The sequence below is a fragment of the Micromonospora sp. DT47 genome (genome assembly GCF_049844475.1).
Classification (GTDB): Bacteria; Actinomycetota; Actinomycetes; order Mycobacteriales; family Micromonosporaceae; genus Micromonospora.
Genome location: NZ_JBNCLC010000005.1, coordinates 1 through 55,313, shown reverse-complemented (window position 1 = coordinate 55,313; position 55,313 = coordinate 1). Strand labels below are relative to the sequence as shown.

General features: G+C 71.5%; 55 protein-coding genes, 2 tRNA genes, 1 pseudogene and 1 riboswitch (1 of these 59 running past the window's edge). Of the genes and pseudogenes, 36 read left to right on the top strand and 22 right to left on the bottom strand.

Annotated features, from left to right (window positions below):
* On the top strand, positions 1-453 hold the 3' portion of the coding sequence (locus ACLQ2U_RS09530) for a VanZ family protein (RefSeq protein WP_425750206.1). 120 nt of this gene lie to the left of the window's left edge; the window shows 453 of its 573 coding nt (coding positions 121-573); the start codon falls outside the window, past its left edge; it ends in the stop codon at positions 451-453.
* Here ACLQ2U_RS09530 and ACLQ2U_RS09525 read toward each other — a convergent pair.
* Entirely contained in the window at positions 344-1,675 is a 1,332-nt protein-coding gene (locus tag ACLQ2U_RS09525; protein WP_425750205.1) for an MFS transporter, read from the bottom strand. The genes ACLQ2U_RS09530 and ACLQ2U_RS09525 overlap by 110 nt on opposite strands.
* A gap of 134 nt (positions 1,676-1,809) precedes the next feature.
* Here ACLQ2U_RS09525 and ACLQ2U_RS09520 point away from each other — a divergent pair, with 134 nt between their 5' ends.
* From ACLQ2U_RS09520 to ACLQ2U_RS09500, 5 genes are all read left to right on the top strand, one after another.
* Positions 1,810-2,436, top strand: coding sequence for a TetR/AcrR family transcriptional regulator (locus ACLQ2U_RS09520; protein WP_425750204.1), 627 nt, complete (start codon positions 1,810-1,812; stop codon positions 2,434-2,436).
* Positions 2,437-2,524: 88 nt separating this feature from the next.
* Positions 2,525-3,862 (top strand): acetyl-CoA carboxylase biotin carboxylase subunit, encoded by a 1,338-nt coding sequence (locus tag ACLQ2U_RS09515; protein WP_425750203.1) that lies wholly within the window; start codon positions 2,525-2,527, stop codon positions 3,860-3,862.
* A gap of 163 nt (positions 3,863-4,025) precedes the next feature.
* On the top strand, positions 4,026-4,946 hold the full coding sequence (locus tag ACLQ2U_RS09510) for a hydroxymethylglutaryl-CoA lyase (protein ID WP_425750202.1): 921 nt from the start codon (positions 4,026-4,028) through the stop codon (positions 4,944-4,946).
* Positions 4,947-5,193: 247 nt separating this feature from the next.
* Positions 5,194-6,726, top strand: a complete 1,533-nt coding sequence (locus tag ACLQ2U_RS09505; RefSeq protein ID WP_425750201.1) for an acyl-CoA carboxylase subunit beta — start codon at positions 5,194-5,196, stop codon at positions 6,724-6,726.
* Positions 6,727-6,847: 121 nt separating this feature from the next.
* A complete protein-coding gene (locus tag ACLQ2U_RS09500) occupies positions 6,848-8,002 on the top strand; it encodes an acyl-CoA dehydrogenase family protein (RefSeq protein WP_425750200.1) in 1,155 nt (384 codons plus the stop codon).
* A gap of 228 nt (positions 8,003-8,230) precedes the next feature.
* Here ACLQ2U_RS09500 and ACLQ2U_RS09495 read toward each other — a convergent pair whose 3' ends face one another.
* Entirely contained in the window at positions 8,231-8,740 is a 510-nt protein-coding gene (locus ACLQ2U_RS09495; protein ID WP_425750199.1) for a MarR family winged helix-turn-helix transcriptional regulator, read from the bottom strand.
* Positions 8,741-8,840: 100 nt separating this feature from the next.
* Here ACLQ2U_RS09495 and ACLQ2U_RS09490 point away from each other — a divergent pair, with 100 nt between their 5' ends.
* Entirely contained in the window at positions 8,841-9,422 is a 582-nt protein-coding gene (locus ACLQ2U_RS09490; RefSeq protein WP_425750198.1) for a YceI family protein, read from the top strand.
* Between the two features lie 244 nt (positions 9,423-9,666).
* The gene (locus tag ACLQ2U_RS09485; RefSeq protein ID WP_425750197.1) at positions 9,667-11,145 is read left to right on the top strand and encodes a glutamate--cysteine ligase; all 1,479 of its coding nucleotides are present in this window, start codon (positions 9,667-9,669) and stop codon (positions 11,143-11,145) included.
* Positions 11,146-11,237: 92 nt separating this feature from the next.
* Here the strand turns inward: ACLQ2U_RS09485 and ACLQ2U_RS09480 are convergent, their stop codons facing one another.
* Positions 11,238-12,617, bottom strand: coding sequence for a hypothetical protein (locus tag ACLQ2U_RS09480; protein ID WP_425750196.1), 1,380 nt, complete (start codon positions 12,615-12,617; stop codon positions 11,238-11,240).
* Positions 12,618-12,776: 159 nt separating this feature from the next.
* Here ACLQ2U_RS09480 and ACLQ2U_RS09475 point away from each other — a divergent pair, with 159 nt between their 5' ends.
* Positions 12,777-13,490 carry a PASTA domain-containing protein gene (locus tag ACLQ2U_RS09475; protein ID WP_425750195.1) on the top strand — a complete coding sequence of 238 codons (714 nt, stop codon included), beginning with the start codon at positions 12,777-12,779 and terminating at the stop codon, positions 13,488-13,490.
* A gap of 100 nt (positions 13,491-13,590) precedes the next feature.
* Positions 13,591-14,259, top strand: a complete 669-nt coding sequence (locus tag ACLQ2U_RS09470) for a PASTA domain-containing protein (protein WP_425750194.1) — start codon at positions 13,591-13,593, stop codon at positions 14,257-14,259.
* 9 nt (positions 14,260-14,268) lie between these two features.
* On the opposite strand, the gene ACLQ2U_RS09465 is transcribed toward ACLQ2U_RS09470, so the two are convergent.
* Positions 14,269-14,766 (bottom strand): hypothetical protein, encoded by a 498-nt coding sequence (locus ACLQ2U_RS09465; protein ID WP_425750193.1) that lies wholly within the window; start codon positions 14,764-14,766, stop codon positions 14,269-14,271.
* Between the two features lie 99 nt (positions 14,767-14,865).
* Positions 14,866-15,150, bottom strand: coding sequence for a hypothetical protein (locus ACLQ2U_RS09460; protein WP_425750192.1), 285 nt, complete (start codon positions 15,148-15,150; stop codon positions 14,866-14,868).
* Positions 15,151-15,780: 630 nt separating this feature from the next.
* Here ACLQ2U_RS09460 and ACLQ2U_RS09455 point away from each other — a divergent pair.
* The 3 genes from ACLQ2U_RS09455 (at position 15,781) to ACLQ2U_RS09445 (ending at position 17,411) form a co-directional block, all read left to right on the top strand.
* Positions 15,781-16,662, top strand: a complete 882-nt coding sequence (locus ACLQ2U_RS09455; protein WP_425750191.1) for a helix-turn-helix domain-containing protein — start codon at positions 15,781-15,783, stop codon at positions 16,660-16,662.
* Positions 16,632-16,853, top strand: a complete 222-nt coding sequence (locus ACLQ2U_RS09450; RefSeq protein WP_425750190.1) for a DUF397 domain-containing protein — start codon at positions 16,632-16,634, stop codon at positions 16,851-16,853. The genes ACLQ2U_RS09455 and ACLQ2U_RS09450 overlap by 31 nt, the downstream gene beginning before the upstream one ends.
* A 150-nt stretch (positions 16,854-17,003) precedes the next feature.
* On the top strand, positions 17,004-17,411 hold the full coding sequence (locus tag ACLQ2U_RS09445) for a hypothetical protein (protein WP_425750189.1): 408 nt from the start codon (positions 17,004-17,006) through the stop codon (positions 17,409-17,411).
* Here ACLQ2U_RS09445 and ACLQ2U_RS09440 read toward each other — a convergent pair.
* A complete protein-coding gene (locus ACLQ2U_RS09440) occupies positions 17,379-17,990 on the bottom strand; it encodes a hypothetical protein (protein ID WP_425750188.1) in 612 nt (203 codons plus the stop codon). The genes ACLQ2U_RS09445 and ACLQ2U_RS09440 overlap by 33 nt on opposite strands.
* Positions 17,991-18,209: 219 nt before the next feature.
* Between ACLQ2U_RS09440 and ACLQ2U_RS09435 the strand changes: the two genes are divergently transcribed.
* A complete protein-coding gene (locus tag ACLQ2U_RS09435; RefSeq protein ID WP_425750187.1) occupies positions 18,210-20,069 on the top strand; it encodes a S8 family peptidase in 1,860 nt (619 codons plus the stop codon).
* A gap of 84 nt (positions 20,070-20,153) precedes the next feature.
* On the opposite strand, the gene ACLQ2U_RS09430 is transcribed toward ACLQ2U_RS09435, so the two are convergent.
* From ACLQ2U_RS09430 to ACLQ2U_RS09420, 3 genes are all read right to left on the bottom strand, one after another.
* Positions 20,154-20,960: a WecB/TagA/CpsF family glycosyltransferase gene (locus ACLQ2U_RS09430; RefSeq protein ID WP_425750186.1), complete on the bottom strand. Its 807-nt coding sequence runs from the start codon at positions 20,958-20,960 to the stop codon at positions 20,154-20,156.
* Complete coding sequence (locus ACLQ2U_RS09425) at positions 20,957-22,072, bottom strand: NAD-dependent epimerase/dehydratase family protein (RefSeq protein ID WP_425750185.1); 1,116 nt, start codon at positions 22,070-22,072, stop codon at positions 20,957-20,959. The genes ACLQ2U_RS09430 and ACLQ2U_RS09425 overlap by 4 nt, the downstream gene beginning before the upstream one ends.
* Before the next feature lie 66 nt (positions 22,073-22,138).
* Positions 22,139-22,224 (bottom strand) — tRNA-Leu (locus tag ACLQ2U_RS09420).
* A gap of 228 nt (positions 22,225-22,452) precedes the next feature.
* On the opposite strand from ACLQ2U_RS09420, the gene ACLQ2U_RS09415 reads away from it, so the two are divergent.
* The 7 genes from ACLQ2U_RS09415 to pknB are packed head-to-tail and all read left to right on the top strand — an operon-like array spanning position 22,453 to position 31,356.
* Entirely contained in the window at positions 22,453-23,247 is a 795-nt protein-coding gene (locus tag ACLQ2U_RS09415; RefSeq protein ID WP_425750184.1) for an FhaA domain-containing protein, read from the top strand.
* Positions 23,248-23,253: 6 nt separating this feature from the next.
* Entirely contained in the window at positions 23,254-23,739 is a 486-nt protein-coding gene (locus ACLQ2U_RS09410) for an FHA domain-containing protein FhaB/FipA (protein WP_074315675.1), read from the top strand.
* Entirely contained in the window at positions 23,736-25,151 is a 1,416-nt protein-coding gene (locus ACLQ2U_RS09405) for a PP2C family protein-serine/threonine phosphatase (RefSeq protein ID WP_425750183.1), read from the top strand. Before ACLQ2U_RS09410 ends, ACLQ2U_RS09405 begins: the two co-directional genes overlap by 4 nt.
* 29 nt (positions 25,152-25,180) lie before the next feature.
* On the top strand, positions 25,181-26,671 hold the full coding sequence (locus ACLQ2U_RS09400) for an FtsW/RodA/SpoVE family cell cycle protein (protein ID WP_425750182.1): 1,491 nt from the start codon (positions 25,181-25,183) through the stop codon (positions 26,669-26,671).
* Positions 26,668-28,173 (top strand): peptidoglycan D,D-transpeptidase FtsI family protein, encoded by a 1,506-nt coding sequence (locus ACLQ2U_RS09395; protein ID WP_425750181.1) that lies wholly within the window; start codon positions 26,668-26,670, stop codon positions 28,171-28,173. Before ACLQ2U_RS09400 ends, ACLQ2U_RS09395 begins: the two co-directional genes overlap by 4 nt.
* Before the next feature lies 1 nt (position 28,174).
* A complete protein-coding gene (locus ACLQ2U_RS09390; protein ID WP_425750180.1) occupies positions 28,175-29,542 on the top strand; it encodes a serine/threonine-protein kinase in 1,368 nt (455 codons plus the stop codon).
* On the top strand, positions 29,539-31,356 hold the full coding sequence (pknB, locus tag ACLQ2U_RS09385; protein WP_425750179.1) for a Stk1 family PASTA domain-containing Ser/Thr kinase: 1,818 nt from the start codon (positions 29,539-29,541) through the stop codon (positions 31,354-31,356). The genes ACLQ2U_RS09390 and pknB overlap by 4 nt, the downstream gene beginning before the upstream one ends.
* Positions 31,357-31,423: 67 nt before the next feature.
* Here pknB and ACLQ2U_RS09380 read toward each other — a convergent pair whose 3' ends face one another.
* From ACLQ2U_RS09380 to ACLQ2U_RS09365, 4 genes are read right to left on the bottom strand one after another with little or no spacing between them, the layout of a single operon-like run.
* On the bottom strand, positions 31,424-32,074 hold the full coding sequence (locus tag ACLQ2U_RS09380) for an aminodeoxychorismate/anthranilate synthase component II (protein ID WP_425750178.1): 651 nt from the start codon (positions 32,072-32,074) through the stop codon (positions 31,424-31,426).
* Between the two features lie 5 nt (positions 32,075-32,079).
* The gene (locus ACLQ2U_RS09375) at positions 32,080-32,367 is read right to left on the bottom strand and encodes a hypothetical protein (RefSeq protein ID WP_425750177.1); all 288 of its coding nucleotides are present in this window, start codon (positions 32,365-32,367) and stop codon (positions 32,080-32,082) included.
* 5 nt (positions 32,368-32,372) lie between these two features.
* Positions 32,373-34,172 carry a class E sortase gene (locus tag ACLQ2U_RS09370; protein ID WP_425750176.1) on the bottom strand — a complete coding sequence of 600 codons (1,800 nt, stop codon included), beginning with the start codon at positions 34,170-34,172 and terminating at the stop codon, positions 32,373-32,375.
* Complete coding sequence (locus ACLQ2U_RS09365; protein ID WP_425750175.1) at positions 34,169-34,975, bottom strand: DUF881 domain-containing protein; 807 nt, start codon at positions 34,973-34,975, stop codon at positions 34,169-34,171. The genes ACLQ2U_RS09370 and ACLQ2U_RS09365 overlap by 4 nt, the downstream gene beginning before the upstream one ends.
* 229 nt (positions 34,976-35,204) lie before the next feature.
* Between ACLQ2U_RS09365 and ACLQ2U_RS09360 the strand changes: the two genes are divergently transcribed.
* The 6 genes from ACLQ2U_RS09360 to ACLQ2U_RS09335 all read left to right on the top strand — a co-directional run bounded on the left by ACLQ2U_RS09360 (position 35,205) and on the right by ACLQ2U_RS09335 (position 43,027).
* A complete protein-coding gene (locus ACLQ2U_RS09360; protein ID WP_425750174.1) occupies positions 35,205-35,468 on the top strand; it encodes a cell division protein CrgA in 264 nt (87 codons plus the stop codon).
* A gap of 275 nt (positions 35,469-35,743) precedes the next feature.
* Positions 35,744-37,939: a (Fe-S)-binding protein gene (locus ACLQ2U_RS09355; RefSeq protein WP_425750173.1), complete on the top strand. Its 2,196-nt coding sequence runs from the start codon at positions 35,744-35,746 to the stop codon at positions 37,937-37,939.
* A 260-nt stretch (positions 37,940-38,199) separates the two neighbouring features.
* Positions 38,200-39,504, top strand: a complete 1,305-nt coding sequence (locus ACLQ2U_RS09350) for a hemolysin family protein (protein ID WP_425750502.1) — start codon at positions 38,200-38,202, stop codon at positions 39,502-39,504.
* Entirely contained in the window at positions 39,497-40,501 is a 1,005-nt protein-coding gene (locus tag ACLQ2U_RS09345; RefSeq protein ID WP_425750172.1) for a hemolysin family protein, read from the top strand. The genes ACLQ2U_RS09350 and ACLQ2U_RS09345 overlap by 8 nt, the downstream gene beginning before the upstream one ends.
* A 168-nt stretch (positions 40,502-40,669) precedes the next feature.
* A complete protein-coding gene (locus ACLQ2U_RS09340; protein WP_425750171.1) occupies positions 40,670-41,680 on the top strand; it encodes a C40 family peptidase in 1,011 nt (336 codons plus the stop codon).
* Between the two features lie 157 nt (positions 41,681-41,837).
* A riboswitch (cyclic di-AMP (ydaO/yuaA leader) is annotated at positions 41,838-41,974 on the top strand.
* Positions 41,975-41,986: 12 nt separating this feature from the next.
* Positions 41,987-43,027 (top strand): NlpC/P60 family protein, encoded by a 1,041-nt coding sequence (locus ACLQ2U_RS09335; protein WP_425750170.1) that lies wholly within the window; start codon positions 41,987-41,989, stop codon positions 43,025-43,027.
* Positions 43,028-43,298: 271 nt separating this feature from the next.
* Here ACLQ2U_RS09335 and ACLQ2U_RS09330 read toward each other — a convergent pair whose 3' ends face one another.
* Together ACLQ2U_RS09330 and dcd are read right to left on the bottom strand one after the other, a co-directional pair.
* Positions 43,299-43,625 carry a hypothetical protein gene (locus ACLQ2U_RS09330; protein WP_425750169.1) on the bottom strand — a complete coding sequence of 109 codons (327 nt, stop codon included), beginning with the start codon at positions 43,623-43,625 and terminating at the stop codon, positions 43,299-43,301.
* A gap of 793 nt (positions 43,626-44,418) precedes the next feature.
* Complete coding sequence (gene dcd, locus ACLQ2U_RS09325) at positions 44,419-45,003, bottom strand: dCTP deaminase (RefSeq protein WP_425750168.1); 585 nt, start codon at positions 45,001-45,003, stop codon at positions 44,419-44,421.
* 78 nt (positions 45,004-45,081) lie between these two features.
* Between dcd and ACLQ2U_RS09320 the strand changes: the two genes are divergently transcribed.
* Complete coding sequence (locus tag ACLQ2U_RS09320) at positions 45,082-45,642, top strand: pyridoxamine 5'-phosphate oxidase family protein (protein WP_425750167.1); 561 nt, start codon at positions 45,082-45,084, stop codon at positions 45,640-45,642.
* Between the two features lie 63 nt (positions 45,643-45,705).
* Here the strand turns inward: ACLQ2U_RS09320 and ACLQ2U_RS09315 are convergent, their stop codons facing one another.
* Positions 45,706-46,689, bottom strand: a complete 984-nt coding sequence (locus ACLQ2U_RS09315; protein ID WP_425750166.1) for a zinc metalloprotease — start codon at positions 46,687-46,689, stop codon at positions 45,706-45,708.
* Positions 46,690-46,923: 234 nt separating this feature from the next.
* Here ACLQ2U_RS09315 and ACLQ2U_RS09310 point away from each other — a divergent pair.
* Positions 46,924-46,997, top strand: a tRNA-Gly gene (locus ACLQ2U_RS09310).
* A 112-nt stretch (positions 46,998-47,109) separates the two neighbouring features.
* Here ACLQ2U_RS09310 and ACLQ2U_RS09305 read toward each other — a convergent pair.
* Together ACLQ2U_RS09305 and ACLQ2U_RS09300 are read right to left on the bottom strand one after the other, a co-directional pair.
* Positions 47,110-47,418 (bottom strand): hypothetical protein, encoded by a 309-nt coding sequence (locus ACLQ2U_RS09305; protein WP_425750165.1) that lies wholly within the window; start codon positions 47,416-47,418, stop codon positions 47,110-47,112.
* Between the two features lie 442 nt (positions 47,419-47,860).
* Entirely contained in the window at positions 47,861-48,499 is a 639-nt protein-coding gene (locus ACLQ2U_RS09300; protein WP_425750164.1) for a GAP family protein, read from the bottom strand.
* Between the two features lie 296 nt (positions 48,500-48,795).
* On the opposite strand from ACLQ2U_RS09300, the gene ACLQ2U_RS09295 reads away from it, so the two are divergent.
* The 4 genes from ACLQ2U_RS09295 to ACLQ2U_RS09280 all read left to right on the top strand — a co-directional run bounded on the left by ACLQ2U_RS09295 (position 48,796) and on the right by ACLQ2U_RS09280 (position 51,660).
* On the top strand, positions 48,796-49,128 hold the full coding sequence (locus tag ACLQ2U_RS09295; RefSeq protein ID WP_425750163.1) for a hypothetical protein: 333 nt from the start codon (positions 48,796-48,798) through the stop codon (positions 49,126-49,128).
* A gap of 442 nt (positions 49,129-49,570) precedes the next feature.
* On the top strand, positions 49,571-50,029 hold the full coding sequence (locus tag ACLQ2U_RS09290) for a GNAT family N-acetyltransferase (protein WP_425750162.1): 459 nt from the start codon (positions 49,571-49,573) through the stop codon (positions 50,027-50,029).
* 294 nt (positions 50,030-50,323) lie between these two features.
* Positions 50,324-50,806, top strand: a complete 483-nt coding sequence (locus tag ACLQ2U_RS09285; protein ID WP_425750161.1) for a hypothetical protein — start codon at positions 50,324-50,326, stop codon at positions 50,804-50,806.
* A gap of 263 nt (positions 50,807-51,069) precedes the next feature.
* Positions 51,070-51,660, top strand: coding sequence for an NADPH-dependent FMN reductase (locus ACLQ2U_RS09280; RefSeq protein WP_425750160.1), 591 nt, complete (start codon positions 51,070-51,072; stop codon positions 51,658-51,660).
* Between the two features lie 263 nt (positions 51,661-51,923).
* On the opposite strand, the gene ACLQ2U_RS09275 is transcribed toward ACLQ2U_RS09280, so the two are convergent.
* Complete coding sequence (locus ACLQ2U_RS09275) at positions 51,924-52,106, bottom strand: hypothetical protein (protein WP_425750159.1); 183 nt, start codon at positions 52,104-52,106, stop codon at positions 51,924-51,926.
* A gap of 39 nt (positions 52,107-52,145) precedes the next feature.
* On the opposite strand from ACLQ2U_RS09275, the gene ACLQ2U_RS09270 reads away from it, so the two are divergent.
* Together ACLQ2U_RS09270 and ACLQ2U_RS09265 are read left to right on the top strand one after the other, a co-directional pair.
* On the top strand, positions 52,146-52,709 hold the full coding sequence (locus ACLQ2U_RS09270) for an NUDIX hydrolase (RefSeq protein ID WP_425750158.1): 564 nt from the start codon (positions 52,146-52,148) through the stop codon (positions 52,707-52,709).
* Positions 52,710-52,748: 39 nt separating this feature from the next.
* Positions 52,749-53,633 carry an LLM class flavin-dependent oxidoreductase gene (locus ACLQ2U_RS09265; protein WP_425750157.1) on the top strand — a complete coding sequence of 295 codons (885 nt, stop codon included), beginning with the start codon at positions 52,749-52,751 and terminating at the stop codon, positions 53,631-53,633.
* Between the two features lie 18 nt (positions 53,634-53,651).
* Here ACLQ2U_RS09265 and ACLQ2U_RS09260 read toward each other — a convergent pair whose 3' ends face one another.
* Both ACLQ2U_RS09260 and ACLQ2U_RS09255 read right to left on the bottom strand, forming a co-directional pair.
* A complete protein-coding gene (locus ACLQ2U_RS09260; protein ID WP_425750156.1) occupies positions 53,652-54,083 on the bottom strand; it encodes an ASCH domain-containing protein in 432 nt (143 codons plus the stop codon).
* A gap of 153 nt (positions 54,084-54,236) precedes the next feature.
* Positions 54,237-54,365, bottom strand: a complete 129-nt coding sequence (locus tag ACLQ2U_RS09255; RefSeq protein ID WP_425750155.1) for a hypothetical protein — start codon at positions 54,363-54,365, stop codon at positions 54,237-54,239.
* A gap of 53 nt (positions 54,366-54,418) precedes the next feature.
* On the opposite strand from ACLQ2U_RS09255, the gene ACLQ2U_RS09250 reads away from it, so the two are divergent.
* Complete coding sequence (locus ACLQ2U_RS09250) at positions 54,419-54,706, top strand: alpha/beta hydrolase (RefSeq protein ID WP_425750154.1); 288 nt, start codon at positions 54,419-54,421, stop codon at positions 54,704-54,706.
* 22 nt (positions 54,707-54,728) lie between these two features.
* On the opposite strand, the pseudogene tnpA reads toward ACLQ2U_RS09250, so the two are convergent.
* Positions 54,729-55,160, bottom strand: a pseudogene (gene tnpA / locus ACLQ2U_RS09245) (IS200/IS605 family transposase); the annotation flags it as partial.
* Positions 55,161-55,313: the final 153 nt, after the last annotated feature.

Genomic DNA, 55,313 nt, shown 5'->3' with positions numbered 1-55,313 from the left:
GAGGCGTGGCGGCGCAGCGTCGCCGAGGTGGGTGCGGTGGCCGGCACCGTGCCCTGGGTCTGGATGATCCTCACCCCGCGCGCCGCGCCCGGCGAGGTCAAGCTGGTACCGCTGCGCGACCTCGCCGACCTGATCGCCGCCGGCCCCGCGTCGACCGTGCTGGTCCAGGTGGGCGGCAACCTGCTGGTCTTCGCCGCCCTCGGCCTGTTCGCCCCGGTACGCTTCGCCGCCCTGGCCGGCGTCGGCCGGCTCTTCCTGCTCGGCGCCGCCGCCTCGGCGCTGGTCGAGACCCTGCAGTACGCGCTGGACCTGGGCCGGGTCGCCTCGGTCGACGACGTGCTGCTCAACGCGACCGGTGCGGCCCTGGCCGGGCTGCTGTCCCGACCGTGGTGGGCCGGTCGGCGGTCGGTACCGGTGCCACCGGTCGCAGTACCCGCCACGCCGCCGCGGTGACCAGCCCGAAGACCACGGCCACCGCCCCCGCCACCGGGGCCACCCCGTACGCCGCGCCGGCCAGCCCGGCCAGCGCCGCGCCGACCGGCGCGGTGAGCAGGCCGACCATCCGCTGCGCCGCGCCCACCCGGCCGAGCAGCCCGGCCGGCACGTGCCGCTGCCCGTACGCCGCCCAGAGGCTGTTCCACACCGTGGTGCCGGCGGCGAAGACGGCCAGCGCCAGGCCGGCGGGGACCGGGTGGCGGACCAGCGCGAACCCGACCAGCGCGACGGTCTGCGCGGTCAGCACGGTGCGCAGCGCGGGCACGGTGCCGAGTCGACCGGCCAGCCGTCCGGCCCCCAGCGCCCCGCCGAGGCCACCCAGGACCGCAGCCGACATGAACAGGCCGTACCCGCCCGACGGCAGCCGCAGCACGTCGAGGGCGTAGAGCACCAGCACCGCCATCAGCCCGCTGATCGCCAGGTTCGTCCCCGCCGTCAGCACCGTGATCCGCCACAGGATCGTGTCGCCCCTGATCCATCGCACCCCCTCCCCGGCCTCCCGCCACACCGACCCCCGCCCCGTCCTCTCCGCGATCTTGCACTTGTGGCCCCCGACACGGGTTTTTCGTCCCGATTCGCCGGGGCGACAACTGCATGATCGCGGAGTCGGGACGGGGCGGAGGGTGAGGACGAGGAGAGCGGCGAGGGCGAAGGTGAGGGCGTCGATGGCGAACGGGAGGGGTGCCGAGAGCGTGAAGAGGAGGCCGGCCAGGGGCGCGCCGAGGAAGCCGCCGGCCACCGCCGCGCCTGCCTGGAGGCGGCCGTTGGCGGCGGGCAGGGCGGCCGGCGGGACCACGGCGGGGAGCAGGGCGAAGGAGGCGGCGTCGAAGAGGGCGCCGAACGCGGCGAGTAGGAACGCGGCCCCGACCAGCACCGCGACCCCGGCCCGGCCGGTCGCCACCACCACGGCCAGCGCGGCCACCACCACCGCCCGCAGGCCGTCCACCGCCGCCATCGTCCGGCGGCGGTCCCAGCGGTCCGCGTACACCCCGCCGAGCAGCCCGAACAGCAGCGGTGGCAACAGCCCGGCCACGGTCACCGCGGCGACCGCCCGGGGATCGCGGGTGAGCGTGGCGGCCAGCAGGGCCAGGGCCGGCGTACGGAGGGCGTCGCCGAACCGGGAGGAGACGGCGGCGGACCAGAGCAGCCGGTAGTCGCGGCCGAGTACGGGAGCGGTCATGCGACGGACCCTGCGGCCTGAACCGGGTGGAGGGTCAAACGGACGCCCGGTGAGGATCGCGGCCCCGCGCGGCGTGCGGCGACCGACCGGTAACCGAACCTCCACGGCGTGACCCCGCGGTCTAGGCTTGCCCGGTGGCGGTGGAACAGCAGGCGCGGGGCGGGGCGAGCGGGGCGGCAGGCGCGGGTCGGCGTCGGTCCCGGCGCGACGAGATCCTCGAGATCGCGGTCGGCCTCTTCGCCGCCCGGGGCTACCACGGCGTGTCGATGGACGACATCGGTGCCGCCGCCGGGGTGACCGGGCCGGCCCTCTACCACCACTTCGCCGGCAAGGAGGCGATGCTGGTCGCCGCGCTGATCCCGGTCAGCGAGGGGCTGCTCGACGGCGGCCGGGACCGGGCCGCCGGCCACCCGGACGACCCGCGCGGCGCGCTGGAGTCGCTGATCGACTTCCACGTCGACTTCGCGCTGGCCAATCCGGCGGTGATCGCGCTGCACCTGCACGAGCTGGACCGCCTCCCGGACGAGCCGCGCCGCCGGATCCGCAAGCTCCAGCGCCTCTACGTGGAGGAGTGGGTGACCGTGCTGACCGCGCTGCACCCCGGCCTGCCGGACGGGGAGGCCCGGGTGCTGGCCCACGCCGCGTTCGGCCTGATGAACTCGACCCCGTTCCTCGGCGGCGAGGTGGACCGGCGGCGCCGGGCCGCGCTGCTGCGCGGGGCGACTCTCGCCGCGCTGCTCGCTCCCACGGACCCGGCCTGACGCCGCCGCCCGACCGGGCGACTCGTGAGTAACCTGCGGCTCGTGGTTCCCTAGCACCCGTCCCCACCCCTGGACGCTGGGAGGAAACATGATCGAGTCGCTGCTGGTCGCCAACCGGGGCGAGATCGCCCGCCGGATCATCCGTACCGCCAAGCGGCTCGGCATCCGCGCGATCGCGGTGCACTCGGAGGCCGACGCCGGCCTGCCGTTCGTGACCGAGGCCGACGAGGCGGTCTGCGTCGGCCCGGCCAACCCGGCGCAGAGCTACCGGAACGTCGAGGCGATCCTCGCCGCGGCCAAGTCCACCGGGGCGCAGGCCATCCACCCCGGGTACGGCTTCCTGTCGGAGAATGCCGACTTCGCCCGTACCGTCGAGGCCAGCGGCCTGATCTGGGTGGGGCCCGGCGCGGACGCGATCACCGCGATGGGCGACAAGATCAATGCCCGGAACCTGATGGCGGCGGCCGGCGTCCCGGTCGCCCCCGGGACCACCGACCCGGCGGCCGACCTGGACGCGGCGGTCGTGGCCGCCGCGGAGATCGGCTACCCGGTGATGGTCAAGGCCGCGGCCGGTGGCGGCGGCATGGGCATGGGCGTGGCCACCGACGAGGCCGCGCTGCGCACCGAGTACGACAAGGTGCGCGCCTTCGCCGAGCGGATGTTCGGCGACGGATCGGTGCTGATCGAGCGGTACTTCCCCCGGGTACGCCACGTCGAGGTGCAGATCCTCGGCCTGGCCGACGGCCGGGTGGTGGCGCTGGGCGAGCGGGAGTGCTCGGTGCAGCGGCGCAACCAGAAGCTGGTCGAGGAGTCCCCGTCCCCGGCGGTCTCCCCGGAGCTGCGTGAGCGCTTCCTGGCGGCGGCGGTGCGCGCCGGCGAGGCGGTCGGCTACCGCAACGCGGGCACGGTGGAGTGCCTGCTCGACCCGGCGACGAACGAGTTCTTCTTCCTGGAGATGAACACCCGCCTCCAGGTTGAGCACCCGGTGACCGAGCTGGTCTACGGGGTGGACCTGGTCGAGGAGCAGCTGCGGGTGGCGGCCGGCCTGGCGCCGACCTTCGACCCGGACGCGCTCGCCCCGCGCGGGCACGCCATCGAGCTGCGGATCAACGCCGAGGACCCGAAGCGCTTCCTGCCCGGCCCTGGCGCGATCAAGACCTGGGTCGAGCCGACCGGTGAGGGCGTCCGGGTCGACTCCGGCTACGTCGCCGGCAACACGGTCACCCCGTTCTACGACAGCCTGATGGCCAAGCTCATCGTCTTCGGCGCGGACCGGTCGGAGGCGCTTGAGCGGGCGAAGGCGGCGGTCGCCTCCTTCGAGCTGACCGGCCCGAAGTGCAACCTCCCCTTCTTCGCCGAGCTGCTGGAGAACCAGGAGTTCCTCAGCGGCGACTACGACACCGGCATCGTCTCCCGCATGCGCTGACGATTACCCACCCGGGCCCGGCCTCGTCTGTTGATCCTGAGGGTGGCGGCGCGTTCTGCCGCATTTGTCGCCGCTAACCTCATGATCGACCGCACCGGAGCCGGCGGGTGGGATGCTGGGGGGACCCCAGCAACAGCATCACGTCACAGTGAGGTGACCCCTTATGACGGAACTGCCGGACTTCGTCTCCATTCGGGAGGTCGGGCCGCGGGACGGGCTGCAGAACGAGGAGCCGATCCCTACCGACGCCAAGGTGCGGCTGCTCGACGCGCTCTCCGGCACCGGCGTCAAGCGGATCGAGGCGGTCTCCTTCGTGCACCCGAAGGCGATCCCGCAGATGGCCGACGCCGACGAGGTGTGGCAGCGGGCGACGAAGGCCGAGGGCGTGCGCTACTCGGCGCTGGTGCCGAACACCCGGGGCGCGCAGCGGGCCCTGGCCGCCGGCTTCACCGAGATCGAGGTGGTGGTCTCGGCCAGCGACACGCACAACCGGCGCAACGTCAACCGCTCGACCGAGGAGTCCCTCGACGACATCGCCGAGCTGATCGACCTGCTGCACGGCGCGGGCGCCCGGGCCGAGGTGATCGTGGCGACCAGCTTCGGCTGCCCGTACGAGGGGGACGTCGACCCGCAGCGGGTGGCCGGCATCGTCGACCGGGTGGTCCGCGACGGCGCCGACCGGGTCGCCTTCGGCGACACCACCGGCATGGGTACGCCCCGCCGGGTCCGCGAGCTGGTCACCGCGGTCCGGGACCGCAACGCCCACGTGCCGGTGCTGCTGCACTTCCACAACACCCGGGGCACGGCGCTGGCGAACCTGCTGACCGCGCTGGAGCTGGGTGTCACCGAGTTCGACGCCAGCGTCGGCGGCCTCGGCGGCTGCCCGTACGCGCCGGGGGCGAGTGGCAACCTGGCCACCGAGGAGGCGGTGCACATGCTGCACGACATGGGCATCGACACCGGGATCGACCTGGACGCCCTGGTCGAGGCCGCCGAGCTGGCCGAGGAGCTGCTCGGCAAGAAGCTCCCCTCCGGCGTGCTCCGCGCCGGCCCCCGTACCCGCCTCACCCCGCTGCCCGCCTGACCCACCCCCACCGGCCCCGGCCGATCGACAGGGCGGGACGGGGTCGGTGGGTGAGGGTGCCTGGGCGTACGTACCCCGCCGCCCTCGCGGTGCTGGCGTGCTCGACGGTCTCACCGCTCCGGGAGAGGCGCCGCGGCCACGGGAAACGGCGGGTCGCCGAAGAGGAGGCCGATGCGCTACCCTAACGATCGTTCAGGTCAGTCGGTCCGCTCACGAGGCGGCCGGCTCAGGTGGCGAGGGAGTCGGCGTGACGCTCGAAGGTGAGGCACTGGAGCAGCTGCGCAAGCGCGCCCGGGCCGGCGGTGCGGACAAGTACCACGCGGCGAACGCCGCCAAGGGCAAGCTCTTCGCCCGGGAACGGGTCGCGCTCCTGGTCGACGAGGGCTCCTTCGTCGAGGACGGCCTCTACGCCAACACGATGGCCGACGGGCTCCCGGCCGACGGCGTGGTCACCGGCACCGCCACCATCGACGGCCGGCAGGTCTGCCTGATGGCCAACGACTCCACGGTCAAGGCCGGCAGCTGGGGTGCGCGCACCGTCGAGAAGATCATCCGGATCATCGAGCGGGCCTACTCGACCGGCGTGCCGATGGTCTACCTGGTCGACTCGGCCGGCGCCCGGATCACCGACCAGGTCGAGCTCTTCCCCGGCCGCCGCGGCGCCGGCAAGATCTTCTGGAACCAGGTCCGGGCCTCCGGCTCGATCCCGCAGGTCTGCGCGCTCTTCGGGCCGAGCGCGGCGGGCGGGGCCTACATCCCGGCGTTCTGCGACGTGGTCGCGATGGTCGACGGCAACGCCAGCATGTACCTCGGCTCGGACCGGATGGTCGAGATGGTCACCGGCGAGAAGACCACCCTCGAGGCGATGGGCGGGGCCAAGGTGCACTGCGCCGAGTCCGGCGTCGGGCACTTCCTCTGCAAGACCGAGGCCGACGCGCTCGACGTGGTGAAGCGCCACCTGTCGTACCTCCCGGCGAACTGGACCCAGGCGCCGCCGGCCGCCGAGGCCGTCGCCGCGCCGGAGAAGGCCGACCTCGCCGCGCTGGTTCCGGCCAGTGAGCGGCAGGCCTTCGACATGCGCCGGTACGTCAAGGGCCTGCTCGACGATGGCTCCTTCTTCGAGATCCAGGCGCTCTGGGCCAAGGAGCTGACCATCGGTTTCGGCCGGCTGAACGGCGAGGTCGTCGGCGTGGTCGGCAACAACTCGATGTTCAAGGGCGGGGTGCTGTTCGTCGACTCGGCCGACAAGGCGACCCGGTTCGTGCAGCTCTGCGACGCGTTCAACGTGCCGCTGCTCTTCCTCTCCGACGTGCCCGGCTTCATGGTCGGCAGCGCGGTGGAGAAGCAGGGCATCATCCGGCACGGCGCCAAGATGATCACCGCCATCTCCGAGGCGACGGTCCCGAAGATCTGCGTGGTGGTCCGCAAGGCGTACGGCGCCGGCCTGTACGCGATGGCCGGCCCCGGCTTCGAGCCGGACGCGACCATCGCGCTGCCCACCGCGAAGATCGCGGTGATGGGTGCCGAGGCCGCCGTCAACGCGGTCTACGCCAACAAGATCGCGGCGATCGCGGACGAGACCGAGCGGGCCGCCTTCGTCGCCGCGAAGCGCGAGGAGTACGAGCGCGACATCGACATCGTCCGGCTCGCCAGCGAGCTGGTGGTCGACGCGATCGTCGAGCCGCACGAGCTGCGCGACGAGCTGGTCCGCCGGTTCACCGCCGCCCGCGGCAAGGAACGGCACTTCTCCCGGCGCCGGCACGGCGTCACCCCGGTCTGACCCGTCGGCGGCGGCCCCGGTCGGGTGTCGCCGCACGAGGCCCCACCCGAGCTGATCCGCCCCGAGCACACCGTCCGGCGTCACGAGCGACCGGCGGCGCCGTCCATACCAGGAGGAACCCATGGACTTCCGGCTCACCGAGGAACAAGAGGCGCTGCGGTCCAGCGTCCGGGACTTCGCGCGCGAGGTGGTCGCCCCGGTCATCGCCGAGCACTACGAGAAGCACACCTTCCCGTACGAGGTCGTCCGGCAGATGGGCAAGATGGGCCTGTTCGGCCTGCCCTTCGGTGAGGAGCACGGCGGCATGGGCGGCGACTACTTCGCCCTCTGCCTGGCCTTGGAGGAGTTGGCCCGGGTCGACTCCAGCGTGGCGATCACCCTGGAGGCGGCGGTCTCCCTGGGTGCGATGCCGATCTACAGATTCGGTACTCCGGAGCAGCAGGCGCAGTGGCTGCCGAAGCTGCTCAGCGGCGAGGCCCTCGCCGGCTTCGGGCTGACCGAGCCCGGCTTCGGCTCCGACGCCGGCGGCGCCCAGACCCGGGCCGTACTGGACGAGACGACGAACGAGTGGGTGATCAACGGCTCGAAGGCGTTCATCACCAACTCCGGCACCGACATCACCGCGCTGGTGACGGTGACCGCGGTCACCGGAGTACGCGAGGACGGCTCCAAGGAACTGTCCACCATCATCGTCCCCTCCGGCACTCCCGGCTTCACGGTGGCGCCGGCGTACTCCAAGGTGGGCTGGAACGCCTCGGACACCCGCGAGCTGACCTTCGACGACTGCCGGGTGCCGGCGGCCAACCTGCTCGGCGAGCGCGGCCGGGGCTTCGCCCAGTTCCTGCGCATCCTCGACGAGGGCCGGATCGCCATCGCCGCGCTCGCCGTGGGCCTCGCCCAGGGCTGCGTCGACGAGTCCATCAAGTACGCGAAGGAGCGGCACGCCTTCGGCCAGCCGATCGGCAACTACCAGGCGATCCAGTTCAAGATCGCCGACATGGAGATGAAGGCGCACACCGCGCGGCTGGCCTACTACGACGCGGCCGCCCGGATGCTCGCCGGGGAGCCGTTCAAGCGGCAGGCGGCGATCGCGAAGCTGCACGCCAGCACCATCGCGGTGGACAACGCCCGCGAGGCGACCCAGATCCACGGCGGCTACGGCTTCATGAACGAGTACCCGGTGGCCCGCTTCTGGCGGGACTCCAAGATCCTGGAGATCGGCGAGGGCACCTCCGAGGTGCAGCGCATGATCATCGCCCGCGATCTGGGCATGTGACGTTGGGCGGGGTCCCGCCGTGCCGCCCGGCACGGCGGGACCCCGTCGGATATCCGCAGCCCTGCGTCGGCTGGGCGCCGTACCGCTGCCGAGCGTCGGATCCGGTCCGTGGCCTTCCTGCCCATGACTCCGGATCATGATCATCCGTCCCGCCCGGGTGGTCGTAAGCATTGGCGGGGTTGTCCCGGCGGGTGCGGCAGTTCTGCCGGTGGCCCGGCGGCGACCGGGTCAGGCCCTCGTCGCGGTGGCCTCCTCGACCCGCGCGGGGTCGGTGCTGCCGGCGGTCGCCCCCGGGTGGACGGCGTCCCGCACCCGGCGCAGCCCGTCCAGCATCGCGTCGCGGGCGGCCGGTTCGAGCTGACCGGTGAACCACTGCTCGATGATCCGCAGGTGCCCGGGCAGGGTCTCGTCCAGCCGCTGGAGCCCGGACGGGGTCACCACCGCGTACGAGCTGCGCCGGTCGGACGGGCAGGCCCGGCGGCGCAGCAACCCGTCGCGCTCCATCCGGTCCACCACCCGGGTCACTCCGCTGGTGGAGAGGGAGGTCTGCGCGGCCAGGTCGGTCATCCGCAGCTGGTTGCCCGGGGAGCGGGCGAGCCGCATCAGCACTTCGAACTCGACTCCGGATAAGCCGTGCTCCTCGAACTGGGCGGCGAACCGGGCCAAGAGCCCGGCGTGCACCTCGAAGAGCAGGCCGATGGCGGTGATCCGAGGGTCGTCGAACACGTTCTGGTCCACCGGGCCATCCTATCAGTTCTTGACACAGGGAATATTGCTGTGGCTATAGTTGCTCAGTCAGTCGTTGGGTTCCTAAACAATCTCCCTGGAGGGCAGTTCCATGACCAGCAGCACCGAGTCGGTTACCCGCGACTGGGAGGGCCTTACCATCCCGACCGCAGGCACCTACCTGCTGGACGCGGCGCACAAGCGGGTCGGCTTCGTCGCCCGGCACATGATGGTCAGCAAGGTGCGGGGTGAGTTCGCCGACGCGACCGCCACCATCACCGTCGCCGAGGACCCGATGCAGTCCTCGGTCACCGCCACCATCCAGGCGGCCAGCATCAACACCGCGCAGGCCGACCGTGACACCCACCTGCGCAGCCCCGAGTTCCTCGACGCGGAGACCTTCCCGACGCTGGAGTACCGCAGCACCGGGGTGAAGTCCCGCGAGGGCAACGAGCTCGTCCTGCTGGGCGAGCTGACCATCAAGGGCGTCACCCGCCCGGTCGAGCTGAAGGTCGAGTTCGAGGGCGTCGGCCGCAGCCCGTTCGGCCAGGACATCTTCGGTTTCTCCGCCAGCACCGAGATCGACCGGGAGGACTTCGGTCTGACCTGGAACGTGGCGCTGGAGACCGGCGGCGTGCTGGTCGGCAAGAAGATCAAGATCGAGATCGAGGGCGAGGCCGTCCGGCAGGCCTGATCCGCCGATCATCACTCCGTCGCGGCCCCTGCCTCCCTGAGCAGGGGCCGCGACGGCTTTCGGTGTGAATCGTCACTGATTGTTCCCCGGTCACCCGGGTGCGGGCCGCTGCCGTTGGGTAGAGATGCCCGGAGCGCCCACCGGTCGCGGCTCTGGCCCTGGCGAGGTGGGCGCTCTTAAGTTGGTGGTTCACCACGCGCGGCGGGACGGCACGGTCCCGCAGCGCCTCGCGCCGGGAGGGCACATGGGCAGGGACGTCGAGCAGGGCGCCTTCTCCCGGGAGGACCGGGTCCGCTACCGGCAGAAGGTCCGGCGATGCCTGGACGTCTTCGCGCTGATGCTGGACGACTTCGGCTTCGACGCCGACCGGCCGATGACCGGGCTGGAGATCGAACTCAACCTGATGGACCCGGCCGCCGAGCCGGCGATGCGCAACGACCAGATCCTCGCCGACATCGCCGACCCGCTCTTCCAGACCGAGCTGGGTCAGTTCAACCTCGAGCTGAACGCCGAGCCCCGGCTCATCGAAGGCACCGGCTTCGCCGACTACGAGCGTGACCTGCGCAGCAGCCTGACCCGCGCAGACGAGCGGGCGGCCAAGTCCGACGCCCGGATCGTCCTGATCGGCATCCTGCCCACGCTCACCGAGCGCCACCTGGTGGCGGACAACCTCTCCACCAACGAGCGCTACCGGGTGCTCAACGACCAGATCGTCGGCGCCCGGGGCGAGGACATCGAACTCGACATCCGGGGCGTCGAGCGGCTCCAGACGCACACCGACTCGATCGCCCCCGAGGCCGCCTGCACCAGCCTCCAGTTCCACCTCCAGGTGGCGCCGGACAGCTTCGCCGACTACTGGAACGCCTCCCAGGCCATCGCCGGGGTCCAGGTGGCGATCGGCGCCAACTCCCCGTTCCTGTACGGCCGCCAGCTCTGGGCGGAGACCCGGATCGCGCTGTTCGAGCAGGCCACCGACACCCGCCCCGATGAGCTCAAGGCCCAGGGGGTACGCCCCCGGGTGTGGTTCGGCGAACGCTGGATCACCTCGATCTTCGACCTGTTCGAGGAGAACGTCCGCTACTTCCCGCCGCTGCTGCCGATCTGCGAGGACGAGGACCCGGTCGAGGTGCTGCACTCCGGCGGCGTGCCGGAGCTGAGCGAACTGCGGCTGCACAACGGGACGGTCTACCGTTGGAACCGGCCGATCTACGACATCATGAACGGCCGCCCGCACCTGCGGGTGGAGAACCGGGTGCTGCCGGCCGGCCCGACCGTGGTCGACATGCTCGCCAACGCCGCCTTCTACTTCGGGCTCGCGCGCGGGCTGGCCGAATCGGACCGGCCGATCTGGAGCCAGCTGACCTTCAGCTCGGCGGAGGAGAACTTCCACGCCGCCGCCCGGCGCGGCATGGACGCCGTCCTGCACTGGCCCCGGCTCGGCGACGTGCCGGTGACCAAGCTGGTCCTCGACACGCTGCTGCCGAAGGCGGCCGCCGGGTTGGACCGGTTCGGCGTGGCGCCGGCCGAGCGGGACCGGCTGCTCGGCATCATCGAGCAGCGCTGCCGTACCGGGCGCAACGGCGCGGTCTGGCAGACCGAGGCCGTCTGGGCGGCCGAGCGGCACCGGGGCATGGACCGGGACGCGGCCCTGCACCACATGGCCAGCCGCTACGCCGAGCTGCAGCGCAGCAACGAGCCCGTGCACACCTGGCCGGTCGACTGACCGCCGGGCCCACGGCCCCGCCGACTCGGTGCGGGGGTACGCCCGACGGCGGCGGTCGATCCCGGACCGGCGGGCCGGCCAGCCGGAAACGGTCAGCGGCCGCGGCGTCCCGGGCGGGCCTTCGGACCGGTGGTGGGAGCGGTCAGCTCCCCGGTCGTCGGCGACCCGGCGTCGTCCGCCGGGGCCCCGGACGCCGCCGGGTCGAGCGACGGGTCCCCGGCCGGGTCGAGGGAGAGGCTCCCGGTCGTCGCCGGATCGGAGGTCGCCGGGGCGGCCGAGGTCGTCCGGCCACGCCGGGCCGGTCGCGCCCGACCGGTGGCCCCCGATCCCGGAGCGGTCGCCCCAGGTGAGCCCGCCCCCGGCTCGGCGACGGCCACCGCTGGAGTGGCACCGGCGGTCGGGTCGACCCTCGCTCCCCGGCTCGTCGCCGCCGCGGTGTCCGTCCGTCCGGCGGCCGCCCCGCCGCTGCCCGTGTCGGGACGCCGCGTCCTGCGCTCCGGAGCGGGAACCGAGGGATCGTCGAACGTCGCCCGGTCGTCCAGCTCGCCGGTCCTGGGCCGGGGCACCACCACCGCGTCGGGGGTGGCCCGGCGCCGTTCGGCGCGCTGGGCGAGCGCGGCCACCAGCACCGAGCCGGCCGCGCCGACGATCACCGCGTACGGCGCGACGAGGTGGGCGGAGACCTGCTCCGGGGCGATCGTCGCCAGCCGGGGTACGGCGAGGAAGTAGGCGATCGCGACCAGCAGCGGGCCGGCCGCCCCGGACACCGCCGCGCCCAACCGCAGCTGCGGCGACCCGGCGGTACGCCGCGCGGCCAGCGCGCCGATCACCAGCGCGGAACCGGTCGCGAGGAGCGCCCCAGGCCAGTAGAGGTAGTCGCGGATCCAGTACCGGGCGCTGTCGTCGCTGATCTGCCAGATGCCGAGCTGGGCGCTGGTCAGCCCGCGGCCGGCGAGCACTCCGTCCACCACCGAGACGACGGCGAGCAGCCAGAGCAAGCCGATGGTGGCGATCACGTTGTTCGCGGCGGCCCGCGAGTGCAGCGCCCAGACCGCCGTCACCAGGCCGACCAGGACGCCGATGCCGGCGTAACCGGCGGCGAGGTTCTGCGGGGAGAAGCTGCCCGGCACAGTGGCCGACCGGGCCGGGACGGCGACCAGCAGTACGGTGATCAGCGCGCCGGCCGCCGCCGCCACGGCGAGTGTCACCCGGTGCAGGGCGCCACCTGGTTCGGCGTCCGCGCCGCGCTCGTGCAGCCGTTGCGCGCAGACCGCGCCGGCGACGGTGGAGACGGCGGCGATCCAGGTCGCCCAGGCGAGGCTCGCGAACCAGGTGGCCTCGGTGGTGCCGGCGCCCGCCGGCGCCCAGTTGATGATGCCCAGGCCGTAGCCGATGCCCAGTTGTGCCGCGCCCATGCCGGCAGCGACGCCGATCGCGGTGGCGACCGATCCTCCCCAGCTCCGTCCAGCCATGCCGGGGAGCGTAGCGTTCCCCGGTCGGTGCGGCGAGCCGTGCGACGGCGGTACCACGGTCGGTGACGGGTGCGCGGCGACCGGTGTCCGGCGGTGTCCGGTACGGGCGGCGGCGGTGGGAGGTGGCGGGCTCGCGGTCGCTGGCGGGCGGTGTGGGCGGTGGGCGGTACCGTCGCCGGTGACGAGGCGGGGAGCGCGATGACGGACGGGTACAACGAGCAGGACGGCCCGTGGCGTGGGCGGCCGGGTCGGGCGACCCTGCTGCTCGGCGGCGGGCTGGCGGTCGTCCTCCTGGCCGCCGCCGGGGCGACGGCCGGCTGGGTGCTGGCCGACCCGGGCGAGCGGTCGACCGGTACGCCGGCCGCCACGCCGTCGGAGGTGACCAGCCCGGTCGAGGAGCCCTCCACCGACCGGCCGACGTCCGGCGGGACGACCACTCCGCCCGCGCCGCGTACCGAGGACGGTGGATTGACCGTGCCGGCCCTTGTGAGCACGGACTTCGAGGCGGCGCGCGAGGAGCTGCACGACCGCAAGCTCGGTTGGCGGCTGGTCTTCGGCACCGGGACGGGCCGGGACGTGGCTCGGACGGAACCCGCCGCGGGCACCCCGGTACGCCGGGGAACGACCGTCCAGGTGTACGTCACCGGTCGGGCGCCCGAGGTCACCGTGCCCGACCTGGTCGGTGAGGAGTGCGACGAGGTCGCCGAGGAGCTCGGCGAGAAGGGCCTGTACCCGCGCTACCGGACGGGGCGGCGCGGCACGGTCACCGCCCAGGAGCCGGCGGCCGACGCGACGGCGCACTGGAACGACCAGGTGGCGCTGATCTGCGGTGCCGGGGAGCCCGTCCCCACCGACGCGTCCGCGACGCCGTGACGGGCGGGTCGCCGCGCTGATCCCGGCGCCCGGTGCGCCCGACCGCTACCTTGGACGATCGAGGGCCGTGCCGGCCGCGCCCGTGCGGAGAGGACGTGCGATGAGCGACGACCGCCAGGAGCCGCCCGCCGACGACGCGACCCGGCCGCTGCCGCCGCCGGAGGACGCGGCGACCCGTCAGGGGCCGGCCGGCCCGCCGGTGTGGTCCGGGCGAGCCGGGGTGCCGCCGCCCCGGCCGGCCGACTACCGCGAACCGGCTGAGTGGTACGGCGAGGACCAGCGTGGTCGCCGCTGGTGGATGCCGATCCTGCTGGGCATCCTCGCGCTGCTCCTGCTCGCCGTGCTGGGGACGGGCATCTGGCTGGTAGTCCGGGCGGCCGAGGACACCGGGCCCGAGCCGACGTCGCCGACGCCGCTGCCCACCAGCGCGCCGGTCACCACCGCCGCGCCGACGACCACCGCCCCGACCACCGAGCCGCCGAGCACGCCGCCGACCACCGCGGGAGCCCGGATCCCGATGCCGCCCCTGGTCGGGCTGTCGAGGACGAGGGCGCAGGCGGTGCTGGACCGGTTCGGGCTGTCGTACCGGGTGGTGACCCGGTCGTCGGACCAGGCGCCGGGGACCGTGATCGGGACCGAGCCGGACGCCGGTGAGCTGGTCCGGCCCGACGAGGAGGTGACGCTGGTGGTCGCCGCCGCGGCGTCGCCGTCCCCGTCGACGACCAGCGAGGCCGCGCCATCGACGCCCGAGCCCACCGTCACCCGGTGACGGGCCGGGTCACCACATCCGGCGTCTGGTGCCGACCAGTCCCAGGCCGGCCAGCGAGATGGCCAGGCCGAGCAGGCCGGAGTAGAAGAGCGACTGGCTGAGGCTCTGCTGGTCCGAGGTGGTCCGCGCGGGCCCGGCCTCCACCGCTGCGGCGTCGCCGCCACCGCTACCCGGATCCCGGCCGGTCGCGCCGGCATCCTCCTGATCCGCCCCCACGGCCCGGTCACCGCCGACTCCGGCGTCGTGCCGGAGACCGCCGCGGTCCGGCGCGTTCCAGTCGGGGATCCCGGCGTCGCTCACGGGGTCGTCGGGAGGCGCGGTGTCCTCCTCGACCACGGTGATCTCGGGCGCCGGGACCGGTTCGGCGAGCCGGGTCGCCGACTCGGCCGGGTACCGCACCACCACCACGAGCATGGTGGCGGCGCCGACCAGCGCGAGCAGCCCGAAGGCGTAACCGATACGGGACCTGTGGTGCCGCCGCGCGGCGGGCATATTGACCATGGCCATCCCAGGTTCAGGGTCCGGGACGCGCGGGGTGGTGACGTTCGCCGGGGTGGGCGTACCCATTCTATGGCGACGGCACGCCCCCGACTGGCAATCGCGGGCTCAGCCCACCGGGACCGGGCTCCGGTCGATCGGCCGCCGCGCCCGTACGGTGTGCTGGTGCGGCGCGGGCGCGGTCCGCAGCTGCCGGAGTCCGGCCTGCTGTACGAAGATCGACCGCCGGTTGACCGCGTCCCCCGCCGCGTTCAACTCGTAGCCGTCGAGCCAGAGCCAGCCGTCGTAGGTCGGCCAGTCGAGCACCCGGATCACCCGGAAGGTGACCGGTCTGAGGAACTGGACACTCGCCGCGCGAGTCACGTGCAGTACGTCACCGGAGCGGGGAAGCACATGGGCTCCTGGGTGGGAATGGCCGGCGGACGCGCCGACCGGGGTTGATCGGGGAAGCTTCTGCCGGTCCGGTGAGGGGGTCGTGCCTCGTGGACCGGTGGTTCGTTGGCGGTGGTCGGGCCGTACCCGCTGGTGGCGGACCGCCACCCGACCATCACCCGGCGCTCCCGGGTACCGCTCCCGCCGCCGCAGCCGTCGGGCGTGCAGCGGCGGGGTCATCAACCCGGGGCAGGTCTCGTCGTCGCAGTTCGGCGCGGGTGCCTCACCGGTCGTCCGATCCGGGTGGGGTCGCCACGCCGGGGAAGCGTTCGGAGACGGTGGGTAACCCGAGCCATACGGACAGAGTGCATCAGCGTCGTGCTTGATGCAAGTTGCACGTCGACTTTTGCCGATACGCGAGCGCGACACGGAATCGAGAAGCTTGATGCCGCCGACCCCGGGGCGGCACACTGGACGCCGGTTTCGCCCGACGCGGCCGGTCGACGACCGGCACCACCCCTGCCGCGAACGATCGCCCGCCGTTCGTCGGTCGCGCCCTCGGCGGGTGTCGACGCAGGCGCGAGCGACCGGAGGTAACCGGGTGAGCGCGAGGAACGGGCCTTCGCTGGCAGTGGCCCGCGGGGTGGGGCCGTGAGCGAACGACGCAGCCCCACCATCCGGCGCCGTCGGCTGGGCGCGGAACTCCGTCGGCAGCGGGAAACGGCGGGGATCACCATCGAGGCGGTCGCCGAGCAGTTGGAGTGCTCCGCCTCCAAGATCTCCCGCATCGAGACCGGCCACACCTCGGCCACCCCGCGCGACGTCCGGGACATGCTGCGGATCTACGGCGTGGTGGGGGTCGAGAGCGACGAGCTGGTGCAGATCGCCCGCGAGGCCCGGCAGAAGGGGTGGTGGCACCCCTACAGCACCGTGCTGGTCGGGGCGTACGTCGGGCTGGAGGCGGCCGCCAGTTCGATCCGCGCGTACGAGCAGCAGGTGGTCCCCGGCCTGCTGGAGACCGAGGAGTACGCCGGAGCCATGATCCGGGCGGCCCGCCCGGACTTCACCGTCGACCAGGTGCAGCAGCGGGTGCGTGTCCGTCTGGGCCGTCAGTCGTTGTTGACCCAGGATGATCCGGTCGATCTGTGGGTGGTGCTCGATGAGGCGGTGCTGAGCCGGCCGGTGGGCGGCGACGCGGTGATGCGTGGCCAGCTCAAGCGGCTGGTGGAGGTGGCGGAGCTGCCGAACGTGACGCTCCAGGTCCTGCCTTTCGAGGTGGGGGCGCACGCCGGCATGGACGGCACGTTCACCATCCTCAGCTTCCCCGAACCGAGTGATCCCGATGTCGTGTACGCGGAGAACGCCACGGGTGGGCTCTTCCTCGAGAAGAGTGACGAACTGCAGAAGTACAGCTTCATCTTCGATCACATTCGAGCCGCGGCTATACGCCCGGAGGAGTCCATCGCTCACATCGCAAAACTGGCAGAGGAGCCGTTGTGGAAATGGCGACCAAGAGGTTCCCCGTGGACCTGAGGCATGCGACCTGGTTCAAGAGCTCGAAGAGCGGGCCGAACTGCGACAACTGCGTCGAGGTGGCGTACGTGACCGGGGCGGTCGGGGTCCGGGACTCGAAGGACAGGACAGGTCCCGCCCTGGTCTTCGCCCCGGGGGGTTGGCACGCCTTCGTCGCCAGCGCCCGGAACGGCGCCTTCGTCCAGCACTGACCGACGCAGCGTGGCGTTGATCGCGGGCCGGCCGGGGACGATCCCGGCCGGCCCCGTCGCCACATCCGTCCCGTCTCGTTGTACCCCTCGGTACGGCGCTGGACGACACCCGCCGCACGGATCGACGACCGAGCGAGGCAGGCGAGACGGATGACGACGATCGGTTCAGACAACCTCCCCAACGGCCCGGGAAAGAGCGAGCGGTTCGGCGGCAAGTACCGCGGTGCGCGCCGGGACACCGTGCTGACGGAGGTCTCGTCCACCGACACCGAGATCGGCGGCCGGGACACCGGGTCGCCCGCGCCGGAGCCGGCCGGGCCATCGCTGTCGCTGCCCTCCCTCGACCCGAACCCGCTCACCGAGCCCTCGTTCCCGCCGGCCGGCTGGCCGATGGAGCCGACCGAGTCGCTGGTCGACCACCCGCTGCTGCGCGGCCTGCTGATGGAGCTGCCGCCCAGGGGTAGCGTCCCGCCACCCGGCTGGCTGGACCGGTGGTTCGATGCGACCCGGGCGATCCTGGAGCTGCTATACGTGCAGGGCGCGGGGCGCGGCCGCTGAGGCCGGCGCCTGCACCGGCGCCTCGGGCATCGTCCGCTCGGTGAGCCGGCTGTGGCGCAGCGCGTGGCGTACCCCGATGGCGATGGCGGCGAGACCGCCGACGGTGATCGCCGGCCCGGTCATGCTGGGATCGGCGGAGAGGTCGAGGCCGCCGGCCGCCAGCAGGGGCGGCAGCGTGGCCAGGGCGGTGACCTGCAACGGCAGGCCGATCAGCGGGTGCGCCGCGGCGGCCCGCAGGCCGTGCGGGGCGGGTGCCGCCGGCGCGGTGGCGAACGCGCCGGCGCCGGCCCGTAGCCGGCGCGTCCGGCGCAGCGTGCAGGCCGCGACCACGAGCGCCGGGCCGGCCGCCAGGGCGAGGCCGCCGGCGGCCCGGTCCACCGGTGTGGCACCGGCGCTGGTCAGGCCGGCCGCCAGCACCGCCGCGGTCAGGCCGAGGCCGGTCACCGTCAGGGCGAGCAACCATCCGGTATGCCGGCGGAGTGCGCGGGCGCGGTCCAGCCGGGGCAGCCCGTCCGCCAGGACGCCGGCCGCCAACCAGGCCACGGCGATCGGGATCAGGACGGCGAGATGACTCTCCATGTCGGACAGCCTTGTCCTTTTCCGGATCCGGGGAATCCGGGGCTGCCCCTGTTCGCCCCCGACTGCGCCCCGTAAGGGCACCATCTCTCCGGTGTTATGGGGGAGTTGACATGTTCATTTCCCGTAGGCGCCGCTCTACCCTCGGCTCGATTGGCGTCCATCGGTTCACCCGGCGTGGGCGGGTGAACGGTCGGATGCCGGTCGGAGGGAGGTATGGAGATGGCTCTTCCACACAGATCCGTACTCGTCGGGGTGGCGGTCCTGGCCATGGTCGGGACCGCCGCGCCCGCGATGGCCGCCGAGCCCGTTGGTTCGATCCGCGCCGCGGGCGGGGCCACCGCCGTGGCGGACAGCTACATCGTCGTCCTCAAGGACAGCGCGGTCAGCCGCAGCCGGGTCGGCGACACCGCGCACCGACTGGTCGCTCGGCACAGCGGCGCGGTGGCGCGCACCTACAGCGCCGCGCTGCGCGGCTTTGAGGTCCGGGCGAACGCGCAGGCCGCCGCCCGCATCGCCGCGGACCCCGCCGTGGCGTACGTCGAACAGAACCACACCGTCTCGATCTCCGGCACCCAGACCAACCCGCCTTCCTGGGGCCTGGACCGGGTCGACCAGCGCAACCTGCCCCTGGACAGCTCCTACACGTACCCGAACACGGCGGGCAACGTGCACGCCTACATCATCGACACCGGCATCCGGACCACGCACAGTGACTTCGGCGGTCGGGCCACCTGGGGTACCAACACCGTCGACACCAACAACACCGACTGCCACGGGCACGGCACGCACGTCGCCGGTACCGTCGGTGGCTCGTCGTACGGCCTGGCGAAGGGCGTCCAGCTCGTCGCGGTCAAGGTGCTCAACTGCCAGGGCAGCGGGACCAACGCCGGCGTCATCTCCGGCGTCGACTGGGTGACGCAGAACGCGGTCAAGCCGGCGGTGGCCAACATGAGCCTCGGTGGCGGGGCGGCCAGCACCGTGGACACCGCGGTCCGTAACTCGATCAACTCCGGCGTCACCTACGGGCTGGCCGCCGGCAACGACTCCGGCGCCAACGCCTGCAACACCTCGCCCGCCCGGACCGCCGAGGGCATCACCGTCGGCTCGACCACCAACACCGATGCCCGTTCGTCGTTCTCCAACATCGGCACCTGCCTGGACATCTTCGCGCCGGGCTCGTCGATCACCTCGGCTTGGCGCAGCAGCGACACCGCCACCAACACCATCAGCGGCACCTCGATGGCCACCCCGCACGTGGTCGGCGCGGCGGCGCTGGTGGCCAGCGCCAACCCCTCCTGGACCGCCCAGCAGGTCCGGGACTACCTGGTCACGAACGCGACCAGCAACGTGGTGACCAACCCGGGTACCGGCTCGCCCAACAAGCTGCTCTACGTGGTCAACGACAGCACCCCACCGCCGACCAACGACTTCTCCGTGTCGGTTTCGCCGACCTCCGGCTCGACCGCGCCGGGCGGCTCGGTGACCGCCACCGTGGCCACCGCCACCACCAACGGTTCCGCCCAGTCGGTGAGCCTCTCCGCCAGCGGGCTGCCGTCCGGGGCGACCGCCTCGTTCAACCCGGCGACGGTCACCTCCGGTGGTTCGTCGACCCTCACCATCAGCACCTCGGCGAGCACGCCGGCCGGCACGTACACCGTGACCGTCACGGGCACCGCGGCCTCCGGCACGAAGACCGCCACGTACTCGCTGACCGTCACCGGCACCAGCACCGGCTGCTCGGGCACCAACGGCACGGACGTCGCGATCCCCGACACCGGCGCCACGGTGAGCAGCTCGATCTCGATCTCGGGATGCAACCGGAACGCCTCGTCGAGCTCGACCGTCGCGGTGAACATCGTGCACACCTACCGCGGTGACCTGGTGGTCGACCTGGTCGCGCCGGACGGCTCGTCCTACCGGCTGAAGAACAGCAGCTTCTGGGACGGCACCGACAACATCAACACCACCTACCCGGTGAACCTCTCCAGCGAGGCGGCGAACGGCACCTGGCGGCTTCAGGTGCGGGACGTCTACTTCGGTGACACCGGCTACATCAACACCTGGACCCTGACCCTCTAGCGGGTCGGAGAACGCGCGCGGGCCCCTCCCGGTCGTCCCGGGAGGGGCCCGTCGTCGCTGACGTCTCCGGCACCGGAGGTCGGGTCAGACCGCGAAGGTGGGCGGACGTTCGGTGGCCGGGGCTGGCGGCTGCGCCTTCCACACGCCGGTCTTCTGACCGGCGAGCCGGGCGAGATACGCCGGGTTGAGGATGACGTAGCGGCGCCAGAGCCGCTTCGGCTCCAGGCCGAGCCGCCAGAACCACTCCAGGCCGGCCCGCTGCATCCACGCCGGCGGCTGCTTGAGCAGGCCGGCGTGGTAGTCGAAGGCGGCTCCGACCGCCATCAGCGGCATGTCCAGCAGCGGCCGCATGGCGTACGCGAAGACCTCCTGGCGCGGGCAGCCCAGCCCGACCAGGACGAGCCGGGCCCCGCTGGCCTTGATCCGGTCGGCGATCTCGACGTCCTCGCCCGGCTGGACCGCACGGAACTTCGACGGCTCCACCCCGGCGATCTTGAGCGCCGGGAACATCCGCTCCAGCGCCGGGATCAGCTTCGCCAGGGTCTCCTCGGTCGAGCCGTAGAGGTAGACCGGCAGCCCCTCCTCGGCAAAGCGGCGCAGCACGTGCAGGGTCAGCGTCGGGCCGTAGACCCGGTCCGAGAGGCCGGCGTGGTGCAGCAGGTTGAGCGCCCAGCGGACCGGCTGGCCGTCCGGGGTGACCACGTCGAAGGAGTTGAGCCGGGCGTTGTGCGCCGGGTCGAGCACGCCGGTCATCACACCGTGCACGGCCAGCGCGGTCAGCGCCAGCGGGCGTCGCTCGCGCGCCGCCGCCACCACCTGCTCGGTCGCCGCGGCGTAGTCGGTGGCGTCGACCAGGACGCCGAGGACGTTCCGCTTGCCCTGCGCGGTCATGCCTGCGGCACCCACTTGTCGACGTTGGCCTCGTAGATCTCCCGCATGATCATCGGGACGTCGTAGACCTGCTTCCAGTCCGGGTAGTCGGCCTGGAACGCCTCGTTCGAGCCGATCCACCACTTGTGGTCACCGATCCGGTTCGCCTCGACGTACTCGGTGATCATCTCCTGGCCGGTGATCCGCTCGGCCAGCGCGAACGCCTCTCGGTTGGAGGTGTTGGAGTGCCGGCCGCCGCCCAGGTTGTAGACCGCCGCCGAGCGCGGGTTGCGGAAGAACGCCTCGAACGCGGAGACCACGTCCGAGCTGTGGATCGCGTCCCGGACCTGCTTGCCCTGGTAGCCGAAGATCTTGTAAGTCCGGCGCTCCATGTTGGCCCGCATCACGTAGCCGAGGAAGCCGTGCAGCTCCGTGGCGGAGTGCGCCGGTCCGGTCAGCGTGCCGCCCCGGAAGCAGGCGGTCCGCATGCCGAAGTAGCGGCCGTACTCCTGCACCATCACGTCGGCGGCGACCTTGGACGCGCCGAAGACCGAGTGCAGGCAGGCGTCGATCGACATGTCCTCGCGGATGCCCTGCTCGTACGGGTGCCCCGGCTCGATCTCCCAGCGGGTCTCCTGCTCCACCAGCGGCAGGCTGTTGGGCCGGTCGCCGTAGACCTTGTTGGTCGAGCAGTGGATCACCGGCGCCTCGATGCAGTGCTCGCGGACGTTCTGCAGCACGTTGAGGGTGCCGCCGGCGTTGACGTCGAAGTCGGTGAACGGGTCGCGCACCGCCCAGTCGTGCGAGGGCTGCGCGGCCGTGTGGATCACCACGGCGATGTCGCGGCCGTACCGCTGGAAGAGCTTCGCCAGCGTGTCCCGGTCCCGGATGTCGATGCTGTGGTGCGAGTACGCCGACCCCAGCTCGTCGGTCAGCCGCAGGACGTTCCACGCGGTCGACGCCTCGGGGCCGAAGAACTCCTGCCGCATGTCGTTGTCGATGCCGACCACATCCAGGCCGAGACCGGCGAAGTGCCGGACCGCCTCGGACCCGATCAGACCGCCCGACCCGGTCACCAACGCGACACTCACACGAGACTCCTGGTCAATAGGAGGCAGAAACCATCGGAGCATAGCGTGACGTCCGGCACGCCCCGATACGACGCGAGGGCCCCGCCAGCAGCGGAGCCCTCGTCGATCTGGTGGGGAAGGGGGGAGTTGAACCCCCACGTCCTTTCGGACACACGGACCTGAACCGTGCGCGTCTGCCATTCCGCCACTCCCCCGTGGCACGACCTCGAACACTGTAGTCCGCGTCGGTCCCACCGTCTCCAGCGGGTCCCGGACATTCTACGGAGTCCTCCGTCTCGCCCCCGACCGGATACCGTCTTTGACAGGCGGTCACCGTTCGTAGCGGACGAAAGACTAGCACGCCCCGAGGGGTCGTTCCGAACGGGCCGCCGCGCGGTGGCCGAGCGGCGCGCGAGCCGCATGCGCGCCGTCCAGATACCATCATGTCCTCGGGACCCGAGGAGGAGCCGGTGAGCGTGCTGCAACGCTTCGAGAAGCGTCTGGAAGGCCTGGTCGAGGGGGCCTTCGCCAAGGTCTTCAAAGGGGTGGTCCACCCCGTGGAGATCCTCAACGCCATGCAGCGGGAGGCCGAGGCGCACAAGGCCATCCTGGCTGGTGGCCGCACGTTGGTGCCCAACCGCTACGTGATCGATCTCTCGCCGTACGACCACAGTCGTCTGGCGCCGTACGCCGCCGCGCTGGCCCAGGAGCTGGCCCAGTCGCAGGCGGAGTTCATCGGCGAGCAGGCGTGGACGGTCTACGGCGACGTGATCGTGGAGATCGAACGCGGCGAGGGGCTGGACACCGGGATGTTCCGGGTCACCGCCGAGGTCTACACCGGTGGCGAGGTCGCCCCGGTGTCGTCGCCGGGCGGCTACGACGCCGGCCCGCCGGCGTACCCGTCGTACGACCAGGGTGGCGGCTACGGCCCGCCGCCGGGACACGGCGGCGGCGCCCGTAACGTCCGACTGGTCTCCGGTGACGGCCGTACCTACCCGCTGCAGATGGGCTCCACGGTGATCGGCCGCGGGGACCAGGCCAACCTGCGCCTGCCGGACGTCGGGATCTCCCGGCGACACGCCCGGCTTGACTTCGACGGCGGCCAGGTCGTGCTGACCGACCTCGGGTCGACCAACGGCACGATGGTCAACGGCCAGCGGGTCTCGGCGGTCGCCCTCAACCCGGGCGACATGGTCCAGCTCGGCACGACGACCCTGACGTTCCGCGTGGACGGCTGATCCGCCTTGCCGGAGCTCGTCATCACCGTCGCCCGGTTCGGGTTCCTCATCCTGCTGTGGATCTTCGTGTTCACGGTGGTCGGCGTCATCCGCCGCGACCTTTTCGCAGGAGCCCGATCCGGCCGGCTGGTGGCCGCGCCACGTGCGGTCGGCGCCTCCACCGGGCAGGCGGCGAAACCGGCGAAGGTGAAGCGGGGCAGGGCCGCGCACCAGTTGGTGGTCACCGCCGGCCAGCTCGCCGGCACCCGGATCACCCTCGGTGAAGCGCAGATCACCATCGGCCGGGCCGAGGACTCCACCCTCGTCATCACCGACGACTACGCCTCCGCGCGGCACGCCCGGCTCGTGCCGCGCGACGGGCAGTGGTTCGTCGAGGATCTCGGCTCGACTAACGGCACATACCTTGATCGCGCTAAGGTCACCGGACCAACCCCCGTCCCCCTCGGCGTGCCGATCCGGATCGGCCGCACCTCTCTCGAATTACGGCCATGACTCTGACCCTGCGCTATGCGGCCCACAGCGACCGCGGTCTGATCCGAGACGGAAACCAGGATTCCGTCTACGCCGGGCCGCGGCTTCTCGCCGTCGCCGACGGCATGGGCGGCATGGCCGCCGGTGACGTCGCCAGCAACATCGTCATCGGTGCCATGGCGCCGCTCGACGAGGACGTCCCCGGGGACGCGCTCGTCGATGCCCTGCGTTCGGCCGTCGGCACCGCCAATCAGCAGCTCCGCGACACCGTGGACGCCAACCCGCAGCTGGAGGGGATGGGCACCACGCTCACCGCGACCCTCTTCTCGGGCAGCAAGCTCGGCATGGTCCACATCGGTGACTCGCGGGCCTACCTTCTGCGCAACGGTGAGTTCGCGCAGATCACCAAGGACGACACCTACGTCCAGATGCTCGTCGACGAGGGCCGGATCAGCGCGGAGGAGGCGAGCAGCCACCCCCAGCGCTCGCTGCTCACCCGCGCCCTAGACGGCCGGGACATCGACCCGGAATACAGCGTCCGCCAGGTGCTGCCCGGCGACCGCTACCTGATCTGCAGCGACGGCCTCTCCGGCGTGGTCAGCGCGGACACCATCGGCGACACGCTGCGGGAGTACACCGACCCGCAGCAGTGTGTGGAGCGCCTGGTACAGCTCGCGCTGCGCGGCGGCGGGCCGGACAACATCACCGTGATCATCGCGGACGCCACCGACCAGGACATCGTCGAGGCGAGCCCGATCGTCGGCGGCGCCGCGTCCCGGGACCGGGGCATGGCCACCTCGGCCGATGTCTCCACCCCGGCGGCCCGCGCCTCGGCGCTCTCCGCCCCGCGGCCCGCCGCGCCGGAGGACCCGGCCGCGGCCCGGGACGACGAGCCGGACGGCCCGCGGCCGCTGCGTACCGTGGCGATGCTGGTGGCGCTGCTGGTCATCCTGGGCGGCGGCCTCTTCGCCGGGTGGAGCTACACCCAGCGGCAGTACTACGTCGGGGCGACCGAGCAGGGGGAGCTCGCGGTCTTCCGCGGGGTGCCCGGCCAGGTCGCCGGCCTCGACCTGTCCAACGTGCACTCGACCAGCCCGGCCAAGCTGGACGACCTCACCCTGGCCGCGCAGGAGCAGGTCAAGCAGGGCATCCAGGCCAAGAGCCGGCCGGACGCGCTGCGCCGGCTGGCCGAGCTGACCAGCGACGACCCGGCCAACCCCAACCTGAAGCCGATCTGCCCGCCGAGCCCCACCCCGGTGGCCAGCACGGCGCCGGTCACGCCGACGGCCACCCCGGCGGCACCCACCCCGACCGCCAGCGGCCGCCCGGTAGCCCCCTCCGTCACCCCCGCGCCGACCACCACGCCCGACGCCTCGGCCTCCGACGCGGTTCCGCCGGTCCTCGACCCGGCGGGCTGTCGGTCGTCCGAGTGACCGTCGGCTGAGACCCGAGGGACCGATCCGTGACCGCAGCGGCCACACCGGCAGCCTCGCCCGCCACGACGGGCGAGCAGCCTGGCGTACGCCTGGCCCGGTCCCGGCGCAACGCCGAGCTCTCGCTGCTGCTGGTGGCCATGGTGCTGGTGGCGGCGTACGGGGCGATCGTCGAGGCGAACCTGCTCGACACGGTCACCCCGGACTTCTGGATGCCGGCCGCCGTGCTGGGCGTGCTCTTCGTCGGCATGCACCTGGTCATCCGCTGGCTGGCACCGTTCGCCGACCCGGCGCTGCTGCCGGCGGTCGCGCTGCTCAACGGCATCGGGGTCGGCTTCCTGCGCCGGCTCGACCTGGCCAGAGCGACCTCGGCCGAACGGGAGACGTTGGCCATCTTCGCCGGCAACGGCGGTCGCCAGCTCGCCTGGACGCTCGCCTCGGTGATCCTCGCCGCCGTCCTGCTCTTCGTGGTGAAGGACCACCGGGCGGTCTCCCGGTACGCGTACACCCTGGGTCTGGCCGGCATCGTGCTGGTGATGATCCCGGCGGTGCTGCCCGCCCGGTACTCGGAGATCTACGGCGCGAAGCTGTGGATCCGGATCGGCGGCTTCAGCATCCAGCCGGGTGAGTTCGCCAAGCTGGCCCTGCTGGTCTTCTTCGCCTACTACCTGGTTCGCAAGCGCGAGGTGCTCTCGCTGGCCAGCCGGCGAATCCTCGGCATCGACTTCCCGCGCGGCCGGGACCTCGGCCCGGTGGTCGCGGTGTGGGTGCTGAGCCTGCTGGTCCTGGTCTTCGAGAAGGACCTCGGCACCTCGCTGCTCTACTTCGGCATGTTCGTGGTAACGCTCTACATCGCCACGGAACGGGTGAGTTGGCTGCTCATCGGTCTGCTGCTCTTCTTCGGCGGCGCCTACCTGGCGTACGTGCTGGGCGGCACGGTCGGCGGGCCGTTCGCCAACTTCCACGTGCGGGCCGAGATCTGGCTGGACCCGTTCTCCGACCCGTACGAGAAGGGCTACCAGCTGGTCCAGGGCCTGCTGGCGCTGGGCAGCGGCGGGCTCTTCGGCGCCGGGCCGGGCGCCGGCGAGCCGCTGGAGATCCCCGAGGTGCAGAACGACTTCATCTTCGCCGGCATCGGCGAGGAGATCGGACTCTTCGGCCTCACCGCTCTGCTGGTGACCTACCTGCTGATCGTCGAGCGGGGCCTGCGGGCCGGGCTGGCCGTCCGGGACTCGTTCGGCAAGCTGCTCGCCGGCGGTCTCGCCTTCACCCTCGGCCTCCAGGTCTTCGTGATCGTCGGCGGGATCAGCAGGCTCATCCCGCTGACCGGTCAGACCACCCCGTTCCTCTCCGCCGGTGGTTCGTCCCTGATGGCCAACTGGCTGCTCATCGCGGTGCTGCTCCGGGTTTCCGACGCCGCCCGCCGCCCGGTGACCACCGGTGGTGGCCCGGCGGCCCGGCCCGGTGGCGGCCCGCCCGAGCAGCTGCACGGTGCACCCACGGAGGTGATCCGCCCGTGAACGCACCCCTGCGCCGCGTCGGCGTCGTCGTCATGATCCTGTTCGGTCTGCTCTTCGCCAACCTGAACTGGATCCAGGCCTACAAGGCCGACGAATACCGCAACAGCGACTACAACGGCCGGGTCCAGGTGGCCGAGTACGAGCGTCGGCGGGGCAACATCGAGGCCGGCGGCACCGCCATCGCCACCAGCAAGGAGACCAGCGGCAAGCTGCGCTACGTGCGCACCTACCCGGGCGGGTCGAAGTACGCGCACGTGCTCGGCTACAAGCCGGTCAACCTGGGCGACGTCGGCATCGAGCGGACCGAGAACGAGTTCCTGGCCGGCACCAGTGACGCGCTGATCGCCAACCGGATCAAGGACATGTTCACCGGCGACGAGACCGGCGGCGGCAACGTCCTGCTGACCATCTCGAAGCGCGCCCAGGACACCGCGTACGAGCAGCTGCGCAACAACGAGAAGGGGGTCTCCAAGGGCGCGGCGATCGCCATCGACCCGCGGACCGGTGCGGTGCAGGCGATGGTCTCGATGCCCAGCTTCGACCCGAAGCCGCTGGCCAGCCACGACACCAACGAGGCGGCGGTGGCCTACAACAGGTACGACAAGGATCCGGACCGCCCGCTGACGAACCGCGCGCTGGCGGAGACCCTGCCGCCCGGCTCCACCTTCAAGATCGTGGTGGCCGCCGCGGCCCTGGAGAACGGGATCGGCAAGAGCACCCAGATCCCGGCCGGCTCCAGCTACACCCCGCCCACCTCCGGCTCGCCGATCCGCAACGCGCACCCGTCCATCTGCCCCGAGGCGCAGGTCAGCCTGATGGAGGCGGTCACCGAGTCCTGCAACACCGGCTTCGCCCAGCTCGGCCTGAAGCTCGGCGCCGACACCATCAAGGAGAAGGCCCGGCAGTTCGGCTTCGAGCAGGACGACCTGACCGTTGGCCGGCTCGGCGAGGACGGGCTGGGCGTGGCGGCCAGCCGGACCGGCAGCATGGAGGCTCCCGGCGGTGCGACCGACCCGGGCGCGCTGGCCCAGTCCTCGATCGGGCAGCGCGACGTGCGGATGACGCCCCTGGAGGGCGCGATGATCGCCGGGTCGGTCGCCAACGGCGGCAGCCAGATGCGGCCGTACCTGGTCAAGCAGCTGCTTGCCCCGGACCGCACCACCAGCTACTACACCGCCAAGCCGCGGGAGCTGCGCCAGCCGGTCAACGGCCAGGTGGCCAGCGACCTGCGGGAGATGATGGTCAGCGTCGTGGAGAACGGCACCGGCGGGAAGGCGCAGATCAGCGGGTACACGGTCGGCGGCAAGACCGGCACCGCCCAGTCCGCGCCGAACCGGCCCGACCACGGCTGGTTCATCGGGTTCGCCCTGGACAAGAACGGCACCCCGGTCTCCGCAGTCTGCGTGATGCTGGAGGAGGCGGGCAGCGGCGGCAGCTCCGAGGCCGCCCGGATCGGCGGCAGGATCATGCAGGCGGCCATCGCCGACTCCGGGGGCCGCTGACATGCTCAGCCCCGGCGTCCAGCTCGGCAACCGCTACCGCCTCGACGAGCGGATCGCCAGCGGTGGCATGGGCGACGTCTGGCGCGGCACCGACCAGGTGCTGGGCCGTACGGTGGCGGTGAAGAGCCTGCTTCCGGCGCTGCTCGACGAGCCGGGCTTCGCCGAGCGGTTCCGCGGCGAGGCGCGGACCATGGCCACCATCAACCACCCCGGCGTGGTCGACGTCTACGACTTCGGCAGCGACCAGCACATCGCCTTCCTGGTGATGGAGTACGTGGAGGGCGACGCGCTCTCGGCCACGCTGAGCCGGGTCGGCCGGCTCACCCCGGCCCGGACGATGGCGCTGGTCGCGCAGGCCGCCGACGCGCTGCACGCCGCCCACGAGAAGGGCATCGTGCACCGGGACGTGAAGCCGGGCAACCTGCTGGTCCGGCCGAACGGCACGCTGGTGCTGACCGACTTCGGTATCGCCCGCTCCGACCTGGTCGGCCAGCTCACCGCCGCCGGGTCGGTGCTCGGCACCGCCTCGTACATCTCCCCGGAGCAGGCCACCGGGGCGGTCGCCACGTCCGCCTCCGACGTGTACGCGCTGGGTGTCGTCGCGTACCAGTGCCTGGCCGGCCGGCGTCCGTTCGAGGGGGACAATCCGCTCGAGATCGCCATGAAGCACGTGCAGGAGACGCCCCGGCCGCTGCCCGGCGACATCCCGCCCGCGGTGAAGGCGATCGTGGAGCGGGCCCTGGCCAAGGACCCGGCCGCCCGCTGGTCGAGCGCCGCCGCGCTGGCGTCGGTGGCCCGGCAGGCGAAGCTGGCGCTCTCCCAGCAGGCCCGGACCGGTGGTCAGGCCCGTCCCATCTCCGCCGCACCGGCCTCGCCGGCCCCGTCGGTGGCCCGGGCGCAGGTGCCCGCCGCGCCGCGCCAGCAGCCCCGCCCGCCGGTGCAGCAGCCCCGTCCGCCGGTGACCGGGCAGGCCCGGCCGCCGGTCGCGGCGCGGCAACCACATCCGCCGGTGCAGACCCGCGGCGCCGCGGGCGTGCCACCGGCCCCGGTCCGGTCCGACCGGCCCGTCGGGTACGCGCGGCAGCCGGTCCCGGCCACCGCTCCGGCGCGTCGTTCCAGGTCAGGGATGGTGACCATCGCCATCCTGCTGGCCGTACTGGTCCTGGTCTGCTCCGGCGTGATTTCCTACAGTGCGCGGCAGGGTGCGGGCGCCGGTGATCCCGGCGCGCCCGGCCGGCTGAGCGTGACGTCCGGCGCGCTGAGCGCCGACGGACGCGACGATCCGGCCCGGACGTCGTACCGTCGGGTGGTATGGCTCCGAACGGATGGCGGCGAGACGACGACGAGCGAAGGACGACGAACCCGATGACAGCGCAGGCCCGCCTGCTCGGTGGCCGGTACCAGGTCGGCGAGCTGCTCGGCTACGGCGGCATGGCGGAGGTGCACCGCGGTCGTGACCTCCGGCTCGGGCGGGACGTCGCGATCAAGATGCTCCGCACCGACCTGGCCCGTGACGCCACCTTCCAGATGCGGTTCCGCCGCGAGGCGCAGAACGCCGCGTCGCTGAACCACCCGGCGATCGTCGCCGTCTACGACACCGGGGAGGAGACCGCCCCGACCGGCGAGACGCTCCCGTTTATCGTGATGGAGTTCGTCAACGGACGGACCCTCAAGGAGGTCCTCGGCGTCGAGGGCCGGCTGCAGCCGCGCCGGGCGCTGGAGATCTGCGCCGACATGTGCGCCGCGCTGGAGTTCAGCCACCGGCACGGGATCATCCACCGGGACATCAAGCCCGGCAACGTGATGCTCACCCAGACCGGCCAGGTCAAGGTGATGGACTTCGGCATCGCCCGCGCGCTGGCCAGCGGCGCCACCACGATGACCCAGACCAGCGCGGTGATCGGCACGGCGCAGTACCTCTCCCCGGAGCAGGCGCGCGGCGAGGCCGTCGACGCCCGCTCCGACGTGTACGCCGGCGGCTGCGTGCTCTTCGAGCTGCTCTGCGGGCACCCGCCGTTCGTCGGCGACAGCCCGGTCAGTGTGGCCTACCAGCACGTACGGGAGGCCCCGCCGACGCCGAGCGACATCAACCCGGACGTCAACCCGGCCGTCGACGCGATCGTGCTCAAGGCGCTGTCGAAGAACCCGCTGAACCGCTACCAGAGCGCCGGCGAGATGCGGGCCGACATGCTCCGGGCCGCCGCCGGCCGCCCGGTGATGGCCACCCCGGTCATGCCACAGGACGAGACCGCGCACCTGGCGCCGGCGGCCGCCGGCGCCGGATACCCGACCCAGGTGGCCGGCGCCCAGACCCGGCAGATCCCGGCCCGGGTCGGTGACCCGGGGCGGCGCAAGAGCTCGGGCTGGGTGATCGCGGCCTTCGCGGCGCTCGGCGTGCTCGCGGTGATCGCCCTGGTGGCGGCGCTGCTGATGCAGTCGGGCGACAAGGAGAAGGTCACCGTCCCCAACCTGGCCGGCAAGACCCAGACCGTAGCGTTCGCGGAGATCGAGAAGGCCGGCCTGGTGCCCGCCGTGGGTGACCCGGTCAACAACCCCACCTGCAAGAAGGGCACGGTCGTCGGCCAGAATCCGCCCGCCGGCGGAACCCTGGAGAAGAGCGGTCAGGTGCGGATCAACCTCTGTGGCGGGCCCGCGACCAAGCCCATCCCGGACAATCTGAGAGGCTCGACCTACGAGAACGCCAAGGCCCGGCTGGAGCAGGCAGGGTTCGTGGTGAAGCTCAAGGAGGTCGACGACGAGGAGAAGGACGGCATCGTCATCGGTGTGAGCCCGGAGGAGGGCCGTTCGGTGGACGAGGGTGCCGAGGTCACACTGACGGTCTCCCGGGGCAACATCCGCGAGGTGCCGGACGTCGTAAAGCTGAGCAAGGAAGAGGCGACCAGAACACTGGAGAACGCCGGCTTCAAGGTCAACGTGGATCTGGGCCGCGAGGTGCCGGCAGACGAGGCCGGCAAGGTCACCAGCCAGAACCCGAAGGGCGGCACCAAGAAGGCCCGTAACACCACGGTGACGATCACGGTGAGCGTCCCCGAGCCCACCCAGGAGCCGACGCCGCCGACTCCCACGCCGACCGAGCCCACCCCCACCCCGACCGGTGGCCCCGGCACCGGCGGCGGCTTCCCGCTACCCAGCTCCCCGCCGGCGCGCCTCTCCGGCGAGTGAGCCGGGCACACCACTGAACATCGGCCCGGTCCGTACGCGGACCGGGCCGATGTCTTCCGCGGATCGGTCAGCTGGTGGCGAAGGCGGCGCGTCGCCGGGCGTCCACCTCGGCGGCCAGCTCCGGGGCCCGCTCCAGCGCCTCCGGGTGACCGCAGGCGGCGAGCCAGTTCGCCAGCATCAGGTGGCCACCCTCGGTCAGCACCGACTCCGGGTGGAACTGCACGCCCTCGATCGGCAGGGTCCGGTGCCGCATCGCCATCACCACACCGGAGCCGGTCCAGCCGGTGACCTCCAGCTCGTCCGGGAGCGTCTCGGGGAGCACCGCCAGCGAGTGGTAACGGGTCGCGGTGAACGGGTCGGGCAGCCCGGCCAGCACGCCGACCGAGTGGTGCCGGACCTCCGAGGTCTTTCCGTGCAACAGCTCGGGGGCGCGGGTCACGGTGGCGCCGAACGCCTCGCCGATCGCCTGGTGCCCGAGGCAGACGCCGAAGATCGGCAGCTTGCCGGCATACTCCCGGATGACGTCCAGGCAGATGCCGGCGCGGTCCGGGCTGCCCGGCCCCGGCGAGAGCAGGATCCCTTCGGCGCCGAACCGGCCGACCTCGGCCACGTCGATCTCGTCGTTGCGCCGGACCTCGCAGTTCACGCCGAGCTGGCCGAGGTACTGCACCAGGTTGAAGACGAACGAGTCGTAGTTGTCGATCACCAGGACGCGCATGGGGCTCACTCGTTCGGGGAGGGGGGCGGGGCGTTCTCGTCGGTGTCGTACGGCAGGTCGTGCTCGTCACCGGTCGGCGCGCTCTCGTCGACGCCGGAGTCGCCGCCGGAGTCGCCGCCGGGGGTGCCCGAGTCCTGGGTGACCTGCACGTCGTCGAAGGGCGTCACCAGGGGCTCGGCCCAGGGGAAGACCACGTACCAGAGCAGGGCGACCATCGCGGCGGCGAGCAGCAGCGACCCGCTGATCTTGCCGGCCAGGCCGAACGGCAGCTTGCGCCAGATCCAGGCGTACATCGTCGTCAGCCTCCCAGTGCCGCCGGACGGCCCTCGGACTTGGCCATGCTCTCCTTGAGCTCGGCGTGGATGATCAGGCGCTGGTAGTTGTCGAGCTTCGGGTTGCAGGTGGTCAGGGTGAGCAGCTTCTTCGGCTTCTCGCCCGGCTTCAGCCTGATCGGGGCCGGCGCGACGACCTCGACCTGGTCGGGCCGGACGATCCGGGTCTGGATCACCTCGTAGACGTACCAGCTGGTCTTGGTCTCGACCACGATCTCGTCCTCGTCGTTGAGCTCGTCAAGGCGCCAGAAGGTGGCCCGGTTGCGGTGCCCGGCGACGGAGAAGTTGCCGACCTGGCCGGGGAGCGCGCTCTTCGGGTAGTGGCCCGGGGCGTACCGGATGTCCTTCTGGGTGACGCCCTCGACCACCACCCAGTTCTTCCCCAGCTTCGGGATGTAGAGCCCGGCGATCGGCTTGCCCTCCACCCGCGGGGCCGGCTTCGTGGACGCCCCGGGGGTCGGGCTGACGGTCGGGTCGCCGGTCGGGCCCCACGCCTGGGCCAGTTGCTGGCTGAGGTCGTCCTGGTGGGCGTTGACGATCGCCGACTTGCCCCAGATCTCGTACCCGGCGAAGAGGAGCACCACCAGGCCGAAGGTGATCAGCGCCTCGCCGGTGACCCGTACGCCGGTGCGCAGCCGGGAGGCGAAGGACGGCCGGGTGAGCTCCGAGTAGACGCTCTTGTAGCCCTCGCCGGTCTGGTGCGGGCGGAGCTGGACCACCCGTTCGCCCCGACGGGGCTGCGGCGGCCCGGCGGGCCCGTCGGCCTCGGTGCCGTCGGGCTCCGGGGTGGGCGGGACCGCGCCCATCAGCGCGGTCGAGTCCAGCGGCGGGTGCTGGGGACGTGGTCGCCCGGAGACGGCCGGGATCACCGCGGTGGTCGCCGGGTCCGCGGGCCGGTCCGGGCCGCCGCTCCGGGTTCCCGCAGCAGGCTGGTCCCGGTCGGGCGCGGCCGAGCGGGGTACGCCGTCGTGGGAGGCCGGTCGGGGCGCCACCCCGTCCGGCGTGACGGACCCGGGTACGCCGTCGTAGGAGGTCGCGCGGGGCGCGCTCCGGTCCGGCGTGGCGGACCGGGGTACGCCGTCGTAGGGGGCCGAGCGGGATGTCCCGCTCTCCGTCCCGGTGGGACGTTCCGCCGGCCGGTCGGTGACCTTGGGGATGAACGCGGTGGGCGCCTCGGCCGGCGGCGCCGGTCGTACCCCGGCCGCTGGCTGCTGGTCGGCGGCGCGGGAGGCGGGTGCGCGACCTGGTTCGGCGGGTCGCCCGGTGCCGCTCGACGGCCAGTGGGGCGGCGAGACCGGCGCGGGCGGTGGGGCCGGTGGGGCCGGCGGGGCCGGCGGCTGGTGGGCGGCCGGTGAGGTCGGCGCGGCCGCGAGCTGGTCGATGGTCTGCGGCGTGGTCGGCGTCGGGGGGGCGGGCCGGTGCGCGGCGGTGCCCGGCCAGGCCGGGGGCGCGGACCGCGCCGGCCCGGCGTCGGGTGGGGCGGGGTGTCCGCCGGCGCGGGACGGCCCGGTCGGCCGGCCGTGGCCGGCGTTCGGCGGCGCCGGGTGGCGTACCGGCCCGGTGGGCGGCGCGTCAGCGGCCGGCGGCCGGCGCGGTGGCGGCATCGGGTCGGGCCAGGGACCGGTCGGGCCGGGGCTGGTCGGGCCGGGGCTGGTCGGCGCGGACCGACCGGAGGAGGCTGGCGCGGAGCGGTCGACCTTGGGGATGAAGGCGGTCTCGTCCTCGCTCTGGTCGCGGTGACGCGCGTCCCCGCCCTCCCGGGTCATCGCGGCACCGTCGCCGATCGCAACGCGGTCGAATCCTCGAAGGCCGGCACGGTCACCGTGGAGACGTTTTCGGAGTAGCCGAGCTGGTAGTGATCGACCGCCTGCTTGAACAACCCGACTCCCTCAGAGCCGGCGAGGGCCTGCTGGAGGGCAGCGGGATCGCCGATGGCTACGATCTTGAACGGTGGCGAGTACACCCGGCCGTGCAGCAGCAGGGTGTTACCGACGCAGCGTACCGCGCTGGTGGAGAGCACGCGGACGTTCATGATTGACATGGCCTCTGCGCCGCCGGTCCAGAGCGCGTTCACCACCGCCTGGACGTCTCCCTGGTGGACGACCAGGTCATCGTTGGTGGCACCTTTGGGCAGTGTCTGGTCGTTGCGCCGGGGGGCGTCGTTCAGCTCGACGGTCACGCCCCCGCCGGTGAGCGCGGTGAAGCCGGCCGCCTCCTGGCTGCGCTGGGACCGGTCCCGCTGCTCCCTGATCGGGCCGTCCGTGTCGGCCAGCGTGGCGGTCTGGCTCTCGACCTCGGCCCGCAGCCGCGCGGCGCGCAGCTCGCTGGCAGCCACCTGCTCGCGGCGGTCCTCGATGAGCTGGGTCAGCTCGGGTCGCCGGTCCTCCCGCAGGGCGGTGCCCCCGGCGGTGGTGGCGGTGGTGGTGAAGAGCAGCCCGGCCGCGGCGGCGATCAGCGGCACCCCGATCGACCAGCCCGGGCGGCGCTGCCGCGGACGCCGTGGCAGCAGCGCCGCGACGGCCCGCCGCATGGCCTTCTGCCAGGACGCGGCGCCGGATGTGTACTCCACCGAGCGTTCCTTCCCCGTCGTCTGGTTGGTGCCCGCCACGACGCGGACCGGTGTTTCCGTGCCCGCGCGGACCACCCGTTCCGGTCACTCCGCGCACCGGACTGACCCCATTCGTGGCTTGGCCGGCCCGTCGGGACTACGCTAGCTGTCGAACATTATTGGCCATGGACCGTCGCCCCCGCGCCCGGTTGTCAGGCCGGACGAGGTCGTCACCCCTCTGGAGAGCGTCGTGCCCAAGTCTCAGGTCCGCAAGAAGAAGGTGTACACCCCGCCGACGGACGTACGTCCGACGACGGCGGCGGCGACGCGCAAGCCTAGCCCGGTGTGGCTGCCGGCGACCGCCGTCGCGCTGATCGTCGGTGGCATCGGCTGGCTGGTGGTCTACTACCTTTCCGAGCAGGAGTACCCGGTCATGTCGTGGGGTTACTGGAACCTCGCGGTGGGCTTCGGCGCGATGGTCGGCTCCTTGATCCTGCTCTCCCGCTGGCGCTGACCCCGGCGACACGATCCAGGTCACCTCGCGCAACCCCTGCCCGGCGCTCCGGCGCCGGGCACCCTATGGTGTGCGCAGGGCGGCGTGGCCGGGTGCGAGATGACTCACGTTACTGCTGGGTAACCTTGCGCGTAGGCTGCACTGCATGACCGAGCGGAGCGAGGTCATCGACCGGTCCGGTCGAGGGTGCGGCAGCGGCGTCAGGCCGGCCACGCCCTGATCCGGCGTCCGGTCGCCGAGCCGCTCGACAGGCAGCAGACCGGGAGGCCAACTCGATGGGCAGCGTCCAGATCGTCACCACGATCCTCGCGGCCGCCATCACCGCCGTGGCGGTGTGGCTTGCGGTGCGCGCGGTCATGAAGATGGTGGCAGTCATCCGGCTGGGGCAACCCGCGCCGGAGCGGTTCACCGACAAGGCCACGCGGACGAAGACCATGCTGGCGGAGACGGCCGGCCACACCCGGATGCTGCGCTGGAGCGTGGTGGGTGCCGCGCACTGGTTCGTGATGGTCGGCTTCATCGTCCTGTCGCTGCTGGTGCTCGAGGCGTACTTCGAGGTCGTCTCGGCCAAGGGCGGCCTGCCGCTGATCGGCGGCCTGACGATCTACGGCCTGGTCACCGAGTTGATCGCGGTGCTCGGCGTGGTCGGCATCCTGGTGCTGATCGCGATCCGGGTCCGCAACCGGCCGACCCGGCCGGGTGGGCGGTCCCGGTTCACCGGCTCCACCATGTGGCAGGGCTACTTCGTCGAGGCCGTGGTCCTCGCGGTGCTGATCATGGGCTTCGTCATCCGGGGCTTCAAGGTCGCCACCGACCACTTCGAGTACCCGGCCTGGGCCACCCCGGTCAGCCACGCGGTCGGCGCGCTGCTGCCGAACTGGGAGGCCGGCGTCAGCATCGCCGCCTTCATCAAGATCGCCATCTCGATGACCTGGCTGATCGTCATCGCGCTGAACGTGACGATGGGCGTCGCCTGGCACCGCTTCCTGGCGTTCTTCAACATCTTCTTCAAGCGCGACCCGGGTGAGAAGGGCTCCGGCCTCGGCGCGCTGCGGCCGATGATGAGCGAGGGCAAGCCGCTCGACTTCGAGGAGGCCGACCCGGAGAAGGACCAGTTCGGCGTCGCCCAGGTCGAGCAGTTCACCTGGAAGGGCCTGCTGGACTTCAGCACCTGCACCGAGTGCGGCCGCTGCCAGTCGCAGTGCCCGGCCTGGAACACCGGCAAGCCGCTGTCGCCGAAGCTGCTGGTGCTGAGCCTGCGCGACCACGCGTACGCCAAGGCGCCGTACCTGCTGGCCGGCGGCGGCAAGGACCTGACCGGTGAGGAGAAGGCCACCGCCGCGCAGCTCGCGCACCTGGATGTGCTGGCGCTCGCCGAGGGCGACAAGCCGCTGATCGGCACCGCCGAGGAAGGCGGCATCATCGACCCGGACGTGCTCTGGTCCTGCACCACCTGCGGCGCCTGCGTCGAGCAGTGCCCGGTCGACATCGAGCATGTCGACCACATCGTCGACATGCGTCGCTACCAGGTGCTGATCGAGTCGAGCTTCCCGTCCGAGGCCGGCGTCATGCTCCGCAACCTGGAGAACAAGGGCAACCCGTGGGGCGCCCCGCCGAACACCCGCGAGGACTGGACCAAGGGCCTGGACTTCGAGGTGCCGCGGGTCGGCGAGGTCGACGACTTCGAGTACCTGTTCTGGGTCGGCTGCGCCGGCGCGTTCGAGGACCGGGCCAAGAAGACCACCCGCGCGGTCGCTACGCTGCTCAACGAGGCCGGCGTCTCCTTCGCCATCCTCGGTGAGGGCGAGACCTGCTCCGGTGACCCGGCCCGCCGGATCGGCAACGAGTTCGTCTTCCAGATGCTCGCCCAGCAGAACGTCGAGACGCTCAACGAGGCGTTCGAGGGCCGGGAGAAGGCCAAGCGCAAGATCGTGGCCACCTGCCCGCACTGCTTCAACACGCTGGGCAACGAGTACGGGCAGCTCGGCGGCGAGTTCGAGGTCGTCCACCACACCCAGCTGCTCGCCCACCTCGTCTCCACCGGCAAGCTCACCCCGGTGCAGCCGGTCGACGGCGGCGTGACCTACCACGACCCGTGCTACCTGGGCCGGCACAACCGGGTCTTCGCCGCCCCGCGTGAGGTGCTCGGCGACGCCATCCAGGGCGAGATCACCGAGATGCCGCGCAACAGCGAGCGCTCCTTCTGCTGCGGCGCCGGCGGCGCCCGGATGTGGATGGAGGAGAAGATCGGCAAGCGGATCAACGTGGACCGGGTCGAGGAGGCCATGTCCACCGGGGCGAAGACGGTCGCCGTCGGCTGCCCGTTCTGCTCGACGATGCTCAACGACGGGGTCAACGGCAAGGGCGCCGGCGAGCAGGTCGAGGTCGTCGACGTGGCCAGCGTGCTGCTCCGCTCGGTCAAGCCGGACACCACGCCGGGCGAGAAGGAGACCGAGCCGGTCGCCGGCTGAGGTCGTACGCCGGGAGGACCGGACACCCGACGGCGGCGGCACCCACGAGGTGCCGCCGCCGTCGTCGTGTCCAGGAGACGCTGGTGGTCACGATGGCGTCGTCCAGCACCGGGTGGCCCATCGGGGTCGGGTCGGTCACCACCAGCCGGCCGTCGGCCACCTCGACCCGGCCGCCGAGCGGCACCCCGCGTGCGAACTCGTGCGCCGGGCGGGCTCGTGGAACAATCGCGCTCATCGACGGCCTGTTGCTCGGCACGCTGTTGCCCCTGGTCGGCTTCGTCCTGCTGACCGCCGGCAACGCGTTCTTCGTCGCGGCCGAGTTCGCCCTGGTCACCGTCGACCGGGCGGAGATCGACCGGCGCGCCGACGCCGGGGACCCCGCGGCGGCGACGGTACGCCGGGCGCTGCGCGAGCTCTCCTTCCAGCTCTCCGGGGCGCAGCTCGGCATCACCCTCACCGCGCTGCTCACCGGCTACCTCGCCGAGCCGGCGCTGGCCCGGCTCTTCACCCCGCTGCTGCGCCCACTTGGCGGTGCCGAGCGGTTCAGCCCGCTGCTCGCGCTGGCCCTGGCCACGCTGATCTCGATGCTCTTCGGCGAGCTGGTGCCGAAGAACCTCGCGCTGGCCCGGCCGATGCCGACCGCGCTCGCCACGGCCGGGCCGATGCGTGGCTTCGCCCAGGCCTTTCGTTGGCTGATCGACGGGCTGAACTCGTCGGCGAACCGGTTGGTCCGCCTGCTCGGGGTGGAGCCCCAGGAGGAGCTGGCCAGCGCCCGCTCCCCGGAGGAGCTGGGCCTGCTGGCGGCCATCTCGGCCCGGGCCGGGGCGCTCCCGCCGGACACCGCGATGCTGCTGCGCCGCACCATCCGCTTCGGCGACAAGCGGGCCGCCGAGGCGATGACCCCGAGGGTGGACGTGGTCGCGCTGCGGGCCACCGCCACTGTCGCCGAGCTGCTGGACCTCTCCCGGGCGACCGGACGGACCCGCTTCCCGGTCTTCGAGGAGACCCTGGACCTGGTCACCGGGGTCGCCGGGGTGCCCGACGCGCTCGGCGTGCCGCTGGCCCGCCGGGCCTCGACGACCGTCGCGTCGGTCGCCCGGGAACCGGTGTACGTCCCGGAGAGCCTGGACCTCGACGGCGTGCTGGCCGCGCTGAAGGACGCCGGCGCCGACCTGGCCATCGTGGTCGACGAGTACGGCGGCACGGACGGCGTGGTGACCGTGGAGGACCTGGTCGAGGAGCTGGTCGGGGAGATCGCCGACGAGTTCGACCCGGGCGCGGTGGAGGACGCCGGGGTGGCGGTGCTGACCGTGCCAGGAGGGGAGCCCGTCCTGGTCGACGGGGTGCTGCGCGAGGACGAGCTGGTCGAGCAGACCGGCTTCCGGCTGCCCGAGGGCCCGTACGAGACGCTGGCCGGCTTCCTGATGGCCCGGCTCGGCCACATCCCGGTGGCCGGCGAGACGGTGGAGGAGTCCGGGTACGAGTTCACCGTCGTCGAGGTGGAGCGGCACCGGATCGAGCAGGTCCGGGTGGTCCGCCCCGAGGAGCCGGACGGCGATGACTGAACTGCTCGTCGCCGTGCTGCTGCTGCTCGGCAACGCGTTCTTCGTGGGTAGCGAGTTCGCGCTGATCGCGTCCCGCCGTACGGTGGTCGAACCGCTCGCCGCGACCTCGAAGCGGGCCCGCTGGGCGCTGTCCGCGATGAACCAGATCCCGTTGATGATCGCCGGCGCGCAGCTCGGCATCACGGTCTGCTCGCTGGGCCTGGGCGCGATCGCCGAGCCGGCGCTGGCCCACCTGCTGGAGCCGGCGTTCCACGCGGTGGGGCTGCCGGACGGGGCGGTCCACCTGGTCTCCTTCCTGGTCGCCCTCGGCGTGGTGGTCTTCCTGCACACCGTGGTGGGCGAGATGGTGCCGAAGAACATCACGCTGGCCGGGCCGGAGCCGTCCGCGCTCTGGCTGGGGCCGGCCATGCTGGCCTTCTGCGTGGCGACCAAGCCGCTGCTGCTGGCCATGAAGTGGGCGGCCCGGCAGGTGCTGCGGCTGTGGCGGGTGGAGGCGACGGAGGCGGTGAAGACGGTCTTCACCGCCGAGGAGTTGGCCGGGCTGGTGTCGCAGGCGCGCACCGAGGGGCTGCTCGACGCGGAGGAGCACGCCCGGATCACCGGCGCGCTGGCGCTGCACCGGCGGACGGCCGCGGACGCCCTGCAACCCTGGTCGACGGTGACCACGGTGGCCGAGGACGTCTCGCCGGCGTCGCTGGAGGTGCTGGCCACCCGGACCGGCCGCTCCCGGTTCCCGGTGGTGCAGCGGTCGACCCGCCGGGTGCTGGGCTTCGTGCACGTCAAGGACGTCCTCGGGTACGCCGGGGCGTCCCGCCGGGCGCCGGTGCCCGCCCAGGTCTACCGGCCGCTGGCGGTGGTGCCGCCGGACCGTACGCTGGCGGATCTGCTGCTGGCGATGCGGCGCGAGCGGCGGCACATGGTGCTGGTGAGCGACGGCCGTCGTCCCCTCGGTGTGGTGACGCTGGACGATGTATTGACGGCCATCGTAGGAAAATGAATGAACACCCTTTGTGTGCAACCGATTGCGCACACACGATAACGTGACGGCCCACCTTGATTCCGGTCCGTGCCTTCCCTAATGTTGCACCGGCCGCTGTAGGTCGTCTGCCTCCGTCTTCCCCTTTACGAGGCGCCCGGCGGTCGGTTGCAAAGGAGTCGGTGACCGGTGGCAACCTTGCCCCCCCATCGTCACGTCCAGGGCCAGCCGCCCACCCGCCCGGCGGGCCTGCGGCGGGTCGTCCACCGCCTGCTCACCCTGGTCGCGGCGGTCGCCGTCGGCGCCGGGATGCTCGCCGTGCCGGCGCACGCCGCGCCCTCGCCGGAGGAGATCGAGGCGGCGATCGACAAGCAGTGGGAGCAGCTTGAGCCGACCATCGAGCAGTACAACAAGGTTCGGGCCCAACTCAAGGTCAACCGCAAGAAGTCGGCGGAGCTGCAGAAGAAGATCGAGCCGCTGGCCCTGCAGAGCGAGCTGGCGATGAACCGGGTCGGCGATCTGGCCTCCCGGTACTACATGACCGGCCCCTCGCAGGACATCGCCGCGCTGCTGGTCAGCACCAAGCCGGGCACCCTCGCCGAGCAGCTGACCATGCTGGACCGTCTCGCCGCGCAGCAGCGCAAGGACGTCGAGGGTGTCCTCCAGGTGCGTCGTAGGTACGACGGCGAGAAGAAGAAGCTCGACGCGCTGATCGCCGCCCAGGCCAAGCAGGAGAAGGACCTGGCGGCGAAGAAGAAGCAGATCAACGCCGAGATCAAGCGGCTGCAGGCGTCGATGCCGAAGACCACGGTGAAGGTGGCCGGCTGCCCGACCATCAACGGGGTGGTGAGCACCGCCGCGCAGACCGCGATCCGGGTGGCCTGCCAGCAGGTCGGCGACCCGTACGTCTGGGGTGCCACCGGCCCGAACTCGTTCGACTGCTCCGGCCTCACCCAGTACGCGTACAAGGCGGCCGGGATCTACCTGACCCACCACACCGGCGACCAGTGGAACGAGGGCAGGGCCATCCCCCGTTCCGAGGCGCGCCCGGGCGATCTGGTCTTCTTCTACAGCGACCTGCACCACGTGGGCCTCTACCTGGGCAGCGACAGAATGGTGCACGCTCCCCGGACGGGTAAGCCGGTCCAGGTGACCAGCATCGACTACATGCCGGTTGCCGGCTTCCGGCGACCGTACTGACCTCGGTCCGAGCCGCCGCGAACCCCCGGTCACCGACCGGGGGTTCCGCGTATCCGGACACGGTCTGTCACGGCATGGCGGGTTGCGGATCGATAACGGTCGTCTCTACTCTGGTCAATCGTCGGCCGCCACCAGGTCCGTCCAACCCGGGCGGTAACGGCCGGCACCGCCGAGTCGCCTCCGGGCGAGCCGGGGACCCAGGTACGCCGGGGTGAATCCGCAGCCACTGCGGTAGGGCGCTCCCTTCCCGCCCGAACCCGTCAGCTAACCCGGTAGGCGGTCGCGGAAGAAGGAGTACGGAGCCCGGTGGCACACCATGCCCCGCGGTCACCGTCGGTCCGGTCGACCCAGGTCGTCCGGCGGGCGGCTGCGCCGCGAACACGCTGGTCCCGCTTCACCACCGCCCTCGCCGCCCTCACCGGCGTCGCCGTCGTCCTGACCGGTGGCGCTACGGCGGCGCACGCCGATCCGTCGGTCGCCGAGATCGAGCGGCAGATCGACCAGGACTGGAACAGGCTCGAACCGATCATCGAGCAGCACAACGCCACCCGCCAGGACCTGGCCGCCAAGCGCCGGCAGGTCGCCGCGCTGGCCAGGCGGATCGAACCCTTGCAACTCCGGGTCGAACTGGCGATGAACCAGGTCAGCGGCCTCGCCGTCGAGGCGTACAAGGGTGAGAACCTCTCGGTGGTCAACGCGCTGCTGGGCAGCCGGTCGCCGAGCGAGGTGGTCGGGCAGCTGGAGCTGCTCGACCGGTTCGCCCACCGGCAGCAGCGCGAGGTGCAGACGGTGGTCGTGCTGCGCGACGAGTTGGCCGCCAAGAAGGCACCGCTGGACGAGATGGTCGCCCAGCTGACGCGTACCGAGGCCCAGCTGGCCGCGAAGAAGAAGCAGATCAACGCCGAGATCGACCGGCTGCAGAAGCTGCGGCTCAAGGTGTACGGCAACGGCGGCGGCGGACCGCTGCGCCCGGCCCCGTGCCCGGCCGGCTATCCGGGTGGCGCCGCCGGGATCGCGGTGAAGTTCGCCTGCGCCCAGATCGGCAAGCCGTACGTCTGGGGCGCCGACGGCCCCGGCTCGTACGACTGCTCCGGTCTGATGCTCGCCGCCTGGGCGAAGGCCGGGGTGTCGCTGCCGCACAACGCCCGGCAGCAGCGCCAGGTGACCGCCCGGGTGAGCCGGGCCGACCTGCGCGCCGGCGACCTGGTCTTCTACTACTCCGACCTGCACCACGTCGGCATGTACGCCGGTGACGGCTGGGTGGTGCACGCCTCCCAGGCCGGGGTGCCGATCAAGATGAAGCGGGTCGACGACGGGCCGGTCAACAGCTACGGCCGGCCCGGCTGACGGGTGCACCGGGCTCCCGGGCCGTCCCGGGAGCCTGCGCGTCAGCGGGTGGGCGGGAGTGGTGAGGCGTGGGGGGCATCGGTGGCCGGTCGCGAACCTGTGACGGCCTGGAGACGGCCTGGCGGTCGCGGAAACCGAACGCCAGGCCTGCTCCGCTGACCTGAATCGAAGCGCACTGTCAGCTTGGGAATTGCCGATATCCGGCTGCCTACTGCGTCGGCGGCCTGGTTTCGGCGGTCTCTGGTGGCCTCGGCTGACGTGCGGAAGCGACTCAAGTTCCGCCTGGCGCTGGCGCGCCAAAGCCCGGCTGAAACCGCTCAGACGGTGGGCCGACTTCTGCCCACCACCGCCCACGCCGAACCTCAACACCGGGTACGCCCTCCAACACCCGGTCGGGATTGACCAAGCTCGCCAGCGATTGGGCCAAGTCGCCTCGCAACTCAGCGACAGCCTCCTCCACGGTGTCCCGCTCGCTCGACCAGTCGATGTCGGCCGTCCGCAACTGCTGCCCGGCAAGCTCCGACACAGCGTCCGGATCATCGACTGTGACCTCCAGGCGGCAGTACACCTGCACGATGATCGACTTCGCGTCCTCCACGCGCGAAAGCGTCCCACATGGCCGGCCCGCGCTGTAGCAGCGAGACTGGCCGCTTGCGGCCCGAGGATTAGAAGAAGATCGTGGTGGGCTGGCGAGAGACCCCTGGCCCTGCTCATGCCGTCCGTTACTGTCGGGCGGCGTCGGCTCTGGCTGGCGTACTTGGCTGTACGGATGGCTGTACGACTGCTTGATGAGAGGGCGGGGACTGGTGCGGGGCGCGTACGAAGGCGATCAGGTGACTCTCACTTTGAACCGCGGTGAGGTCGGCCGCTTGGCGGCAGTCTTGGCGGAGGCGACTTCTGGTTCATCCCGTGCCGAGTTCTTCATTCGCGTCGGCTGTTCACGGCCGAACGTTGAAGCACTCGTGCAAGAGCTTGAGTCACTGGCAGCAGGTCGACCGACCGCCTTTGAGGTCCAGCTAGCGGCTGGCGTGGAGCGAGAAGGGAACCCGCCTCGGCCGAGGCAATGAACGGCACACACTGACCGTGGCATCAAGCCCTGCGCGCACCGTCAGTTTGGAAGAGCGTGCTCAAGCGGTCGTGATGCCCGAAAAGCTCACCACCGGCGGCCAACCGACCGGCTCTCGTGCCCTCTCGCGACCGCCGCGCTGCGGCTGCTGGCCCGTGGCTGGCCCGAAAGACGGCCCGAGGCGGTGAAGGTCAGCCGGCCTAGGGGCGCTCGTAGCCACAGATGTCGTGGAGCGGGGGCGGTGGACGCGATCCTCGGCCGTGGCCTGATCGATGTTCACGCCTGGGGACGGCCTGACATGCGAGTGGATCTATTGCACAGCAGGTCAGCGCCTACTTGTCGGCCAGGTGCGCCAGTTCTGCCAGGAGCGACTCGGGGTCGGCCCGCGCTGGCCCTGGTACCGCGACCCGTAGACGGCCGAGCCGTACGGGTGCTCGGCCGGCGACGAGAGCCGGAAGATGCAGAGCTGGCCGATCTTCATGCCCGGCCAGAGGGTGATCGGCAGGTTCGCCACGTTCGACAGTTCCAGCGTCACGTGCCCGGAGAAGCCCGGGTCGATGAAGCCGGCGGTCGAGTGGGTGAGCAGGCCGAGCCGGCCCAGTGAACTCTTGCCCTCCAGTCGGCCGGCGAGCTGGTCGCCGAGGGAGATCACCTCCAGCGTGGAGGCGAGCACGAACTCGCCCGGGTGCAGCACGAACGGCTCGCCCTCGGGCACCTCGACCATCGAGGTCAGGTCGTCCTGCTGCATCGCCGGGTCGATGTGGGTGTAGAGGTGGTTGTTGAAGACCCGGAAGAGCCGGTCGAGGCGCACGTCGATGCTGGACGGTTGCACCAGCGTGGGCTCGAACGGCTCCAACGCGAGCGTTCCCGCCTTGATCTCGGTGACCAGGTCGCGGTCGGAGAGCAGCATCGACACACCTTATCGAGCGAACCGGGCGACCCGCGTGTCGGACTGCGCGTTCGTACACATGTTCGATAGACTGTCCGCATGGCTTCCTGGTCCGAATTCGCCGCCGACGAGCCCCGACTCGCCGACGGGATCCGCCTTCTCCTCCAGCAGTACGGGCCGGGCTTCGGCTACCTGGCCACCGTCCGCGCCGACGGCGGGCCCCGGGTGCACCCGGTCTGCCCACTGATCAGCGACGAGGGGCTCTTCTGCTTCGTCGTCGACTCGCCCAAGCGGCGCGACCTCGAACGCGACGGGCGTTACGCGCTCCACTCGTTCCCGCCGGAGGAGAGCGACGACGAGGCGTACGTCGCCGGCCGCGCCCGGCCGGTCGTCGATCCCGCCTGGGTGGCCCGGGTGGCCGAGATCGGTCGGGCGGCACCGCAGGTCGACTGGCGGCTCTTCGAGTTCAGCGTCGACGTCGCGATGCTCACCCGCCGCGGTCAGGGTGGCCCGATGAGTCCCGACGCCGGGCGCCCGGCCGTCCAGGTCTGGCTCGATCCGCGGGCCGTGCACCAGGGCGACGACGTCGCCGGCGTAGCCGACCAGCGGCCGGCCCGCCGCGGCCGGCACGGCTTCGACACCCGCCGCACGGCCGCCTGAGCCCCGGAAACGGCGGTGCCGGCCCCGTCGTGAGACGGAGCCGGCACCGGTGTCCTGCCGGTGTTACGCCGCGCGGTAGGCGTTCCACGCGGTCAGCATGCGGCTCGCCTGACCAGCGGTGAACTGGTACATGCACGAGTCGTAGGTGTAGTCCATGAAGTTGGTGATCGGGTCCAGGCCGGCCGTGGCGCAGGTGTCCCGCCCGGTCGGGCACTGGAACGCCGGCGAGGCCTCGGCCGGGGTGTCGCTGACGCTGTCACCCGAGCCGGAGCAACCACCCTGGAAGGTGTGGTAGAGGTTCAGCCAGTGGCCGACCTCGTGGGTGCCGGTGTCGCCCTGGTTGTAGTTGGTGGCGGTGCCGCCCGGCAGCGACTCGCTCAGCACGACCACGCCGTCCATGCTGTCGAGCTTGCGCTTCGGGAAGGTCGCCCAGCCGAGCAGGTTGTCGCTCAGCTCACCCAGGTACACGTTGAGGGTGTTCTTGCCGCCCTCGCGCAGGCTGGTCTTCATCTGCCGTTCGGCCGACGAGCCCTGCACGATCGGGTACCAGGACGGGTTGGTCACCCGGTTGATCTTCGTGAGCTGGAAGCCGAAGGCCGTGGCCGCGCCGCCGGTGGCGCCGCCGTAGGCCTGGTTGAGCACGCTGATCTGCGAGGTGATCAGCGAGTCCGGGATGTTGCCGCCGGCCCGGGTGCCGTCCCGCTGGATGACGTGCACCACGACCGGGATGCTGACGGTGGCCAGGGTGGTGGCACCGGTGCCGGCCCGGAAGTTGGCCCGCTCGCGCAGCGCGGCGACGAGGTCGGCCTCGCGCTCGCGGACCTGCGCTGCGGTCAGCTCGTTGGGGTCGTGCTTGGCGACCCCGCCCTTCTTGATCCGAGCGTCCGAGTGGACGTCGGCCGGCTCGGCGCAGACCTCTGCCGGAGCGGCGGAGAAGGCGGAAGCAGCGGGAACGACGCCGACGGCGGCGGTGCTGAGCAGCAGCGCGAGGGTCGTCGACGCGACACCGACGGTACGTCGGGTCAGCAGGTTGGGACGGAGTCCCATGGGCCCACCTCTTTCTCGCGGCGCGACAGGGGGGTATGTCGCACCGTGGCTGGGAACGTGCGGGTGACGTTACAACCGATCGACAGATTTGAGAACGGCCATATGTTGCCGCTGTGAAACTGTTGCCCTCCTGTGGACACGGTCCGTCCCGGACTGATCACGGTGGGGTGCGGTCGGGCTCGCCGGGGTACCTGGTGCACGGGGGCGGTGACCTCAGGTACAGTGGTGCCGCCTGCGGGTGTAGTTCAATGGCAGAACATCAGCTTCCCAAGCTGACAGTGCGGGTTCGATTCCCGTCACCCGCTCCACGATCGAGGCTCTGGCCAGGACGCGAGTCCCAGCCAGGGCCTTCGATATTCCAAGGTCAGCGATCATGCCGCGTGCCATTGACGTGCCTTAGCCTGCTCTTCACGGCTCCGGTCAGCCACCCTCGAAGCCCCGGAACGTGCCGGACTCGTCGACGCCGTCGGCGAAGTCGGCCAAGTCCATGTTCGCTTCTCCCAGCCCGTCGCCGCCGCCGAGATTCCGGCGCTTCTTGCCCCCGGTCTTCCGGTCGGCCGCGCACTTCCTCTTCGCCGGCTTGTCCGCCGCCGTCTTGGTCTTGCCCACCTTCTTGGCCCGTTTCCGGTCCGCGCGCACCGCCTCGTGCAGCGCCTGGGCGATGGCCCGATCCGCCTCCGCCGTCGCGTGCTGATAGATCAGCGCGGCCTGCGACGAGTCGTGCCCCATCCGAGCTCCGCGCTGTACACCGCCCCGGACGGGTTCGACGGCGAGACCAGGACCTTAAGTTGCAGCTGACCGCGCGACTTTGCCGACGACAGGACGTTCGTTGGATCGCGACCTTGCGGCAGCCCGATGTGCCTCTGAGCGATCGCTGATCTCTATCGACAGGCTGACCGGCTGCGTCGAACCGGGGCGCAGCCGCTGTGGCAGGCTGGCCGACGTCCCTCCGGCCGGCATCGGCCGGGCCGGCCGGCCACGCTGACGGACGACAAGAGCCTTTAAGCCTCAGGGCTCCGCCCCGAACCCCGGCCCTCCTCAGAGATCCGCCCAACCAGCCGCGCTACATCCTCCGCGACGCCCTACGCGCCCACTCTGAGCTTCCGGGTCGACTGATCAAACGGAGATGCATGCCAACTCGCCCGGCGATGGACGCCCAGGCGAAGGCGGGTTACTTGAGCAGATCGGACACGACGATTATCACGAAGATCAGGATGACTGCCTCGCTAACTAGCCACGAGTGTTCGTTGGCCCAGTCCCGGACCTTCGGCAGCACCGCCACCGCGCGCTGACCGAGCGCGAGCAGGACGAGTAGCGGCAACGCCAGCAGCAGCAGCGTCAGAACCAGGAACGGCAGCAGGTGCCACCAGGGCTTGTCGTGGCCGGCGAGGCTTCCAGCGACCGCCACCATGGTGGCCTCGTCGCTGGGCATGGCGATGAATAGCAGAAAGCCCAAGCCGAAGGCGAAGCGGGGGCTGGCCGCCTGCAACTTGCTCATCCACTTCGGCGGCTGGCTCCGCTTGCGGCGGGCGAAGACCATCACCGTCAGCGCCAACAGCACGGCCAACACCACCCAGTCGATCAGGTGACGAGTACCGTCATGCTTGCCCTGGCCGCCCCCCGTACCTCGTACGACGTGAAAGACGAAGTACCAGACGGTCAGCCCGATGAGCACGGCGAGCCCGGCCCCAACCAGGTAGGCGAGCGAGCTGCGCTTCGCCTCCCGGCTGGAGGCGAGGAAGACGGCACTGATGATCTGCGGACCGGCGATCATCACCACCGCGAGCAGCAGGACACTCAGCCAATTCACGGCTTCCCCCTTTCGGCCTCATCCTCTCCAAGCGGATCCCGTTCCGGACGTCGTCTGCCCGATCAGGTCCTGTGGCCAAGTTCGTGCCCTCGGGCGAGGGCTCGGCTGTACAGCCATCCGTACAGCCAAGCCAGCGGACGGATGCGGTCGGAGACCGACGGGAGGCGGCAAGACGAGCAGGCCAGCCGCAGTCGCCGACGCAGGCCTACACCAGTCTTGATCTTTGCAAGGCAGAGGGCGGTCATCCTGGCGCAGGGAAGCCGTCACAGAACCGCCGTAGTATTAGGGTGCTCGCCATGACTGTGGGTGCCGATCGTGGTGCGACCTGGCGGATCTGTCACGCCGGGGAGCTCGTCGGAGAGATCGAGGAGCAGGAGCACGACTTTCCCTGGATCCGTGGCCGGTTCCATCCTCGCCCCGGGTTCGAGCAACTGCGCCCGCTGTTTGATACGTGGAACCGAGCCGTCGGGTCCGAGGATCCGGAGCAGATCGACAGCGCGTACGACGCGATCCGAGCCGCGGTCACGATGACGTACCCGGACGGTCGGCAGGTTCCGGAGTTCATGCTCGGCATCGAGGGGGACCACGCCGGTTTCCGCTGGCATGACGAGCCGTTCACCGACGAGTGACGGTGCCATCGACGTGCCATAAGCGTGCCATTGACCCAGGGCAACCAGTGGCAAACGAGGCCTCTGAGGACCGGGGCGACCAGGGCACGAAGCCCGCGGACAGGCGTACATCGACAATTCCCAAGCTGACAGTGCGGGTTCGATTCCCGTCACCCGCTCCAACGGGAAGGCCCTGGTCAGGACGCAGGTCTCAGCCAGGGCCTTCGACATTCCTCCGGCCAGGAGCACCCGGCGGGCCATCCACGGGCCACTAGCCCGCCGCCGCGCTGCCCGGCCCAAGGTGCTGACGCGTGCAGCCCCAGATGAGTCGCGACTCCCCAACGCTCGGCGGAGTGTCACGCACGTCTTGATCCCGCCCAAATCCGTCTCGGGACGTGGGTGACACCTCCGGCTAGAGGATTAAGCGTTCATGCTTGCCCAGGCACTTGTTAGTGTGCCCCGCATGCCAAGCCTCGTGAAGATCACTCCAGACAACGTAGAGGCTGCGTGCCGGCTGAACGTACGGCCGGACCAGGAGCGGTTCGTTTCTCCGGTTGCATGGTCCCTGGCAGAGGCGTACGCGCAGCCCGAGATCGCCTGGCCACGTGTGATTGTCGAGGGTGACGACATCACGGGCTTCCTGATGGGCTTCTTCAACATCCTGTGGCACCCAGACCGACCCGACGACCTGCGCTCGGGACTCTGGCGGCTGAACATCGCCGCCGAATACCAGGGCCAGGGGTACGGCCGCTTCGCAGTGGAGGCCATCTGCGGTGAGGCTCGCCGACGTGGGCAAGACCGCGTGTTTACGACGTGGGAACCGGGCGCGGAAGGTCCGGAGAGGTTCTACCTGAAGCTCGGGTTCCGCCCGACCGGGGAGACGAGTGGCGGCCAGGTCGTAGGAGAGCGGCTCCTCTCCTGAAGCTCAGAACGTGGAGTTGCTCCGCTCGGCGCGCCGCAGGGGCTGTGTCGCCAACTGGCAAGACCTGATCGGACGGATCTGTCACGCAGGTCCTGATACCGATCTGTCATCCATCACGCAGGTCCCGCGACCGGACAGCGGACTGCCGGCGATGTCGGGTCTCAGGACGTCCGTGACAGATCAGTCTCGGGACGTGGGTGGCACGTCCGGCTAGACGATCTCTGCGATTCGTCGGGTGCGAAGATGTCCTCCGCTTGGCCGAGCTGTGGGCGGCGGGGTGGAAGGGGCACCGGAGTGAGATACGTCAGCGTGGAGCGAACCAGGGGCGGCATCGCCGTGGACCCCGAGGCATACCTCCGGCGACTGCCGTCATTGGCTGACTCGTTGCCCGAGGGCGCGCGCAGGTTCGCCACTGACCCCGACCACTACAACTTCTTTGGTAAGCGGTGCGTCAAGGACCTCAAGCCCATTCGACTCACGTCCGGTGATAACCGCGGGAGCCGCTGGCTCGAGTTGCACCTGCGGCACAACTGTTGGAAGCACGAGGAAGACCTGACGATCCGCTACAACGGCGTGCAGAGCCTGACGATTGAGCCCGCCGCTGATGGGCTGGACGTGGCCCACCTCCGGGACGTGATGCTGGACGAAGTACTGCCGCACGAACTCGGGTGCCGACACGAGATCGTCTGCCTCTCCGGATCGCTGATCGTGACAAGCCAGGATCTGTCCGCTACCTGGTTGCACGCCGACTGTCCAGAGCGCCAGCCGAGTCAGTAAGCCGTCCTCGGCCGACGGCCCCGCGGCGGTCATCGAAAGCCGGAGCCCCAGCTCCCACCGCTCGTGTTTGACCAGCACGCGCGGTCGGACGGTCTACGACTGCCCGACGAGGAGATCCGAGAGCCGTTAGAACGTCGCGTTCGCTAGCCGGGGACCGAGCCGTGTCAGCAGGCCACCGGAACGCCCTGTGTCCGTTCGAAACCCAGCAGATGGGGTAACCGCCGAACTCCCGAGCGCGTCGGGACACGGAAGGAAGGGCGACAATGACCAGAATCGGCATTATCATCGGCAGCACCCGTCCCGGCCGTAACGGGGAGACGGTGGCCCGCTGGGTGCACGACATCGCCACCAAGCGCCTCGACGCCGAGTACGAACTCGTCGACATCAAGGACTTCAACCTGCCGCACCTCGACGAGATGGCGCCCCCGTCGCTCGGGCAGTACACCCAGCCACACACCCTGCGGTGGGCCGAGAAGATCGCCTCGTTCGACGGGTACGTCTTCGTGACGCCGGAGTACAACCACTCCACGTCCGGGGCGCTGAAGAACGCGATCGACTTCCTCTACGCCGAGTGGAACAACAAGGCGGCCGGGTTCGTCAGCTATGGCAGCGTCGGCGGCACCCGCGCGGTGGAGCACCTGCGCCTGGTGGTGGCCGAGTTGCAGATGGCGGACGTACGGGCGCAGGTGGCACTCTCGCTCTTCACCGACTTCGAGAACTTCAGCGTCTTCAAGCCCGGCGCTCATCACGTGGATGCGGTGAACACGATGCTCGACCAGTTGGCGGCCTGGAGCGGCGCGTTGGCAACCCTGCGGGCTGGCACGACGATGGCGACGGCCCAGTCCGGTACGTAGCTGAGCGCTGCGCTGCCGACGGCGGGATCCTCGGTGCTGGTGGTGATCATCTGCATGAGCCGCCGCGCCATCCACGGACCACAAGGTGGTGGCACGAGAGGCCAAACGAGGCCGCCGCCGGCCAGGTCGACAACGGGAAACGCCGAATTCCAGCCCGATCTTGTCCAATTCCCAAGCTGACAGTGCGGGTTCGATTCCCGTCACCCGCCCCAGCGAGAGGCCCCAGCTCAGGATGTGTTTCCTGGCTGGGGCCTCGATCGTTTCTACCGCTTCTTGCGCTTGTCGTGCCCGCTACGTGCCCGATCCTTGGTCTGCTTGATCTGCGAGCTGAGGGCGTCGGCGATGTGCTCGTCGCGCTCCCGGGCGGTGTGCTGATAGATCATCGTATGGCTGGAGACCAACACCACCGAGCGGGTACGCGAGTTCGTCCGCGCCGCGGCCGACACCGCCATACTGTCCTGACCGGACGGTGGCAGGATGGCCGGATGCGGGTGGAGGGCGAGATCCGGGCACTGGTCGAGGCGATCGCCCCGCTGGACGACCTGGAGGCCGCACACCGGGCCGAATGCCTCGACTGGCTCGCCCGCACCGACGACATCTTTCGCCGGGCGAAGCCGCGTACCCCGTCGCCGCACCTGGTCGCGTACTTCCTGCTGCGTGACGCCACGGACGGCGGCGTCCTCCTGGTCGACCACCGCAAGGCCGGGCTGTGGTTGCCCACCGGCGGTCACGTCGAGCCCGGCGAGCACCCGGCGGAGACCGTACGCCGGGAGGTGGTGGAGGAGTTGGGGGTGCCGGCGGTGTACGCCGCCGGCCCCGGCGAGCGTCCGCTCTTCCTCACAGTCACCCCGACGGCCGGCCCGGCGGAGGACCGGCACGTCGACGTGAGCCTCTGGTTCGTGCTGGACGGCCGCCGCGACCAGCCCCTCACCCCGGACCCGGGCGAGTTCCGCGGCGTCCGCTGGTGGACGCCGGCCGCGGTGGCGGAGGCGGATCCCCGGACCCTCGACCCGCACCTGCCGCGGATGATGGCCAAGCTCGCCACATGAACCAGCCGCGTCGACCCGTCGGGCCGTACGCTGGCGATCATGCGGATTGGCATCGTGATCCTCCCCGACCAGCGCTGGTCGGAGTCGCAGCACCGCTGGCGGCAGGCGGACGAGTGGGGCTTCGACCACGCCTGGACGTACGACCACCTGGGCTGGCGGGACCTCGTCGACGGACCCTGGTTCGACTCCATGGCCACGCTGACCGCCGCCGCCACGGTGACCTCGCGGATCCGGCTCGGCACCCTGGTCGCCTCGCCGAACTTCCGGCACCCCGCGACCTTCGCCCGGCAGATCACCGCGCTCGACGACATCTCCGGCGGCCGGGTGCTGCTGGGTCTCGGCGCGGGCGGCATCGGCTTCGACTCCGCGGTGCTCGGCGGCGAGACGTTGCCGCCGCGGCAGCGGGTGGACCGGTTCGGCGAGTTCATCGAACTGCTCGACCTGGTGCTGCGGGAGGACGGCACCACCTGGCGGGGCGACTGGTTCACCGCGGTGGACGCCCGCAACAACCCGGGCTGCGTGCAGCAACCCCGGGTCCCGTTCGTGGTGGCCGCCAACGGTCCCCGCTCGATGCGGCTGGTGGCCCGGTTCGGGCAGGGCTGGGTGACCACCGGCAACACCGAGGGGGCCGACCTGGAGACGTGGTGGGGCGGGGTCGCCGAGCTCTGCGCCCGGATGGACGCCACTCTCGAGGCGGCCGGTCGGGACCCGGCCACCCTGGACCGCTACCTGTCGCTGGACGCGGCACCGGTCTTCTCGCTGAGCAGCGCCGACTTCTTCGCCGAGCAGGTCGCCCGGGCGGCCGCCCTCGGCTTCACCGACGTGATCACGCACTGGCCCCGGGCCAGCAGTTGGTACGCCGGCGACGAGGCCGTGCTGGTGGACGTCGCCACGCGCCTGCTGCCCGAGCTGCGCGCGGGGTGACCGCCCGTGGGGCGTACCTCAGGTGCCGAGGTCTCCGGTGGTGACGCCGCCGTCGCCGGCGGAGACCAGCCGGAAGCGGATGCAGACGATCTCGGTGTCGTCGGTGACCGGGGTGCCCACCCGCGCCCAGTAGGCGGCGTGTCCCTCCCGCCACTCCTCGATCGACCGGTCACCCTCCCCTTCGGAGCGGGCGAAATCCCAGGGGACGCTGGCGAAGCGGACCACCTCCAGGCCGGTGACCTCGACGACTGCGACCAGCCCGTCGTGGTCGTCCACCATGGCCAGCCGCTCGCCGACGTGCTCCAGCTCCTCGCCCTCCTCGGCGTACTCGGTGAGCAGCCCGGCGGTCGCGGTCTTCACCCCGGCCAGCACGAGCGTGTTGAGGTTGGCCCGCACCTCCCCGGGGGTGCCGAGGTCGAGCGTGCGGAGTCCACCGATCCGAGGCCACATGCCGCCGACGCTACCCCGCAGATGATCTCCCGTGGCCGGATTCGTCCGCCCCCATCGGTGGACCGCCCGCCGCTACGGTGAGAGGGCGACGACAGGAGGCGACCATGGCCGACCGGCGTGCCGTGCTCATCCCCGGCGGGGCTACGACACCCGCTACCCGCTCTTCTCGTACACCGGCGAGGCGCTGCGCCGGGCCGGCCTCGCCGTCCAGGAGATCTCCTGGCAGGTGCCGGAGCGGCTGGCGCCGGGCGCGCTGACGGACTGGGTGATCGGCCAGGTCATGCCGGCCGCTGACCGGGCCGACCGACCTGCTGGTCGGCAAGTCGCTCGGTTCGATGGCCGCCCCGCTCGCCGCCGACCACGGCCTGCGGGCGGTCTGGCTCACCCCGCTGCTGCGCCTGCCCGAGGTGGTCGACGCCCTCGGTCGGGCCACCGCGCCGTTCCTGCTGGTCGGCGGCACCGCCGACACGGCGTGGGACGGCGAGGTGGCGCGCCGGCTCACCCCGCACGTGCTGGAGATCCCCGACGCCGACCACGGAATGATGGTGCCCGGCCCGCTGGCCCGCTCCGCCGAAGTGCTGGGCCGGGTCTGCACCGCCGTGGAGGAGTTCGTTCAGCAGTGAATAAGGCGGGAACCCCGGCTGTTTACGGCCGGGAGGAACGCCGTCGCGGACCTGGATGCTTCTGGTTCTCGATGTACTCCTTGACCACGCCCAGTGGGGCACCGTCGCACGAGCCGGCGAAGTACGACGGGGACCACAGGTGACCGCCCGACAGATACCGACTGAGGTGGGACGAGAACTCCTGCCGCAGATGCCGGGCCGAGACACCCTTGAGCGAGTTGACCAACTTCGACAGAGCCACGGCTGGCGGGTAGTGCACGAGCAGGTGGACGTGGTCGTCTTCGCCGTTGAACTCGCGCAGCTGCGCGCCGAAGTCTTCGCACACCTTGGACATGACCTGCTGGCAGCGGGTGAGGATCGGATCGGTGAGGGCGCCGCGTCGGTACCTGGTGGTGAAGACCAAGTGCGCGTGAAGGTTGTAGACGACGCTGCGCCCCCTGCGTACGTCTGGGTCTGGAGTCCATCGAGGTCAGATAGAACGAATGTACGATAGGGCGGTGAGGCTGGTCGTGCAGGTGAAGCTGCTGCCTACGCCGGAGCAGGCGTCCGCGCTGACGGCGACCCTGCGCGCCTGCAACGAGGCGGCGTCCGATGTGGCGCAGATGGC

Bases quoted from the DNA above. Each gene is read 5' to 3' on its own strand.
- ACLQ2U_RS09525 (WP_425750205.1), bottom strand. From the start codon at position 1,675: ATGACCGCTCCCGTACTCGGCCGCGACTACCGGCTGCTCTGGTCCGCC.
- ACLQ2U_RS09515 (WP_425750203.1), top strand. From the start codon at position 2,525: ATGATCGAGTCGCTGCTGGTCGCCAACCGGGGCGAGATCGCCCGCCGG.
- ACLQ2U_RS09510 (WP_425750202.1), top strand. From the start codon at position 4,026: ATGACGGAACTGCCGGACTTCGTCTCCATTCGGGAGGTCGGGCCGCGG.
- ACLQ2U_RS09500 (WP_425750200.1), top strand. From the start codon at position 6,848: ATGGACTTCCGGCTCACCGAGGAACAAGAGGCGCTGCGGTCCAGCGTC.
- ACLQ2U_RS09490 (WP_425750198.1), top strand. From the start codon at position 8,841: ATGACCAGCAGCACCGAGTCGGTTACCCGCGACTGGGAGGGCCTTACC.
- ACLQ2U_RS09485 (WP_425750197.1), top strand. From the start codon at position 9,667: ATGGGCAGGGACGTCGAGCAGGGCGCCTTCTCCCGGGAGGACCGGGTC.
- ACLQ2U_RS09480 (WP_425750196.1), bottom strand. From the start codon at position 12,617: ATGGCTGGACGGAGCTGGGGAGGATCGGTCGCCACCGCGATCGGCGTC.
- ACLQ2U_RS09470 (WP_425750194.1), top strand. From the start codon at position 13,591: ATGAGCGACGACCGCCAGGAGCCGCCCGCCGACGACGCGACCCGGCCG.
- ACLQ2U_RS09465 (WP_425750193.1), bottom strand. From the start codon at position 14,766: ATGGCCATGGTCAATATGCCCGCCGCGCGGCGGCACCACAGGTCCCGT.
- ACLQ2U_RS09450 (WP_425750190.1), top strand. From the start codon at position 16,632: ATGGCGACCAAGAGGTTCCCCGTGGACCTGAGGCATGCGACCTGGTTC.
- ACLQ2U_RS09445 (WP_425750189.1), top strand. From the start codon at position 17,004: ATGACGACGATCGGTTCAGACAACCTCCCCAACGGCCCGGGAAAGAGC.
- ACLQ2U_RS09440 (WP_425750188.1), bottom strand. From the start codon at position 17,990: ATGGAGAGTCATCTCGCCGTCCTGATCCCGATCGCCGTGGCCTGGTTG.
- ACLQ2U_RS09435 (WP_425750187.1), top strand. From the start codon at position 18,210: ATGGCTCTTCCACACAGATCCGTACTCGTCGGGGTGGCGGTCCTGGCC.
- ACLQ2U_RS09430 (WP_425750186.1), bottom strand. From the start codon at position 20,960: ATGACCGCGCAGGGCAAGCGGAACGTCCTCGGCGTCCTGGTCGACGCC.
- ACLQ2U_RS09425 (WP_425750185.1), bottom strand. From the start codon at position 22,072: ATGCTCCGATGGTTTCTGCCTCCTATTGACCAGGAGTCTCGTGTGAGT.
- ACLQ2U_RS09415 (WP_425750184.1), top strand. From the start codon at position 22,453: ATGTCCTCGGGACCCGAGGAGGAGCCGGTGAGCGTGCTGCAACGCTTC.
- ACLQ2U_RS09405 (WP_425750183.1), top strand. From the start codon at position 23,736: ATGACTCTGACCCTGCGCTATGCGGCCCACAGCGACCGCGGTCTGATC.
- ACLQ2U_RS09390 (WP_425750180.1), top strand. From the start codon at position 28,175: ATGCTCAGCCCCGGCGTCCAGCTCGGCAACCGCTACCGCCTCGACGAG.
- pknB (WP_425750179.1), top strand. From the start codon at position 29,539: ATGACAGCGCAGGCCCGCCTGCTCGGTGGCCGGTACCAGGTCGGCGAG.
- ACLQ2U_RS09380 (WP_425750178.1), bottom strand. From the start codon at position 32,074: ATGCGCGTCCTGGTGATCGACAACTACGACTCGTTCGTCTTCAACCTG.
- ACLQ2U_RS09375 (WP_425750177.1), bottom strand. From the start codon at position 32,367: ATGTACGCCTGGATCTGGCGCAAGCTGCCGTTCGGCCTGGCCGGCAAG.
- ACLQ2U_RS09370 (WP_425750176.1), bottom strand. From the start codon at position 34,172: ATGACCCGGGAGGGCGGGGACGCGCGTCACCGCGACCAGAGCGAGGAC.
- ACLQ2U_RS09355 (WP_425750173.1), top strand. From the start codon at position 35,744: ATGGGCAGCGTCCAGATCGTCACCACGATCCTCGCGGCCGCCATCACC.
- ACLQ2U_RS09345 (WP_425750172.1), top strand. From the start codon at position 39,497: ATGACTGAACTGCTCGTCGCCGTGCTGCTGCTGCTCGGCAACGCGTTC.
- dcd (WP_425750168.1), bottom strand. From the start codon at position 45,003: ATGCTGCTCTCCGACCGCGACCTGGTCACCGAGATCAAGGCGGGAACG.
- ACLQ2U_RS09320 (WP_425750167.1), top strand. From the start codon at position 45,082: ATGGCTTCCTGGTCCGAATTCGCCGCCGACGAGCCCCGACTCGCCGAC.
- ACLQ2U_RS09315 (WP_425750166.1), bottom strand. From the start codon at position 46,689: ATGGGACTCCGTCCCAACCTGCTGACCCGACGTACCGTCGGTGTCGCG.
- ACLQ2U_RS09305 (WP_425750165.1), bottom strand. From the start codon at position 47,418: ATGGGGCACGACTCGTCGCAGGCCGCGCTGATCTATCAGCACGCGACG.
- ACLQ2U_RS09295 (WP_425750163.1), top strand. From the start codon at position 48,796: ATGACTGTGGGTGCCGATCGTGGTGCGACCTGGCGGATCTGTCACGCC.
- ACLQ2U_RS09290 (WP_425750162.1), top strand. From the start codon at position 49,571: ATGCCAAGCCTCGTGAAGATCACTCCAGACAACGTAGAGGCTGCGTGC.
- ACLQ2U_RS09280 (WP_425750160.1), top strand. From the start codon at position 51,070: ATGACCAGAATCGGCATTATCATCGGCAGCACCCGTCCCGGCCGTAAC.
- ACLQ2U_RS09270 (WP_425750158.1), top strand. From the start codon at position 52,146: ATGCGGGTGGAGGGCGAGATCCGGGCACTGGTCGAGGCGATCGCCCCG.
- ACLQ2U_RS09265 (WP_425750157.1), top strand. From the start codon at position 52,749: ATGCGGATTGGCATCGTGATCCTCCCCGACCAGCGCTGGTCGGAGTCG.
- ACLQ2U_RS09260 (WP_425750156.1), bottom strand. From the start codon at position 54,083: ATGTGGCCTCGGATCGGTGGACTCCGCACGCTCGACCTCGGCACCCCC.
- ACLQ2U_RS09255 (WP_425750155.1), bottom strand. From the start codon at position 54,365: ATGACCTGGCCGATCACCCAGTCCGTCAGCGCGCCCGGCGCCAGCCGC.
- ACLQ2U_RS09250 (WP_425750154.1), top strand. From the start codon at position 54,419: ATGGCCGCCCCGCTCGCCGCCGACCACGGCCTGCGGGCGGTCTGGCTC.